The organism is Streptomyces sp. CB01580, from assembly GCF_001905795.1.
GTDB lineage: Bacteria > Actinomycetota > Actinomycetes > Streptomycetales > Streptomycetaceae > Streptomyces.
Genome location: NZ_LIXJ01000001.1, coordinates 573651 through 631321, shown reverse-complemented (window position 1 = coordinate 631321; position 57671 = coordinate 573651). Strand labels below are relative to the sequence as shown.

Here is a 57671-nt window from a genome sequence, read left to right as displayed (position 1 = left end):
AGAGCGGTGTACGGGATTCCCGATCGCCCCTGCCCTCAGCAGGATGGAAGGGCACGAACGGACCCGAGAGAACGCGTGGAGCACATGAGCCGCCGCACCCCGAGGCTGCCGTCCTGGCTGCCGGTCGACCCGTACGTCCTGGCGCTGATCGGCACGGTCGCGTTCGCGGCGATACTGCCCGCGTCCGGGGCCGCCGCGGACGTCGCGGGCGGCGCATCGACCGGAGCGATCGCGCTTCTCTTCTTCCTGTACGGCGCCCGCCTCTCCACCGCCGAGGCCGTCGACGGCCTCAAGCACTGGCGGCTCCACCTCACCGTCCTGGCCTGCACCTTCGTGGCGTTCCCCCTGCTCGGGCTGGCGGCGCGGGGACTGGTGCCGTACGTCCTGACGCCGCAGCTCCACAGCGGCTTCCTCTTCCTCTGCCTCGTCCCCTCGACCATCCAGTCCTCGATCGCCTTCACCTCCATCGCCCGCGGCAACGTGCCCGCGGCGATCTGCGCGGGCTCTTTCTCCTCGATCGCCGGAATCTTCCTCACCCCGCTGCTCGCCGCGGCGCTGCTCGGCAACAGCGGCGGCGGCTTCTCGGCGGACGCGCTGCTGAGGATCGGGGTCCAGCTGCTGCTGCCGTTCGTGGCCGGGCAACTGCTGCGCCGCTGGATCAACGGCTTCCTCACCCGCCACAAGGAGGTCCTCGGCTACGTCGACCGCGGCTCGATCCTGCTCGTCGTCTACACGGCGTTCAGCGAGGGCATGGTCACCGGCATCTGGCACCAGGTCACCCCGGCCCGGCTCGGGGCGCTGCTCGGCACCGAGGCGCTGCTGCTCGCGCTGATGCTGACGCTGACCTGGTACGGGGCGAAGCGGCTGGGGTTCGACCGGGAGGACCGGATCGCCGTCCAGTTCGCCGGATCGAAGAAGAGCCTCGCCTCCGGGCTGCCGATGGCGAGCGTGATCTTCGGCGCGCAGGCGTCCTACGCCGTGCTGCCGCTGATGCTCTTCCACCAGATGCAGCTGATGGTGTGCGCGGTGCTCGCCAAACGCCGCTCGCGCGATGTGCCGGAGGCGGCTCCGGAGTGCACGGAGGCTGCCCCGGGGCCGGCGGGACCGCTGATGGAGCGTGCGGAGACCCCTGTGGGGGCATGCGGCGACGTCCGCGGCGCCGGCGACCGGTGAGGAGGGGCCGGGGCGGCGGGACGGTGCGGTGGCCGAGGGGGCCTCGACCTGACACAGGGGCCGGTTGGACGGGGGCGCGGCCGGAGCGTCGGCCCGGCGGCGGGCCGCGACCGGCGGATCGCGACCGGTTCCGGCCGGTTCCTTTCGACGCGAGTGCGCGCGGGCGGTGCGGTGCGGCGTCGGCCGGCCCGTGGGACGTGGGGCGCCGTCCGGGTGGGGCGGTCAGTTCCGGCGGACCGCCGGTTCCAGGGCGATGCGGTGCTCGCCCGCGTACACGTTCATCGACGGGCCCCGCAGGAAGCCCACCAGGGTCAGTCCGGTCTCGGCCGCCAGGTCCACGGCGAGGGACGACGGGGCCGAGACCGCCGCGAGCATCGGGATCCCGGCCATCACGGCCTTCTGGGCCAGTTCGAACGAGGCCCGCCCCGACACCAGCAGGATCGTCCGGGACAGCGGCAGCCGCCCGTCGGTCAGGGCCCGGCCGACCAGCTTGTCCACCGCGTTGTGCCGGCCGACGTCCTCCCTGACGTCGAGGAGCTCGCCCGCCTCCGAGAACAGCGCCGCCGCGTGCAGGCCGCCGGTGCGGTCGAAGACCCGCTGGGCCGCGCGCAGCCGGTCCGGCAGTACCGCGAGCAGCGCGGGCTCGACCAGGAGCGGGGGAGCGTCGGCGACCGGGTGCCGGGTGGTGGTGCGGACCGCGTCGAGGCTCGCCTTGCCGCACAGCCCGCAGGACGACGTGGTGTACACGTGGCGTTCGAGCGCGATGTCGGGGACCGGGACGCCGGGGGCGAGCTTCACGTCCACCACGTTGTACGTGTTCACGCCGTCCGCGGTCGCCCCGGCGCAGTAGACGATCGACTGCACCTCGGAGCCGTCGCCGACGACGCCCTCGCTCACCAGGAAGCCCGCCGCCAGCGCGAAGTCGTCGCCCGGGGTGCGCATCGTGATCGCGAGAGGCTTGCCGTTCAGCCGGATCTCCAGGGGTTCCTCGGCGACGAGCGTGTCGGGGCGCGCGGATACCGCCCCGTCCCGGATGCGGATGGTGCGGCGGCGCTCGGTGACCCGTCCCATAGCCGTGAACCCGTTTCCCGTCGTGCGGTGAGGCGGCCCCGGCCGCCCCGCCGTCCTGTCCTCGTTCTGGCACATGCGTCGTTCCGGCACATGCGTCCTGACACATGGAGTCTGCCATCGCGGCCGACGGGGCGTGCGTGCGGAGGGCGGTGGCCGTCGCCCTCCGCCGACCTGCGGGACCGACGGCTGCGGGCCTCGCGTGCCATGACCCCGGCGTCCGGGCGCGTGCGGTGGACGGGGCAGTGATCGAACCTCCAACGAGCGCGTGCCATTCCTGTGGGAACACGCGTCCCCGTACCGGTCGGTAGCGACCAAGACTGGATGGCTCCTGCCATACGTAGCGAGGGGAACCCGTACATGACCGGCTCACGTGTCGTGGCGCTCGGCCACTATCAGCCCGCCAGGGTGCTCACCAACGAGGACCTGGCGGCCATGGTCGATACCACCGACGAGTGGATCACCAGCCGCGTCGGCATCAGGACCCGGCATGTGGGAGGGCCCGACGAACCGGTCGACGAACTGGCCGCGAACGCGGCCGCCAAGGCGCTTGCCTCGGCGGGGCTGCGGCCCGACGAGATCGACATGGTCCTGGTCGCCACGTCCACCGCGATCGACCGCTCACCGAGCATGTCGGCGCGGGTGGCCGCGCGGCTCGGCATGGACTCGCCCGCGGTGATGGACATCAACGTGGTGTGTTCCGGCTTCACCCACGCCCTCGCCACCGCCGATCACACCATCCGGGCCGGCGCGGCCGAGCGCGTCCTGGTGATCGGTGCCGACAAGATGGGGGACGTCGCGGACTGGACCGACCGCAGCACCTGCGTGCTCGTCGGCGACGGAGCCGGTGCCGCGGTCGTCGTCGCGGACCGGGACCGCCCGGGGACGGACGGTCGGGACCGGCCCGGGATCGGCCCCGTGCTGTGGGGTTCGGTGCCGCGGATGGGGAACGCGGTACGGATCGAGGGCACGCCCCCGCGCTTCGCGCAGGAAGGCCAGTCGGTGTACCGCTGGGCCACCACACAACTGCCGCCCATCGCCCGCAAGGTGTGCGACAAGGCCGGTGTCGCGCCGGAGGACCTGGCCGCGGTGGTGCTGCACCAGGCGAATCTCAGGATCATCGAGCCGGTCGCCAGGAAGATCGGCGCGGTCAACGCGGTCATCGCCCGGGACGTCGTGGAGTCCGGCAACACGTCGGCCGCCTCCGTCCCGATGGCCCTGTCCAAGCTGGTGGAGCGCGGAGAGGTGCACGCCGGCGATCCGGTGCTGCTGTTCGCCTTCGGCGGGAACCTCTCGTACGCGGGCCAGGTGATCCGCTGCCCCTGACGTCCGTGGCATCGCCCGCGGGGCGGCGGCGTCGCATCCCGGGGCCGCGCCTCGTCGCCGGGCGCCGGGACGCGACGCCGTGCCGGAGCCGGAACGGCGCCGCGCGGGGGCACGGCGTCGTTCGTACCCGTTGCTTTGTCCACGGTGTGGAGAAAGTCGGTGCGGATTCCCGCACGACTTCTTCCCACTCCCGGCGACCGCTGCTACGTTTCCCTCGAAAGCCCGGACGGACCGGCCGATGCGGCGGGGAGGGGCGCGTGAGACGCATGACGGCACGACCCGCGAACGCGCACCAGGCGCGGCTGCTCAGGCTGTTGCGCGACGGCGGTCCCCACTCGCGGGCGCAACTGGGGGACCAGGTCGAACTCTCCCGCTCCAAGCTCGCCGTCGAGGTCGAGCGGCTGCTGGGGACCGGACTCGTCGTGGCCGACGGCCTCGCCGCGTCCCGCGGCGGACGCCGCTCCCACAACATCCGGCTCGACCCGCGACTGCGCTTCCTCGGCGTCGACATCGGGGCCACGTCCGTCGATGTGGCCGTCACCAACGCCGAGTTGGAGGTTCTGGGCCACCTCAACCATCCCATGGACGTGCGCGAGGGCCCCGTCGCCGTCTTCGAACAGGTCCTGGCGATGGCGGCCGGGCTCCGGACCTCCGGGCTCGCCGAGGGCTTCGACGGCGCGGGCATCGGCGTACCCGGTCCGGTGCGCTTCCCCGAAGGCGTACCGGTCGCCCCGCCGATCATGCCCGGCTGGGACGGCTTCCCGGTCCGCGAGGCGCTCAGCCAGGAACTGGGCTGCCCCGTCATGGTCGACAACGACGTGAACCTGATGGCGCTGGGGGAGCGGCACGCCGGGGTCGCGCGCTCCGTCGGCGACTTCCTCTGCGTCAAGATCGGTACGGGAATCGGCTGCGGCATCGTCGCCGGCGGCGAGGTGCACCGGGGCACGACCGGAAGCGCCGGGGACATCGGACACATACGGGTCGAACCCGACGGACGGCTCTGCGCCTGCGGCAACCGGGGCTGTCTGGAAGCCCACTTCAGCGGTGCCGCGCTCGCCCGTGACGCCGAGGAGGCGGCACGTGCCGGGCGTTCGGCGGAACTCGCCGGCCGGCTGGAGGCGGCCGGAGCACTCACCGCCGCCGACGTGGCGGCCGCCGCGGCCGCCGGTGACCCCACCGCGCTCGGCCTGATCCGTGAGGGCGGCAACCGGGTCGGCCAGGTCGTCGCGGGACTCGTCAGCTTCTTCAACCCCGGCCTGGTGGTGATCGGCGGCGGGGTGACCGGCCTCGGGCACACACTGCTCGCCAGCGTCCGCACCCAGGTCTACCGCCAGTCGCTGCCACTGGCCACCGGCAATCTCCCCATCGTGCTCGGCGAGCTGGGACACGCCGCCGGAGTGATCGGCGCGGCCCGGCTCATCAGCGACCACTTGTTCTCACCGGCCTGACCCCGGGCCGGTGGCACGTCGGCACCACCCCCTCCGCAACCCGCCCTCCACCTTCGTGCACCGTGAGCCCGGATCCCGGCGAAGCCGGACCCGTGCAGCCGCAAGCCCCGCACCAGCGCACACGCACAGCCCGTGGACGTGGACGAACTCGCGCACACGCACCCCGGTACCGCCCCGCTCGCTCACCGGCCTTCCCCAGGCTCCCGGCTGCGCCGGAGCGGGGGAGACCCCATTCGCCGAGGGGATTCGTCATGGCACCAGAACCACCCCTGCTCACCATGTCCGGCATCACCAAGTCGTTCCCGGGAGTCCGCGCCCTCGACGGTGTGGACCTGGAGGTCCGGGCCGGTGAGGTCCACTGCCTCCTCGGCCAGAACGGCGCCGGGAAGTCCACCCTCATCAAGGTGCTCGCCGGGGCCCACCGGCCCGACGACGGCGGGATCACCTGGTGCGGCGAACCGGTCGAGCTCAAGTCGCCCGTCGCCGCGATGCGTCTGGGCATCGCCACCATCTACCAGGAACTCGACCTGGTCCAGGGCCTCTCGGTGGCCGAGAACGTCTTCCTCGGCCATGAGCCCACCACCGCGCGTTTCCTCGTCCGCGCCCGCCGGGGGCGCGCGGCCACGGCCGCGCTGCTGGGGCGCCTGGGGCACCCCGAGATCGATCCGGCGCACGAGGTCGGCCGGCTGTCGGCGGCCCAGCAGCAGATCGTCTCCATGGCACGGGCGCTCTCCCACGACGTGCGGCTCATCGTGATGGACGAGCCGACCGCGGCGCTCGACCCGGACGAGGTCGACAACCTGTTCCGCGTCGTCGCCGCCCTCACCGCCGAGGGAGTCGCCGTCGTCCACATCTCGCACCGGCTGGACGAGATCCGCCGGATCGGCGACCGGGTGACCGTGCTGAAGGACGGACGGGCCGTCGCCGCGGGGCTGCCCGTCCGGTCCACGCCGACGCGCGACATCGTCGCCATGATGACCGGCCGGGACGTCGAGCACGTCTTCCCGGCCCGCCCCGCGCGCGGCGCGCACACGGCAGCCGAACCCGTGCTGAAGGCCGAAGGGCTGGCCAGGAAGGACGAATTCGAGCCGCTGGACCTGGAGTTGAGGCCGGGCGAGATCGTCGGCCTGGCCGGACTCGTCGGCTCGGGACGCTCCGAAATCCTGGAGACCGTCTACGGGGCCCGCAGGCCGACCGCCGGACGGGTCACCGTCGCGGGCCGACGGCTCCGGCCCGGCAGCGTCCGCGCGGCGGTCGCCGCCGGTGTCGGGCTCGCCCCCGAGGAACGCAAGGCGCAGGCCCTGCTGATGCTCGAGTCCGTCACCCGCAACGTCTCCGTCTCCTCCACGTCCCGCTTCGCCCGGGGCGGTTGGCTGGACCGCGGGGCCGAACGCCGGGCGGCCCGCGCCGCGACCCGTGAACTCTCCCTGCGCCCCGACAACCCCGACGCCCCCGTCCGCACGCTCTCCGGAGGCAATCAGCAGAAGGCCGTCCTGGCCCGCTGGCTGCTGCGTGGATGCCGAGTCCTGCTGCTCGACGAACCGACCCGCGGCGTCGACGTCGGTGCCCGTGCTGAGCTGTACGCGGTGATCCGCCGGCTGGCGGACGAGGGCCTCGCCGTCCTGCTCGTCTCCAGCGAGGTGCCCGAAGTGCTGGGCCTCGCCGACCGGGTGCTGGTGCTCCGCGAGGGCCGCGTCGTGCACACGGCGCCCGCCGGGGAGCTGGACGAGCACCGCGTACTCGACCTGGTGATGGAAGGGAGCCCGACATCATGACGCAGCCCGTCTCCTCGGCACGGCAGGGCGGCCCGGACGAGGCGCACGCCCCGGACGCCGGATCCCCGAAGCGGGACACGGCGCCGCGCTCCTTGGGACCGCGCGTGGACGTGCGCACCCTCTCGCTCCTGGGCGTCCTCGCCGTACTGATCGCCGTCGGCGGGTTCACCGAGCCCGACGCCTTCCTCGACACCGGCAACCTCCAGCTGATCCTGACCCAGTCGTCCGTCATCGGTGTCGTGACCGTGGGGATGACCTTCGTCATCACCAGCGGCGGCATCGACCTCTCGGTCGGCGCCATGGTCGCGCTCGCCTCCGTCTGGGCGACCACGGTCGCCACCCAGGAGTACGGCTTCACGGGGATCCTGTTCACCGCCGTGGTCGTCGGGCTCGCCGCCGGGATGGTGAACGGGCTGCTCATCGCGTACGGGCGGATGGTGCCGTTCATCGCGACGCTCGCGATGCTCGCCTCGGCACGCGGACTCGCCCTCCAGATCACCGACGGAAAGACACAACTCGTCACCGTCGGGTCCGTGCTGGACCTGGGGCTGCCCGACTCCTACGTCCTCGGCGTCCCGCCGCTGGTCATGATGTTCGCCGCGGTCGCCGTCATCGGCTGGCTGCTGCTGAACCGCACCACCTTCGGGCGCCGCACGGTCGCCATCGGCGGCAACCCGGAGGCGGCCCGACTGGCCGGCATCGACGTACGACGGCAGCGGCTCCTCCTCCACCTGCTGTCCGGGCTGTGCTGCGGCATCGCCGCGTTCATGCTCGTCGTCCTGTCCGGCTCGGGACAGAACACCAACGGCAACCTGTACGAGCTGGACGCCATCGCCGCCGCCATCATCGGTGGCACCCTGCTCAGCGGCGGGCGCGGCACCATCGTCGGCTCGGTGCTCGGCGTCCTCGTCTTCACCACCATCACCAACATCTTCGCGCTCAACAACCTCCAGAGCGACGTCCAGCAGATCGCCAAGGGCGCGATCATCGTCGCCGCCGTCCTGGTCCAGCGCCGCACCTCCGCGCCCGGCTAGGGCGTATTTCGAAAGTCCCGTCGTGCCCGCGACGCCTGGCACGGCGCCTCGCCGCGTTGTCGGGATCGTCCACGTACGCCCCGTACGAGGACGACCCTCCGCCTTGCGACGCACCGCGCCGGACGCCGCGGGCACGCCCCTCGATGCCCGTCCCCCGCCCCGCTGCCCGTACGACACGCAACGCACCGGATGAAGGGTTGGACAGCCATGCCAGAAACCAGCCGCAGAGGACTGCTCTTCGGGACCGCGGCCGTCTCCGCGGGTGCCTTCCTCACCGCCTGCACCAGCAACGAACCCAAGGCCGCGGACGCCGCGCGCGGCGGCGGCGCCGCGGCCGGCACCGAGCCCGGCAAGCACGTCACGATCGGCTTCGCGGGTCCGCAGGCCGACCACGGCTGGCTCAACGCCATCAACGAGAACGCCGCCTCGCGGGCGGCGAAGTACTCCGACGTGACGCTGGAGGCCACCGAGGGCTCCAACGACACCGCCGCCCAGATCGGCCAGGTCAAGACCCTCATCAACAAGAAGGTCGATGTCCTGGTCGTCCTCCCCGCCGACGGCAAGGCGCTCACGCAGGTCGGCCTGGAGGCCATGCGGGCCGGTATCCCCGTCGTCAACCTCGACCGGATCTTCGCCTCCCCGCAGGCCTACCGCTGCTGGGTCGGCGGCGACAACTACGGCATGGGCCTCAACGCCGGTACGTACATCGGCGAACGGCTGAAGGACAAGGCGGACGCCAAGGTCGTCGAACTGGCCGGCATCGACAACCTGGAACTCACCAGGCAGCGCAGCCAGGGCTTCGCCGACGCGCTGAAGAACTATCCCGACATCGAGCTGGTGGCCCGTCAGGCGGCCGAGTTCACCGTCGAGTCGGGCCAGGCGAAGACGGCCCAGCTCCTCCAGGCGCAGAAGAGGATCGACGCCCTGTGGAACCACGACGACGACCAGGGCGTCGGGGCGCTGCGGGCCATCCAGCAGGCGGGCCGCGACGAGTTCCTGATGGTCGGCGGCGCCGGGTCCAGGTCCGCGATGGACGCCATCAAGGCCGACGACGGTGTGCTGAAGGCCACCGTCCTCTATCCGCCGACGATGGCCGCCTCCGCGATCGACCTGGCCCGCGCCCTCGCCCAGGGCAGGGGCGTCGGCGGCCTGGCCGAGCTGGAGATCCCGACCAGTCTCACCCTCTACTCGGCGGTGGTCACCAAGGAGAACGTCGACCAGTACCTGCCGACGGGCTTCAGCTGAGCCGCCCCGGGGAGGGCACCGGCCCTCCCGCCGCCCCGGAGGAGGGTGTCTGTCGCCCCTTCCGCCGCACCCATCGAACGACCGACGAGGAGGAAGCCCGGATGGCCCGCAGGGAAGAGACGGCGCAGCAGGCCGAGGCGCCGGCGGCGCACCGGCCGGTGCCGAGCGCGCCCACGCTCGGGATCGGCATGGTCGGGTACGCGTTCATGGGCGCCGCCCACTCACAGGGGTGGCGCACCGCCGGGCACGTCTTCGAGCTGCCGATGAGACCGGTGCTCGCCGCGATCTGCGGACGCGACCGGGCGGCGGTCGACGCGGCGGCGGCCCGCCACGGCTGGGCGGCGGCGGAAACCGACTGGCGGGCCCTCGTCGCCCGGGACGACGTACAGCTCGTCGACATCTGCACCCCCGGCGACAGCCATGCCGAGATCGCGATCGCCGCGCTGGAGGCCGGCAAGCACGTGCTGTGCGAGAAGCCGCTGGCCAACACGGTCGCCGAGGCCGAGGTCATGGCCGAGGCGGCCGAACGGGCGGCGGCCCGCGGCCAGGTGGCCATGGTGGGCTTCAACTACCGCAGGGTGCCCGCGATCAGCTACGCCCGAAGGCTGATCGGCGAGGGCCGGATCGGCGCCCTGCGCCACGTCCGCGCCGCCTACCTCCAGGACTGGCTCGTCGATCCCGGAGCACCGCTCACCTGGCGGCTGCGACGGGAGCGGGCGGGTTCGGGGGCACTCGGCGACCTGGGCGCGCACATCGTCGATCTGGCGCAGCACCTGGCGGGGGAGCCGTTGACCGGGGTGTCGGCGGTCAGCAGGACGTTCGTGACGCGACGGCCGCTGCCGGCCGGGTCGTCCGCCGCGCTCTCCGCGGCCGTCGGTACCGACGCGCACCGGGACGGGGACGACGGCCGGGACGGGCAGGGAGGCGGCGGGGACGGGGCGGTGACCGTCGACGACGCGACCGTGTTCACCGGCCGGTTCGCCTCCGGTGCGCTGGCCTCCTTCGAGGCGACCCGGATGGCCGCCGGACGGAAGAACGCGTTGCGCCTGGAGATCAACGGGGAGCGCGGTTCGCTCGCCTTCGACCTGGAACGCCTCAACGAACTGTCCTTCCACGACCACACCGAACCCGCTGCCACGGCGGGCTTCCGGCGCATCCTCGTGACCGAGCCCGAGCATCCCTACCTGGAGGCGTGGTGGCCGCCGGGCCACGCCCTCGGATACGAGCACACCTTCGTCCACCAGGCCCGCGACCTGGTGCGGACGATCGCCGAAGGGACCGCCCCCGCACCGTCGTTCGCCGACGGACTCCAGATCCAGCGGGTGCTCGCGGCGGTTCAGGAGAGCGTCGAGAAGAACTCCGTACACACCCCCGTGCTTGTCTAGGAGGTCCCGCGCATGCCCCGTCCCTTCACCCTGTTCACCGGTCAGTGGGCCGACCTGCCTCTGGAGGAGGTCTGCCGGCTCGCCCGCGACTTCGGCTACGACGGTCTCGAACTCGCCTGTTGGGGCGACCACTTCGAGGTCGACAAGGCCCTGAGCGACCCCGGCTACCTGGACGGGCGGCGCAAGCTGCTCGACCGCTACGGGCTCAAGTGCTGGGCGGTCTCCAACCATCTCGTCGGCCAGGCGGTCTGCGACCACCCGATCGACGAACGCCACCAGGGCATCCTGCCGGCCCGGGTCTGGGGCGACGGTGAACCCGAAGGGGTGCGCCGCCGGGCCGCTGAGGAGATGAAGGACACCGCCCGCGCCGCGGCCGCCTTCGGGGTGCGCACCGTCGTCGGCTTCACCGGCTCCTCCATCTGGCACCTGGTCGCGATGTTCCCGCCGGTCCCGCCGCACATGATCGAGCGCGGGTACGAGGACTTCGCGGAACGCTGGAACCCGGTCCTGGACGTGTTCGACGCCGAGGGCGTGCGGTTCGCCCACGAGGTGCACCCCGGCGAGATCGCGTACGACTACTGGACCACGCACCGCGCGCTGGAGGCCGTCGGCCACCGGGCGGCGTTCGGGCTGAACTTCGACCCGAGCCACTTCGTCTGGCAGGACCTGGACCCCGTGGGATTCCTGTACGACTTCCGGGACCGGATCCACCACGTGGACTGCAAGGAGGCGCGCAGACGGCTGGACGGCCGCAACGGGCGCCTCGGCTCGCACCTCCCGTGGGGCGATCCGAGGCGGGGCTGGGACTTCGTCTCCGCGGGGCACGGCGAGGTGCCGTGGGAGGACGTGTTCCGGATGCTCCGGTCCATCGGCTACGACGGGCCGGTCTCCGTGGAGTGGGAGGACGCGGGGATGGACCGGCTGGTGGGGGCGCCGGAAGCGCTCGCCACGCTCAGGCGGTACGACTTCGAGCCGCCGTCCGCCTCGTTCGACGCGGCGTTCGGGGGTGGCGACTGAGGACGCCCTCGCGTACGGCGGGGTGGCGGGCCCGACGACCGTCCTCGCCCACGGCGGGTGCGGTGGCCGCCCGGTGCCCTCGCACACGGCCGGGGGAGCGGTGGGTCGCGTTCATGCGGTGGTCGGCCCTGTGCCCGCCGGGTGCTCACCCCTGCCCTCGGCCTGCCCGTACCCGACCGCCGCCCCCGCCCTCGGCCTGCCCGCACCCCCGCTTTGTCCCGGCACGGGAAGAAGTTGGACGAGAACGCCGCACAAGGGCTTTCCGGCCCGGACGAAGAGGTCTACCGTCCAAGGCATGTCCATGACATAACTGTTCGTCAGGTGCCCCACGGGCCCGGGACGACGCGCGCGGCAGTCCCGCGCAGCACGGCACGGCAGCACTCGCCCGTACCACCGGCATTCTCCGGAGGACACTCGTGCACCGAACAAGAGCCAGAAACCGGAACGGAACGCGGCTCCGCGTCCGCAGGACCCTCGCGCTGCTCACCGGCGGCCTGCTCGCGGCGACCACTCTGACCCTGGGCGCCTCGCCCGGAGCGGCCGCGACGGGGCCGGCGACACCGGCCGCCGCGGACACACCGGGCGCTGCCACGCGCGCGGCGGAGGCCGCGGTCGAGGGGCTCCAGCAGGTCACCCTCGCCAAGGGCGCCGCCGAGACCGGCGAGCCCATGACCCTCGCCGTCCTCCCCGACCGCAGCGTGCTCCACACTTCGCGCAACGGGGAGCTGCGCCTCACCGACAGCGGCGGGAACACCCGCGTGGTGGGCGCCGTGCCCGTGTACTCGCACGACGAGGAGGGGCTCCAGGGGGTCGCCGTGGACCCGGACTTCGACAGGAACCGGGCCGTCTACCTCTACTACGCGCCGCCGCTGGACACCCCCGCGGGCGATGCCCCCGAGAACGGCACGGCCGCCGACTTCGCCCCGTTCGACGGTGTGAACCGTCTCTCCCGTTTCGTCCTCAGGAGCGACGGCACCCTCGACAACGCCAGCGAGAAGAAGATCCTCGACATCCCGACCTCACGCGGCATGTGCTGCCACGTCGGCGGCGACATCGACTTCGACGCCGACGGCAACCTGTACCTGTCGACTGGCGACGACACCAACCCGTTCGCCTCCGACGGATACACGCCCATCGACGAACGCCCCGACCGCAACCCGGCGTTCGACGCACGGCGCAGCTCCGGCAATACCAACGACCTGCGCGGCAAGATCCTCCGCATCAAGGTCGCCGACGACGGCTCGTACACCGTTCCGGAGGGGAACCTCTTTCCGCCAGGCACCGACAGGACCCGCCCCGAGATCTACGCGATGGGCTTCCGTAACCCGTTCCGCTTCTCCGTCGACAGGGCCACCGGCATCCTCTACGTCGGCGACTACGGTCCCGACGCGGGCGCCGCCGACCCGAAGCGCGGCCCTGCCGGGCAGGTCGAGTTCGCGAGGGTGACCGGACCGGGCAACTACGGCTGGCCGTTCTGCACCGGTGCCAACGACGCCTACGTCGACTACGACTTCGCGACGAAGACGTCCGGCGCGGCCTTCGACTGCGCCGCCCCGAAGAACACCTCGCCGCACAACACCGGTCTGGTCGACCTGCCGCCCGCCCAGCCCGCCTGGATCCCGTACGACGGCGGCTCCCTGCCCGACTTCGGCACCGGCTCCGAATCCCCGATGGGCGGACCCGTCTACCACTACGACGCCGCCCTCGACTCGCCCGTGAAGCTCCCGGAGGCGTACGACGGGCAGTTCTTCGCCGGGGAGTTCGGCCGCCGCTGGATCAAGGCCATAGCACACGACGCGGACGGCACCGTCCGGTCCATCAACCCCGTCCCGTGGACCGGGACGCAGGTGATGGACATGGCCTTCGGACCCGACGGGGCACTGTACGTCCTCGACTACGGCACCGGATGGTTCGGCGGGGACGAGAACTCCGCCCTCTACCGCATCGAGAACGCGGCCGGCGGACGCTCGCCCAACGCAGTGGCCTCCTCGGACAGGACCTCCGGCCAGGCGCCGCTGAAGGTGCGGTTCTCCTCGGCGGGCACCGTCGACCCTGACGGCGACGCCCTGACCTACGCCTGGGACTTCGGCGACGGTGGCACCTCGACGGCCGCCGACCCCACGTACACGTACCGGAAGAACGGCACCTACACGGCCACCGTCACCGCCAAGGACCCGACGGGACGCACCGCTTCGGCCAGTGTCCACATCACGGTCGGCAACACGGCGCCGAAGGTCGAACTGAAACTCCCCGGGGACGGCCAGCTGTTCGCCTTCGGTGACGACGTGCCGTTCCAGGTGACCGTCACCGACCCCGAGGACGGCACCATCGACTGCGCCAAGGTCGAGGTCCGCTTCGTCCTCGGCCACGACAGCCACGGCCACCCCATCACCACCGTCAACGGGTGCTCCGGCACCATCAAGACCGCCATGGACGGCGGCCACGACCCCAACGCCAACATCTTCGGGGTCATCGACGCCTCCTACACGGACGGCGGAGGCGGCGGTCAGGCCCCCCTGTCCGGCCACGACCAGTCCCAGCTCCAGCCGCGCCACCGCCAGGCCGAGCACTACTCCGCCTCGTCCGGCATCAAGGTCTACGACAAGGCCCCCGCCCACGGCGGCAAGACCGTCGGCGACATCCACGACGGGGACTGGATCTCCTTCAGGCCGTACCTCCTCGGCGACTCCAACCGGCTCACCGCCCGAGTCTCCTCCGGCGGCAGCGGGGGCTTCCTGGAGGTGAGGGCGGGGTCGGCGACCGGCACGATCCTCGGCTCCGGCCCGGTCCCGGTGACCGGCGGCTGGGAGACGTTCCAGGACGTCGACGTACCCCTGCGCAACGTGCCCAGGAAGGCCACCGAACTCTTCCTCGTCTTCAAGGGAGGCGCCGGAGCCCTCTACGACATCGACGACTTCGAGCTCGTGCACAGCACCCCGGACAGGAACGCCAAGCGGGTCCTGGTCTTCTCGAAGACGGCCGGCTACCGACATGACGCGATCCCCGACGGCGTCGCCGCGCTCAGACAGCTCGGCGAGGACAGCGGCATCACCGTCGACGCGACCGAGGAGGCACGGCAGTTCACCACCGCCAACCTCGCCCGGTACGACGCCGTCGTCTTCCTGTCGACCACCGGTGACGTGCTCGGCGCCGACCAGCAGAAGGCGTTCGAGAACTATGTGGCCACCGGCGGCGGCTACATGGGCGTCCACGCGGCGGCGGACACCGAGTACGACTGGCCGTTCTACGGGGGACTCGTCGGCGCGTACTTCTCCTCGCACCCCGCGATCCAGCCCGCCACCGTCCGCGTGGAGGACCACGAGCACCCGGCCACCGCCCACCTCGACGACGAGTGGAACCGCACCGACGAGTGGTACAACTACCGCACCAACCCACGCGGTCAGGCCAGGATCCTCGCCACGCTCGACGAGACCACCTACACCGGCGGCACCATGAAGGGCGACCACCCCATCACCTGGTGCCAGACCTACCGGGGCGGCCGGTCCTTCTACACCGGCCTCGGCCACACCGAGGAGTCGTACGCCGAGCCCGCCTTCCGTCGGCTCCTCCTCGGCGGACTGCGCTACGCCTCCGGCCAGGTGAAGGCCGACTGCAAGCCCGACACCGGCCACCGGCCGATCTTCAACGGCCGGACGCTCGACGGCTGGAAGCAGGCGGGACCTGGCGGATTCGACATCGTCGACGGCGAACTGCGCTCCGTGGGCGGCATGGGACTGCTCACCTATCGGGCCAAGGAACTCGGGGCGTACTCGCTCAAGCTCGACTGGAAGATGAGCGGCGACGACAACTCCGGGATCTTCGTCGGCTTCCCGGAATCCGACGACCCCTGGTCCGCGGTGAACAACGGCTACGAGATCCAGATCGACGCCACCGACGCGCCCGACCGCACCACGGGGTCCGTCTACACGTTCAAGGCGCCGAACGCCAAGGCCCGCGACCGCGTTCTGCGCCCGCCCGGCCAGTGGAACAGCTACGAGATCAAGGTCCTGGGCGAACGCCTACAGGTCTTCCTGAACGGAGTGAAGATCAACGACTTCACCAACACCGACCCGGCGCGGAGCCTGAAGAGCGGATACATCGGCCTCCAGAACCACGGTGCCGACGACCATGTGTCCTTCCGCGACATCCGGTTGAAGGAACTGCCCGCGGCGTAGCGCGGCTGCCGCTCGGTCGGCGGGCCCCGGAACCAGGGGGGTCGGCCCGCCGCCGATGTGCGGCGACCAATGCGGCGGGCGGACGGTGGGCGGGTGCGAGGGCGCTCCGCCCGCCGTCACCGCCGCGCCCGTCCCGCCCCGTTCCCTGCCCCCCCGTCCCTGCCCCCGTCCCTGTCCCAATTCCCTCTCCTCCCGTCCCCGTCCACGTCCCGCCGCACCTCGTCGTACAGCGCGCTCCGTCCGGCCCAGCCAGGACCCCGACAAGGGAGGCAGCCCGTGTCAGCACCCGCCGTACGTACCGGAGTCTGGTTCGTCGGAGCACGCGGTTCCGTCGCCACCACAGCCGTGGCGGGCCACGCCGCGGTCGCGGCGGGGCTCCACCCGGCGATCGGCATGGTCACCGAGACACCACCGTTCGCCGACAGCGGGCTTCCCGCCCTCGGCTCGCTCGTCTTCGGCGGACACGACACCGCCGACCGCCCGCTGCCGGAGCGGGCCGCGGCGCTGGCCGCCGGGGGAGTGCTGCCGCACGGGCTCCCGGCGGCGGTCCACGACGAACTCGCCCGGGCGGACAAGGAGATACGTCCCGGCGGACCCCTGCCGGGCGACACCCGCGACGACGAGGAACTCGTCACCGCCTTCGCAGCCGACCTCGAGGACTTCGGCCGCCGCAACGGCCTGGCCTCAACGGTCGTGATCAACGTCGCCTCCACGGAGCCCGTTTTGGACCCCGTCGACCCGCGGCTGCCCGCCAGTTCGCTCTACGCCGCCGCCGCGCTCCGGGCCGGCTGTCCATACGTCAACTTCACCCCCTCCGCCGGGCTGCGCCACCCCGCCCTCCGGGACGCCGTCGCGGACTGCGGACTCCCGCACACCGGCCGCGACGGCAAGACCGGCCAGACGTTGCTCCGTTCCGTGCTCGCTCCGATGTTCGTGCAACGAGCCCTGTCCGTACGGGCCTGGTCGGGCACCAACCTGCTCGGCGGCGGGGACGGCGCGGCGCTCGCCGACCCGGGCGCGGCGGAGGCGAAGAACGCGGGCAAGGAACGTGTCCTCGCCGATGTCCTGGGCGCCGCCCCGGAGGGCGAGGTCCACATCGACGACGTACCGGCGCTGGGGGACTGGAAGACGGCCTGGGACCACATCGCGTTTGACGGATTCCTCGGGACCCGCATGGTGCTCCAGACGACCTGGCAGGGCTGCGACTCCGCACTGGCCGCACCACTCGTCCTCGACCTCGCGAGACTGGTGGCGCGCGCCCACGAAAGAGGGCTGACCGGACCCCTGCCCGGGCTCGGCTTCTACTTCAAGGATCCGGACGACGGTCCCGCCGCGCTGTTCGAGCAGTACGGACGCCTGCTCGCCTTCGCCGACACCCTGCGGGGGCCGCGGTGACGGCCCGCGCCTGGGCGGAATTGCTGCGGGTTTCGGCGCTGTTCACCGTTCCCGGTGACGCGCTCGCCGGGGCGGCGGCCACCGGAAGGAGCCCCGGCCGGGGCACCGCGCTCGCCATGGGCGCCTCGCTCTGCCTGTACGAGGCGGGCATGGCGCTCAACGACTGGGCCGACCGCGAGGAGGACGCCGTCGACCGCCCGCACCGCCCCATACCCTCGGGGCGCATCGCCCCCGGTGCGGCCCTTGCGGCGGCGGGAGCGCTGACGGCCGCCGGGCTCGGACTCGCGGCCCGGGCCGGCCGTCCTGCCCTCGTGGTCGCCACGGGACTTGCGGCGACCGTCTGGGCGTACGACCTCCGGCTCAAGCACACCCCGGCCGGACCGGCGGCGATGGCGGCGGCACGCGCCCTCGACCTGCTGCTGGGAGCCGCCGCCACGGCCACCGCGACACCGGGTACGACAGAGCAGGGGCGGTGCTCGGCGGGTACCGGTACGGGCACACGCACCGGCTCACAACCGTGCTCCGGCCCGAACACGGACAGCGGCGCGGTCACGGGCGGGCCCGCTGCGCCGCGTTCCGGCGGCTTCGTACGGGCCGGCGGATCCGTACGGGCCGGTGTCCCCGTACACGTCGGTGGCCTTGCCGGGGCCGGTGGTTTTGTACGGGCCGCCCTCCCGGCCGCCGGACTGCTCGGGGTGCACACCTACGCCGTCACCGCCGTCTCCCGGCACGAGGCACGGGGCGGCTCCACCGCCGTCACCCTCGCCGCGCTCGCGACCACGGCGGCACTCGGCGCCACGATCCTGCGAGAGCGGTGCGACCCATGCGAACAGGCAGGGGCCGTGGGCCCTGTCCCGCGCGCCGGGCGGGCCACGAACCCGCTCCCGTTCACCGCGCGAGGCGTGGTCCAACGGCACCGACCGCACCGCCCGTCCCCGCCCCCGGCGCCCGCCACCCGCCTTCTCCTCACCGCGCTCACCGGGGCGTATCTCCGCACCGCCACCGGCCCCCTCCTGCACGCGGCCCTCAACCCGTCCCCACCGCTCACCCAGCGCGCCGTGGGTGCCGGTATCCGCGCGGCGATCCCGCTCCAGGCGGTTCTCGCCGTACGCGCCGGGGCGGCCGGTACGGGCATGGCCGTCATGGGACTTGTCCCGCTCGCCCGCGCCCTCGCCCGGAAGGTGAACCCCACATGACGATCCGTTTCGGCTACGGCACCAACGGGCTCACCGACCTTCGTCTCGACGACGCCCTCGCACTCCTCGCCGACCTCGGATACGACGGTGTCGGCCTGACCCTCGACCACATGCACCTCGACCCGCTTGCCCCGGATCTCGCCGTACGCACCCGGCGCGTGGCGGCCAGGCTCCAGGAACTCGGTCTCGGCGTCACCGTCGAGACCGGCGCCCGCTACGTCCTCGACCCCCGCCGCAAGCACGGCCCCTCCCTCCTCGAGCCGGATCCCGACGCCCGTGCCGCCCGCACCCGGCTGCTCGTCCGGGCCGTCGACGTCGCAGCCGACCTCGGTGCCCACGCGGTCCACTGCTTCAGCGGCACCATGCCGCTGGGCACCGCCCCCGACACCGCCTGGCGGCGCCTCGCCGCTTCCCTCGCTCCCGTCCTGGAAGCCGCAGACCGGCGCGGCATCCCCCTCGCGATCGAACCGGAACCCGGGCACCTCCTCGCCGCACTCGACGACTTCCACCATCTCCGTGCCCTCACCGGCGATCCGGAACCGCTCGGACTCACCCTCGACATCGGCCACTGCCAGTGCCTGGAAACCACCCCGCCCGCCGACTGCGTCCGCGAAGCCGCCCCCTGGCTGCGGCACGTCCAGATCGAGGACATGCGACGGGGCATCCACGAACACCTCCCGTTCGGCCAGGGCGAGATCGACTTCCCGCCCGTGCTCGACGCGCTCGACGTTCTCCCGGACGCCGGATACCGCGGTCTCACCGTCGTCGAGCTGCCCCGCCACTCCCATGCCGGTCCCGAACTCGCCCGCACGTCCATCGAGTTCCTCCGCGCACACGGCCCGTCGAGCCGCTGACACCGCCGAAGGGAGCAATGCCATGCCGACGAACCCCGCGATGAACCCGAGGGGCGCAACGAACCCGACGGATCCGACGAGCCCGACGGACGCGACCTCCCCTGCGGTCCCGCCGTCCGTGCAGGCGTCGGAGACGATGTCGGTCCCGGCGCCGCTGCTGACCCGCGAGGAACTGGGCGCCCGGCTCGGAGGGGCCGCGCGCGCCTGGCTCGACGAGGCCCTCGCCGAGGCCGAGCACGCCGCCGCCCACGAGGAAGCCGAGCAGCCCGTCGGACCGTACAGCGCACCCCCGTGGGAGCTGCGGTACGCCGCCGTCGGCCGGAACTGCGGACCGGAGCACGCCGACTCCGTACGCGCCCTGCTGCTCGTCGAGGCCCACGCCGCCCTGCCCGTCGTCACCCGGCTCTACGAACAGGGCACCGCGGCCGAGCGGCGCGCCGTCCTGCGCGCACTTCACCTGCTGGACCTCGGCCCCACCGCCCTCCCGCTCGTCGAGGACGCCCTGCGCACCAACGACACCCGGCTGATCGCCGCGGCCGTCGGCCCGTACGCCGCCACCCACCTCGACGCGCACAACTGGCGCCACGCGGTCCTCAAATGCCTCTTCAGCGGCGTCCCCGTGGACGCCGTGGCCCGGCTGGGCCGCCGATCCCGTGGCGACGCCGAACTCGCCCGCATGCTGGGCGACTTCGCCGCCGAACGCATCGCGGCCGGCCGTGACGTCCCCGCCGGAATCACCCGCGTTCTCGGCCTCACCACTCCCGGCCCCCAGCTCCCCGGCCCCACCGCCCCCACGCAGGAGTCCTGATGCGCATCTTCGACCCCCACATCCACATGACCTCCCGCACCACGGACGACTACCGGGCGATGTACGACGCGGGCGTCCGCGCCCTCGTGGAGCCCTCCTTCTGGCTCGGCCAGCCCCGCACCTCGCCCGCCAGCTTCCTCGACTACTTCGACGCCCTGCTCGGCTGGGAGCCCTTTCGCGCGGCCCAGTACGGCATCGCCCACCACTGCACGCTCGCCCTCAACCCCAAGGAGGCGAACGACCCCCGCTGCACCCCCGTCCTGGACGCCCTGCCCCGCTACCTCGTCAAGGACTCGGTCGTCGCCGTCGGCGAGATCGGCTACGACTCCATGACCCCCGCCGAGGACACCGCCCTCGCCGCCCAGCTCCAGCTCGCCGCCGACCACGACCTGCCCGCCCTCGTGCACACACCGCACCGCGACAAGCTCGCGGGGCTGCACCGCACCCTCGACGTCATCCGCGAGTCCCGCCTCCCTGCGGAACGGGTCCTGCTCGACCACCTCAACGAGACGACCGTCAAGGACGCCCTGAACAGCGGCTGCTGGGCCGGCTTCTCCATCTATCCCGACACCAAGATGGACGAGGACCGCATGATCGCGATCCTCCGGTCCCACGGCACCGGGAGGATCCTCGTCAACTCGGCCGCCGACTGGGGGAGGAGCGACCCCCTCAAGACACGCAAGGTGGGCGACGCGATGCTCGCCGCCGGGTTCGGCGAGGACGACGTCGACCAGGTGCTCTGGCGCAACCCCGTCGCCTTCTACGGGCAGAGCGGCCGCCTCCGGCTCGACACCGCCGCGCCGCCGGCCCTCCACGAGGGCAACTCCATCCTGCGCGGCGGGGAGTGAGGCGATGCGCTTCCGCCATCCCGACGGCTCCACCGTCCACCTCTCGTACTGCACCAACGTCCACCCCGCCGAAACCCTCGACGGCGTGCGCGCCCAGCTGCGCGACCACTGCGAACCGGTCCGGCGCCGACTCGGCCGAGACCGCCTCGGCATCGGCCTCTGGCTCGCCCGGGACGCCGCCCGCGCCCTGACCGACGACCCGTCCGAACTGCGTTCCCTGCGCGCCGAACTCGACCGCCGAGGACTGGAGGTCGTCACCCTCAACGGCTTCCCGTACGAGGGCTTCGGCGCCGACGAGGTCAAGTACCGGGTGTACCGGCCCGACTGGACCGATCCCGAACGGCTCGCCCACACCACCGCCCTCGCCCGCCTCCTCGCCGGGCTCCTCCCGGACGACGTCACCGAGGGAACCATCTCCACCCTCCCCATCGCCTGGCGCACCCCCTTCGCGTCCGACGCCGAGGCCGCCGGTCTCGCACACACCGCCCTCACCACCCTCGGGGAACGCCTCGACGCCCTCGCCGAGCTGACCGGCAAGTCCATCCGCATCGGCCTCGAACCCGAACCGGGCTGCACGATCGAGACCACCGCCGACGCCCATACACCCCTCGCGGCCATCGGGCATCCACGCATCGGCATCTGCGTCGACACCTGCCACCTGGCCACCTCCTTCGAGGACCCCGACACCGCCCTCGACGCACTCCACACCGCGGGCATCCGTGTAGCCAAGGCCCAGCTCTCCGCCGCACTGCACGCCGAACATCCCCACCTCCCCGAGGTGCGCTCGGCGCTCGCGGCCTTCGCCGAACCCCGCTTCCTGCACCAGACCCGCACCCGCACCGCCACCGGAGCCCTGCACGGCACCGACGACCTCGACGAAGCCCTCACCGGCCCGGCCCTGCCCGACCGCACACCATGGCGCGCCCACTTCCACGTCCCCCTCCACGCACCGCCCACGCCCCCTCTCACCTCCACCCTTCCCGTGCTCCGCTCCGCACTGACCCGACTGGTCGGCGGCCCGCGCCCCCTCACCGCCCACCTGGAGGTCGAGACCTACACCTGGCAGGCGCTCCCGGCCGCCCTGCGCCCCCGATCCCGTGCCCGGCTCGCCGACGGCATCGCCGCCGAACTCACCCTCGCCCGCGACATCCTGTCCGACCTCGGCCTCAAGGAACTCCCATGACCTCGGCCGAGACTCCCCGCACCGCACCGCCCACCCCTCTCCTCGTCATCGACGTCGTCGGTCTCACCCCGCGCCTCCTCGATCACATGCCCCGCCTCAAGGCCCTGGGGGGCTCGGGCACCAGCGCCCCGCTCGGCACCGTGCTCCCCGCGGTCACCTGCGCCGCCCAGTCCACCTTCCTCACCGGAACCAGTCCCGCCGAGCACGGCATCGTCGCCAACGGCTGGTACTTCCGCGAACTCGGCGACATCCTGCTCTGGCGTCAGCACAACGGGCTGGTCGCCGGGGACAAGCTCTGGGACGCCGCCCGCCGCGCCCACCCCGGCTACACCGTCGCCAACATCTGCTGGTGGTACGCGATGGGCGCCGACACCGACATCACCGTCACTCCCCGCCCCGTCTATTACGCGGACGGCCGCAAGGAACCCGACTGCTACACCCGGCCACCCTCCCTGCACGACGAACTCACGGACAGATTCGGCACGTTCCCCCTCTTCCACTTCTGGGGCCCCGGTGCGGACCTCGTCTCCTCCCGGTGGATCATCGACGTGACCCGGTACGTCCTCGACACCCACCGACCCGACCTGGCGCTCTGCTACCTCCCGCATCTCGACTACGACCTCCAGCGTCACGGCCCGGACGATCCCCGCGCCCATCTGGCCGCGGCCGAACTCGACCGGGCCATGGCGCCACTCCTGGACGACGCGCGACGCGAGGGCCGCACCGTCGTCGTCCTCTCCGAGTACGGCATCACCCGCGTCGACCGGCCCGTCGACATCAACCGGGCCCTGCGCCGCGCGGGACTCCTGGAGGTCCACGCCCAGGACGGCATGGAATACCTGGACCCGATGGCCTCGCGCGCCTTCGCCGTGGCCGACCACCAGATCGCACACGTCTATGTGCGCCGCCCCGAAGACCTCACGGCGACCCGCGAAGCCCTCCAGGACCTCCCGGGCGTCGAGCGGCTCCTCGACGACGAGGGCAAGAAGGCCAACGGCCTGGACCATCCCCGTTCCGGGGAACTGGTCGCCGTCGCGGACCCGGACGCCTGGTTCACGTACTACTACTGGCTCGACGACGCCCGCGCGCCCGACTTCGCGCAACTCGTCGAGATCCATCGCAAACCCGGCTACGACCCCGTCGAACTCTTCCTCGACCCCCAGGACCCGTACGTCCGCATCAGAGCCGCGACCGCCGTCGCCCGCAAGAAAGTCGGCATGCGCTACCGCATGGCGGTCGTACCCCTGGACCCTTCGCCTATTCGAGGCAGCCACGGCCGCCTTCCCATGAGCGACGAAGAAGGACCGCTCATCCTGTGCTCCACCCCCCACGCGTTCACCGGACCCGTCCGGGCCACCGAAGTGAAGTCCCTGCTCCTCGAACTTGCCGGACTGCACTGACAACGCCCCGTCCCGCGAAGGAGTTCCCGCATGAGCCGCCGTACCCCCGCCGATCCCGAACTCGCCCGCAGACTCGGCAGACGTTCCGTGCTCGGCGTCGCCGCCGGAGCCACCGCCGCCGCACTGCTCGGCGCCGCCGCTCCGGGCGCCGCCGCCCTCGACAAACCCCACGGCGATCCGCTGATGCCGCCCGGCCGCCTCGGGATCCAGCTCTACACGCTCCGCGACAAGGTCGCGACCCTCGGTTTCGCCAAGGTCTTCGCCGAACTGGCGGCGTACGGCTACGACGAGGTCGAGTACGCCGGCTACACCCAGGGTTCGGCCGGCGCCATCACCCTCGCGCAATTGAGGAGGCTCGCCCACGACCACGGGCTGCGCGGCATAGGCAGCCACGTCGGCTACCACGACGACAACAACCCGAACGCCTACACCTTCGCGCAGAACCTCACCAAGGTTCTCGACGACGCCCAGGCCCTCGGCCTCACCCACATAGGCACCGCCTCCGGCCCCTTCCGCTACGGAACGACGGTCGACGCCTGGAAGCGCGCCGCCGAGGACTTCAACACCTACGGGGCGGCGGCCAGAGCGCGCGGAATGAAGTTCTACCAGCACAACCACGCCGAGGAGTTCTCCTTCGCCGCCGACCGGCCGGACGTCCGCCTTTACGACGTCCTGCTCGCCGAGACCGACCCCGGCCTGGTCTTCCTGGAAATGGACATCTACTGGGCCCACGTCGGCCGGTTCCGGTTCGGCAAGCGGCCGGACGGCACTCCCGCTCCCTTCGATCCGCTGAGCTACGTACTGAAGCACCCCGACCGCTACCCGCTCTTCCACGTGAAGGACGGCGAGCGCGACGAGACGGCCCGCGACGGCTACCGCATGGTCGACGTCGGTGACGGCGACATCGACTACAAGCGGTTCCTGGACACCGTCACCAGGACCCTTCCCCAAGCTCTCGGCTCCGCTCGAGCAGGGGAGACCCCGTCCGGCCGCCGCGACCACCACTGGCAGGTGGAGCACGACCAGCCGCTCATCGACTCCTTCACCACGGCCCGCCGCTCGGCCGCCTACCTTCACTCCCTGCGCCGAAAGGGCTGCTGACCGCTGCGCGTGCCGGGGCCTCCCCTCGCCCGATGCCGAGGGAGGAGCCCCGGCGCCGACGGACCGGCGCATCCCCGCACATGTCACCGTGCGCATGCGCACGGATGCGGTGCGTCCGATCGGTGGCGCGATGGCGCACACAAGGGCCCCAGGAAGCCATCGCACGGCACTGACCACCGGAAACGCGGGTGAGAGGCACCCTGAACCCCTGGTATTGTTTTCCATGTCGCCGCGGGAAACCGGGGCCGACCACCTGGTCCGGGTGGCGGAATGGCAGACGCGCTAGCTTGAGGTGCTAGTGCCCTTTATCGGGCGTGGGGGTTCAAGTCCCCCCTCGGACACCATCAGGGTCAACAGACCAAATGAAGCTGCTCAAAGCGACAGAATATCGCTTTGAGCAGCTTTGTTGTTGTTCTCTGTATGCGCTGATGCAGACGGTGCGGATCCGGGTGAACCCTCGACAGTGCCGTCGGCCCCTCTCGCCCGACCCATCCCCCTCGTGCTCGGGTGCGCTCGCGCGTAGGCCGGTGCGCGCCACGATGTCGGCACCTCAAGACGGATCCGTATTCTGTGCCCCTGTGGCGGGCTCGGTCGATGCGAGGCCATCCAGTCCGTGGCCGCGCCCGACGGAGATCTGTTTGGATGAGGCAACGCACCATCAGTAACGCCCGGTGGCGGTCGCTTTGGCTTGAGCGTGACGTAGCGTTGCCCCTTTGGTGGTGTTCGGAAGAGCACCGCAAGGCATCGTTGTGCCCTCAGTCTTGGGGCACCGAGGGGTATTGGGATGAAGCTCTGCTTCCTCGTCGAAGAGCTGTACCGGCATGACAGCATGCCGCTTGACGTGGTCCGACAACTGACGTCGTGGGGACACCAGGTGGACGTGGTGCACCCCGGCGGCTCACTCCTGCGGATCTCGGAAGAGGTGCGGGCGGGGACCCATGACGCCTGGGTGCTCAAGACCGTGTCCGGCGGCCCCGGGCTCACCCTGCTGGAGGCCGCGGCGGCTGTGGGTCTGACCACGGTGAACGATGCGCGGTCGATCCGCGCAGTGCGCGACAAGGTCCTCACATCGGTCATCGCGCGACAGCACGGGCTACCGGTTCCGGTGACCTATTCGGCACCGAGGGCCGCGCTGTTCGCAACTGTTCCCGAGGAGCTCTTCCCCCTGGTGGTCAAGCCCGCCGACGGGAGCTCGGGGCGCGGGGTGCGGCTCGTGTCGGACCCCGGGCGGCTGGCGGAGACGGAGCAGGCGGGGGAGGGCCAACTCATCGCGCAGCCCTACGTGTCCAACTCCGGCTCCGACCTGAAGGTCTACTGTCTGGCGGGCGAATTCCACGCGACCCTGCGCCGCTCACCGCTCCACCCGGACGGGCCGCTCGACGAGGGAGCCGTTCCTCTGCCCGCCGAGGTGGCCGCAGTGGCGGCGAAGGTGGGAGCGGTCTTCGGCCTCGATCTGTACGGCGTCGACGTGGTGCTCGGCCCCGACGGCCCTGTGATCGTCGACATCAACGACTTCCCGAGCTTCCGCCAGGTACCCGACGCCGTGTCCCGGTTGGCCGGAGCCGTCCTCGACCTGGCCAGGACGGGCGGCGCCACCAGGACGGGCGTGCTCGCCCCTGCTCCACACATTCCCGCGCAGCCGCGGATCCCCCATGGACTGCCTCATCCGCACCCCGTCCCCGGCCCCGAAGCGGACATGCTGGCAGCCGTACCGGGAGCCGCGCAGATATGAGGGTGTGTCTGCTGACCGACAAGCCGGATCATCCGCTGCTCGCCGCAGCCTCTTCCGCACTGATCGAGGCGGGGCACCGGGTGACGTTCCTGAACCCGGACACCGGTACCGGATCCCCGTCGGAACTGGTGACCCCGGACGAACTCGCCGACGTCTACCTCCTCAAGGCCCATACCCCCCGGGCACTCGTGCTGGCTCGATTCCTCGAGGCACACGGCGCCCGGGTGGTGAACTCCGCCGCCGCGACGGAGCTGTGCCAGGACAGGACCCGGACCGCCGCCGTGGCCGAAGGCGCCGGCCTGCCGATGCCCAGGACGAGGACCCTGGACGCGCTGTCCGAAGCCCTCCACGGAGCGCAGCGACCGGAGAGCGGCTATCCGCTCATGGTCAAGAGCCGCCACAGCCGGCGCGCGGACCTCGTCGCCCGCGTGGACGGGCCGGCCGAACTCCGGGACCTTGCCGCCACGTGGCCCAACGAGCCTGTCGTCCTACAGGAGTTCGTCGCGAACAGCGGCTGGGACCACAAGCTTTGGGTGATCGCGGGCGAGGTGTTCGCGGGGGTGCGCCGCGCACCCGTGGGCGCCCCGCCGGACGGTGCGCAGTCCGCGCCACTGGTCCGCGACCTGCCGCAGTCCTGGACCCGACTCGCCCTCCACACGGGAGAGGTCTTCGGCCTGGATGTCTACGGTGTCGACGTGCTGGACCGCGAGGGAGCGCCCGTCGTCGTCGACATCAATGCCTTCCCGGGCATCCGCGGACCGAAGGGCGCCCCTGCGGCGCTGGCAGCCCTGGCGCTGCGACGCCCCCGGCCCGGCCCTCCCGCCTACGAGGTCTGACACGCCCCGGCCTCCACCAGGAACTTGCTGGGGGTGCCCGACCACGACACATGCAGCCCGTCCCGGGCCCGCGTGCACGCGACGAACAGCAGGCAGCGTTCCGCCAGCAGGTCCGACTCGTGCTGGAGCCGGTCGATGTCGGCCGGGGTCACCGCACGCGGGTACGGCAGTGCACCGTCGTTCACGCCGATGACCGCGACGCACCGGAACTCCAGCCCCTTGAAGGAGTGCATCGTGCCGACCTGTACGGCGTCCGCGTCGGAAGCCGCGTCGCCCCGCAGGCGTGTGACAGGGACGCCCGCGGCCTTGAGCCGCTGCACCGCCTTGTCGCAGCTCTTGTTGAACCGGGCGCTTACCCCGATCTCACCCGGGGCGATCCCACTGTCGAGCCAACCACGGACGCGCGCGACGAGCGCGTCCAGTTCGGCTTCTTCCGAGTCCGCCCCGTACGCCTCGGGTCCCTTGCCGTGCAGGGCCGAGCGATAGCCCAACAGGGTCTCGTTCGCGGAGTCGTCGGCCAACTGCTCGAAGGGCCGGCCGACGAGCAGCGCGGTGGACCAGGAGAGGATCTCGTGTGTGGAACGGTAGTTCTTGCGCATCTTCGTCGACCGGCCAGCCACCTTGATCCCGACGGCCTTCAGCGACACCTTCGAGTCGTAAATGCGCTGATGGGGGTCGCCCGCGATGAACAGGTCGTCGGGACGGGCCGGAGCAGCCGCACGCAACAGCCGCCACTGCGCCGGGTGCAGGTCCTGCGCCTCGTCGATGACCACATGCCGGTAACGCGGGCCATCGGTCTCCAGCAGATCCGCGGCCTCCGCACACGTGCCGAGGTAGGTGCGGAGCCCGTCGGCGGTGAGCCGATGGGTGAACTCCTCGATCGTGCGCCACACCAGCGCGCGGGCCGACGTGGGCAGCCCGCTGCCGCGGCCGCGCCGCTCACAGCCCTCGTACTCCTTCAGGCTCCGCAGATTCTGCGCGAGGACGACGTGCTTGTACTCCTGCCCGAGAAACTGCGTCGTGCCGGTGAACCCGGTGATCTTCGCGGCCTGTGCCCACCGCGTCTCCTCCTCGCCGCCCCGGAGCGGCCGCCGCGAGGTGGACACGACGCGGCCCGCGAACGCGTCGACGGTCATGATGTCCACCCGGTCCCGCAGCGCTTCGTCCTCCACCAGAGTGGCGAGCCCGGTCCGAAGCGCGCCCACCAGGGCGTTGGTGTATGTGGTCACCAGAATGCGGTCGCCGTCACGCAGATACCTCAGCAGATGGCGCACCCGGTGCAGCGCGACCACGGTCTTTCCGGTCCCGGGACCGCCGGTGACCTGTGCCGGCCCGGAGTACGAGGCCCGGTAGGCGACCTTGTGCTGGGAGGGATGCAGAAAGACCCGCCAGGCCGCGAACGGCTTGTCGAGGATGTCGCGCAGCTCCTCGGACGCGGTGACGAGCGCGATCCGGGTCCTGGTGCGGTGGATGGCGGTCGCGAAGTCGCCGGTGTCCACGGGCGTGGTGTCGGCGGGTGCGGCGGAGAGACTGACGGACACCACGTCCCGCCACACCTCCTCCACGGTGAAGCCCGCGGCGAGGTATTCGAGGACTTCACGCTGATCCTGCGGGAAGTACGGCGCGAAGACCTCCAGCTGTTCGAGGTCGGTGAGGGCGCGGGCCTGGCGCAGGGTGGTTTCGTCGATGCCGAGCGCCGTCAGGTCCCCGTCGGACACCTTCGCGAACAGCCGCCGTTCGGGAGCGGGTGCGATGCGCTCATAGGCGGGGGTCAGCTCGTCGAGCACCGCGATGTCGCGGACCTCGACGGCCCGGGTGACCGCGTTGATGCTGGCCTTTTGCTTGACGGCCCAGTCGATCGCCTTGTCGTGCGGCATCACGCGCAGCAGTACGTAGGTGTCGCCGCCGTCGGGTGCGAGGACGACACCCCGCGTCCCCTGGTCGATCCGGATGGTCCGGATATGAGGATCACGGGCGCGCTTCAAGCTCTCCAGCTTCAGCCCGGGATCCTTGAACAACTGGTCCAGGGTGAGGCGTTCGAACTTCTCCCAGGCGTCGAACACCCCCTGCTTCACACTGCCCTGGAGCTTGCCGAGCTGGGCGCAGAAACCGATGTCGAACGCGAGGTGGGGCATGAGACTGACTCTCCGGGAAGCGGACGGGGCGGGGGAGACGGGGGTCAGGTGGCCGGACCGTCGAGATCGAGGCCGATCAGAGCCAGCGCCTCGCCGACCTCTTCGGTCATCTCGTCGCCGGGCCCGAAGACCAGACACAGGTCGTCGTGCAGGGGCCGAAGCATCCGATGGGCCTCGACCGCCTGCCCCTGGGCGAGCAGCAGCATCCCGATGTCGCGGCGCAGCTCGACGGCTTCCTCGCTGAGATCGCCGTCGACGGTCCGCACGACATCGAGAAGGGCACGCAGCGCGGTGAGCGCGTCGGTGACCTGGCCGAGCTCGGCGCGGCAGCGCGCGGCCTGGGCGCGGCAGGCGCGTGCCGGCTCGCCGGTGGGGCCGTCGGTGCGCGCGTACGCGTCCGCCAGCGCATCGAACTCGGGCAGAGCGGCCCGGTAGTCGCCGCCGAGCAGTTGGATCGCGGCCCGGCGGGTCCGCAGCTCCAGGACCTTCCGGCTCTCCGCGCCGAGCGCGCGGGCGGCCGGTTCGATGATCTCTCCCAGCACCTCGGCGGCTTGCGCGAACCGCTCCTCGTCCAGGAGCGCGTCGGAGTGCGCGTACGCCTCGTCGATCTCCGCACGCAACTGCGCGGGTACGGGTACGGGTGCGGCCTGTCCGCCAGCCGGATCGGCGACCACCGGCACGGACCTGCCCGTACCCGCGCGGGCGCGGGGCGCGTACGGGTTGCGGAAGGCCCCGGTCGGGTCCGGCACCCCCGTCGGCCCGGCTTCGCCGGGCCCGGGTGTCCGGCCGGGCGGCGGCAGGAACGGCCGCAGCCGTTCATACACCCCCTGCACATCGGCGGGCCGTGCCTCGGGCGCCTTGAGCAGCAGATGCAGGACGAGATCCTCCAGCTCCTGCGGCACCTCGGGACGCAGTACCCGTAGCGGGACGGGGGCGGCATTCACGTGCTGGTGCATCACCATGTACTCGCTGTCCGCCGTGAACAACAGGCGTCCGCAGAGCAGTTCGTGCAGCACACAGCCGAGCGCGTACAGGTCGGTCTGCGGGGTGGTCCGCCCGCCGCGCACCTGCTCGGGCGCCATGTACTGGTAGGTGCCGATCGGGGTGCCGGTCGCGGTCAGCTTGGTGACATCGGTCCGCAGGATCGCCGCGATCCCGAAGTCGAGGACCTTCACCGTTCCGTCGCGGGCGACCAGGACGTTGCCGGGCTTGAGGTCGCGGTGGATCACCGGCACCTCGTGCGCGTACGAAAGCACGGTGGCGACCTGCGCCGCCACCGCCACCGCCCAACTGACCGGAAGCAGCCGCTCCGGGTGGATGTACGCGGACAGCGACACCCCGTCCACCAGCTCCATGACGAGGAACAGCCGCTCGTACGTGTCGTCGAGCACCGCGTCGTACACCTGGGGCACGCCGGGGTGCTGGATCCGTGCGGTGATGCGGGCCTCACGGCGGAAACGCTTGGCGAACTCCTCCGCCAGCTGCGGCGAGCCGCCGACGGCCTGCTGCCGGATCAGCTTCACGGCGACGGGCCGGTCGAGCACGGCGTCGTAGCCGCGCCACACGTCTCCCATGCCGCCGTTGTCGAGCGGCTCCAGAAGCTCGTACCGGCCCGCGATCGGCTGCTGCTGCGGCACATTGCCCCCGTGTGTGCGTGTGCTGGCCGGTGAGCGCTGCTGGACCGGCTCTCGGTGCGGTGGAGGGCAAGTGTCCCCGGTGGGGTGATCTTCAGTCCAGCGGCGGGGGCACGGAGTCGCTCGGGGCGCCTCTTTCCGGTCACGACGGTTGCGTTCCGTCCGCAAGAAGCTGGGGCGCAACTGCCCGGGGCGGACCCGGTGGCAGTCTGTGATGCTCGCGACGGCCTGCTGAGCGCGGCGACGATCAGCGTCAGGGTATCGTGCGCGTCGCGGCATCGATATGTGGAAGGTCCGAGCATTTCAACCTCCATCCGCCTCTAAACTGGGCCCAGTTGTTCAAAGTAGCCTCGGGGGCGAACAGAGTGACCACTGCGCTAGGCACGAGCACCATTACGCTTGCTCTCGTCGCCGGGTATGCCGGTTCGGGCAAGTCTGAGGCCGGCAAACTGCTGGCGGCGGCGACCGGGTGGGCCATGCTGGACAAGGACACCATCAGCCGTCCGATGACCGAGCGGCTGCTGCAGGCGCTGGGCGGTGACCCGGACGACCGCCACAGCCCCACCTACCTGGAACACGCCAGGCCGCTGGAGTACGCATGCCTGATGAAGGCCGTCTGGGAGAACCTTGAGTGCGGTACGTCGGTGGTCGCTGTCGCGCCCTTCCTGGCCGAAGCCTCCGATGCACAGTGGACATCGCGTGTGGCACGCCGTTGCGGCAGGACGGGGTCACGCTTCGAAACGTTGTGGGTGGACAGCGACCTGGAGTCGATGCGTGACCGGCTGATCTCCCGGAATGCCTCACGCGATACATGGAAGCTGATGCACTGGCCGACGTACACGAGCGGCATCGACGTGGGCCTGAGGCCGGTGACATCCCACCACGTGATCGACAACCGCATCGGCGCCTCACGTCCTTTGGCAGAGCAGGTCGAAACCATCGCGCAACGGCTTGTGGGGGACTCGTGAGCGCAGTCGTCCTGTACGGGCCGCCCACTGCCGGCAAGGACACGGTGACGGCAGCGCTCTGCTCCGCCGACCCACGGTTCAAGTTGGTCGCCAAGCTCAAGCGCGGCACCGGCCGGTCGGACGGATACCGGTTTGTCACCGCCGACGAACTCGAAGATCTGCGCCGCCGCGGCAGAATCGTCGTGGAGACCCCCCGCTACGGGAACGTCTACGCCGTCGACCGCCTTTCCCTCACCCAGCCGCAAGAGCAGGGCCTGGTTCCGGTCACGCACATCGGCAACGTCACCGACATGCGCACCTTGCTGGACCGGACTCGGGCGACCGCGTGGCTGCGCGTCCTCCTCTGGGTGCCGAGGAACGTGTGCAAGGAACGGTCCGGCGAGCGGGGAGACACCGACACGCCGAAGCGGCTCGCCGCCTGGGACGAGACAGCGCAGGACGTACTCGGCTCCGATGTACGTGATCTGTTCGATCTGGTGGTGCGCACGGACCGTACAGACCCGGCGACGGCGGCCGAGCAGATCGCTCATGCGCTCGTCGAGGCACCGGACGTTGTCAGCAGGGAAGACCTGCTCGCGGCTCTTGGACTCGATCCCGGCGGACACGGCTCCGACCAGAGCGCGAGTGCACGCCGGGGTTGAGTACGTTGGCGCACACGCACGGCGACATCAACGGCAACAAGCAGCAGGGGGACGCCGGTGGGAGTGGTCCGGACACTTGAGGACCTGGCAAGAATTGGCCGCCAGCGCACGGTCAGCGACCGCAGTGTGCATCTGCGCCAGGACGAGGTCACCGCCGATCTCCTGCTTGACACTGTCTCTGCGGACCGGGTCTCGCTCGACCGTGTCAGTATCGACGGGGCGCTGACCGTGCGGTCCTGCCACATCAACGAACTGGTCGTCGACCACGTGGAAGCGGACGCGCTCCTGGTGGTCAATTCCCGGATCGGCCGCCTGACGATCCGTAACGCATCGATGGGCTGCGAGGTCACGATCGTCGACACCTCGCTGGACTTCCTCGCCCTGCACTCATGCGCCGCCGCCCGGCTGGAGCGCCTTCGAGTGGAGGAGCTCGTACAGATCAACGCCCTGCGTGGGTCGGTCCAGATCAGTAACACGCGCGTGTCCTCGCTTGTGGTTCGCAGCCAGGCCACAGGCGGCCGCCTGGGACGGCCGCGCTTGCTGGTCCGGGGGCTGCGCGCCCGTGAGGACATCACGTTCGATGACCTCTGGCTGTCCACACTCGATCTCGACGAGGTCGAGACACCCGAACTCACCCTGCAGCGCGTGCGACTGGACGAACCGCTGCGAGCGAACGGGCTGCGGTGCAGCGAGACGGTGCGGGTGAACGGACTGGTAATTCCCTCCGGGGACAGCACGATCAGCAACAGCACGGTCCGAGGGCCCGTGGAGGTACGCAACCTTGGTCTGTGCGAGAGCGTGCGCAGCGAGCAGAACGATCCGACCGCCCGTCTCGCCTTTCACAACACTGATGTGATGTCTCTGAGATCGGAGTCCGAGGATTCCTCGGTGATCAGCCTGTACAGCTCCTCGGTGACGGGCACACTCGGTCTTCCGTCCGGCAGCTCCCGGTACAACCTCGACGAATCCTCCAGCGTCGGCGACATGGAGCTCGCCGGTCAGGTCTTCCGTAACGGCCGCCAGATCACCTTATTTCTGGAGCGTTCTTTCACCGAAGTGACTGCCGTGGCGCTGGAGTCCGTACGGTCCGCGCTGGTCAGAAGGAACCGGAACAGGGAGGTCGACGAGCTCTACTACCTGGCGCGGCAGCGCGAGGCGACCGCTCTGCCGCCTCTGCGGCGTGCCATCGGGCGGGGCATCCTCGGAGGCATCCTCGGCTGGGGAGTGCGTGCGCGGAACCCGGTGCGTGTACTGGCGGTGGGGGTCTTTCTGACGGGTTTCGTGCTTCATCTGGCGGGCGCGGTGCGCGAACCGGGCCGGGGGCTGTTGGATGTGACCGTTGCGGGAAGGTCCTTCGTCCTCGCCGTCGCGCTGTGGCTGAATGTCGGTACCGGCATGCCATCGGAGCTCAAGACGGCCGGATGGTCTGCACTGGCGGTTTCGTTCACGGCCGCGGGAATGCTGTTCACCACACTCATCGTAGGCATCGTCATCCGCAAGTTGGTGCGGTGAGCGTCCGTTGGCGACAGGCTGGCACAGTGTCGTCCATGGAAGAGCGTGAAGAGGTCGAAGAGCGGGTGACGGCCGCACCGGCTGTCACGTACGGACTGAGAGGCAAGTCGTTCCTGGTGACTGGCGGCAGCAGGGGGCTGGGGTACGCGGTCACCCGCTGCCTTGCAGCCGAGGGGGCAGCCATCGCGATGTGCGGCCGCGATGCCGACACCCTTGCCCGGGCCTCGTGCGAACTGCGGAGGGATTTCGACGCCCAAGTCTTCACGGAAGCTGTGGACATCCTGGCCCCGGACGAACTGGAAGACTTCACGCGGCAGGCCGGACGCGAACTCGGTGGCCTCGACGGCCTGGTCGCCAACATAGGCGGCAAGCGTGGCGGCGGACTCCTCGACTCGACCCGCGAGGACTGGCAGGCGACCTGGGAGCTGAACGGCGGTCACGCCGTGCGTACCGTACGAGCGGCGCTGGACAGCCTGCGTCCCGGGAGCTCGGTGGTGATTGTCGCCTCCATCTCCGGCTGGAAGCCCCGCTTCCCTGCCCAGTACGGGGCGGCCAAGGCGTCCGAGATCTACCTGGCCGGTGCCCTGTGTCAGGAACTCGCCCCCCACGGGGTCCGGGTCAACACGGTCAGCCCCGGCTCGATCCTCCTTCCGGGCAAGAGCTGGGACCGCCTGCGTCGGCGTGACCCGGCGACGTACAAGGCCTACGCGGAACGCAACCCCAACGGACGTCTGCTGAACGCCGATGAGGTCGCCCGGGTCATTGCCTTCCTCCTCTCGCCGGCCTCGGCAGCTGTGAATGGTGCCCACATCCCGGTCGACGGGGGCCAGCCGCAGGCGGGGCTCGGGAGGGTTTAGCCAAGTGAAACGGTCGGCTGCGCGCTGGGCCTACGGCATTCCTACTTCCAGCACCGCCCAGACCGTCTTGCCCGGTCCGTCGGCACAGGGGTACCAGCCCCAGCGGTCCGTGAGGGCGGCGACGAGGAGCAGACCGCGGCCGTCTTCCTGGTCGTCCGATGCCGGTTCGGCGAGGGTGGGGAGGCGTTCGCCTCGGGTGTCGGTGACCTCCACGCGAATTGCCGTGCCCTCGGCGGAGAGGCGCAGCCGGAAGTCGCGGCCGGGCACGAGGCCGTGATGTACGGCGTTGGCGCTCAGCTCGGCGACGACCAGCGTCACCGTGTCGTGCGTGTCGCTGCCGTACGGGACGCCCCACGCGTCGAGCCGCTCGCCGGCCAGGCGCCGGGCGAGACGGGCGCCGCGCGGCGTGGAGCTGAACCGCATCGTGAAGTGGTGGCAGGGGAAAGGGGGTTGGTTGGTGCGAAGGGGGCGCACGGGGAGTGGTGGATTGCTGGTCATGGCTCCACGTTGCCGCTTGGTGGCGTAGCGTGACCAGGGGTGACGCGCCGTCGCGGGCTGGCTGTACGTGGCGTGCGTCCGGCTTGTACGTACGTGGGACAGGCGGTGGCGATGACGCAGGGCGAGACGGGTGCGGGTACGGGGACGGATGGCAGCTCCGAGCCCGGGAAGCGGCCGGAGGATGAGCCGCGGTCCGGGGTGTTGATCGCGTTCGGGCAGCAGCTGAAGCTGTTGCGTCTGCGGGCGGGGCTGGACCGGACGGAGTTTGGGAACCGGGTGGGGTACGCGGCACAGTCCATCGCGTCGTTCGAGCAGGGACGGCGCATTCCCCAGCCCGAGCTCATCGACAAGGCGGACGCGGTGTTGGGCGCTGGGGGCTTGTTGATCGCGTTGAAGAAGGAGGTTGAGCGGGCGCAGTATCCGCTGTTCTTCCGGGACGCAGCACAGTTGGAGAGGAAGGCCGTGGAGCTGTGCGCGTACGACACGCACATGGTCAAGGGCCTGTTGCAGACGGAGGAGTACATGCGTGCGGTGCTCGCCATGCGTCGCCCGCTGCTGGACGAGGAAACCATTGAACTGCGAGTGGCTGCACGCCTGGCGCGGCAAGAGATCTTCAGCCGCTGGCCTGCTCCTCTCCTGAGCTTTGTGATGGAGGAGTCAGTTCTTCGAAGGCCGCTCGGAGGCAGGAACGTTCTACGAGGGCAGCTTGAACAACTCCTTTTACTTGGCCGGAACCGTAACGTAGAGATTCAAGTGATGCCCCTTGATCGAGTGGACAACGCGGGCGTGGACGGGCCGTACACCGTGATTACCTGCAAGGGTGGGGAACAGTTCGTGTACATGGAGGTTCAGGGACGCAGCAACCTGCTGACTGACCGGGACGAGACGCAGCTGGCCGCAGCACGCTATGGGATCATCCGGAGTCAGGCTCTCACTCCGCGAGAGACTCTGGGATTCATCGAGAAGTTGCTGGGAGACCTATGAACACCACCGACGCTCCTGTCATGCGGGAGCTGGCTTGGTTCAAGAGCAGCTACAGCGGGGCAGAGGGTGGTGACTGCGTAGAGGTTGCTGCCGTCGCCACGCATGTGCACATCCGTGACTCGAAGCAGGTCGGTGGTCCCACGCTGACCGTGCGACCCGAGGCGTGGGCAGGGCTGGTAGAGCTGGCTCGGGCCACCGGCTGAGGTCTCGACCACCAGGAGGGTCCCGCCGCGCGCCGCAGAGGCGTAACGGCGGGACCCTCCCGTGTGTGGCGGGACTACTCGTCCACGCCCTCCTCGCGGCGGATCATCCGCCACGCCGCCCGGCGCGCGCTGCGGTCGAGGCTGGACTTGAACCCCTTGTCGGGCCCGAAGTACTGCCGTCCCATGCCAGCGATCGTGTCGATGTGGTCGGCCATCTTGTCGGCGAAGACCTTGTCGAAGACCTTGCCGAAGTTGTCCTCGTCGTTGGCGACGGCTGCCAGCCGGACCTTCTTGTCGGCCGTGGCCTCGTTAAAAGGCTGGATGACGTCCTGCTCGGTGAAGTCGGTGCCGAACTTGGCGTTGAACTTCTCGATCAGCTCAGACAGCAGCGACTTCTCGGCCTCCGCGGCGCCACCCGCCCCCTCTCCGAACCCCTTGAGTTCTGCCGGGCCTTCGGAGGTGAGCGACTTGTCGTGCTCGCCGGTCTTCTCCACCCGTAGGTGGCTGAGGTCGATCTCGCCTATGTCGACGCCACCGTCGGCGCGACGCGGAAGCCGGTTGAGGAGGTAACGGCCGTAGAGGTGCAACCTTTCCAGCTCTGCGTCCCGGTAGGGCACGATCTGTGCGAGGAACCCGTACTTGCGCACGTAGTCGTTCAGATCGGCGCGGAAGTCCTCGGCGGTCTCGACATCGTCGTCCTCCTCGCTCTCAAGGAGGGGCGTGAACCTGGCGACGGCGGGGGACAGCAAGCGGTACAACTCGGCGTGCAGCTTCTCCCACTTGGCCTGCGAACCGGCCGCCTTCTCCTTCGCGGCGAAGTAGGCAGCGGCGAACTCGTCCATCTCCGCTTCGGAGATGATCGGCGCCGACATGACACGGCTCTGCGCGGTGTAGAGCAGGTTCGGGTCGGAGGGGAGCGTCGTCGCCTCCTCGAAGTATGGGCGGAAGGCGTCCTGTATGTCCTGGGCGTCGTTGGTGAAGTCCAGCACCGCGAGGTCGGCTTGCGACTTGCGATCCGCGGTGCGGTTGAGCCGGGAGAGTGTCTGCACGGCGGCGATGCCGGTCAGCGTCTTGTTGACGTACATGGTCGTCAGGAGCGGCTGGTCGAAGCCGGTCTGGTATTTCTCCGCGACCACCAGGATTTTGTACTCCTGCTGTCCGCGCCCACCGGCTGCAACGGCCTTGTCGTCGGCACGGGTGTACGCGAACGCCTTCGGCAGCGCGCTCTCGGCGATCCCGCCGTTCTCCTTGGGCTCGGTCGTCTCCTCGTCGTCGATGGTGAGCGAGCCGGAGAACGCGACCAGAACGCCGAGGTCCGGGTACTTGGTGTCGTACTTCCGGTCCTTGATGTAACTCTTGATCGCCCGTGCCATCTGTACGGCGGAGTGACGCGAGGCCGTCACCACCATGGACTTGGCACGCCCGCCGAGCCGGCCGCGGGAGTGCGCGAGGAAGTGCTCGACGATCACCGTGGCATGCTGCGAAACGGTGTGCTCGTGGGTCAGCGCGTACCGGGCGAGCAGGCTGTTGGCCTTGGAGGGGTCGACCTCACGCTCATCCGGGTTCTGGTTCACCAGCTTCCAGTACGTGTTGTACGTGACGTAGTTGCGCAGCGGGTCGAGGATGAAGCCTTCCTCGATGGCCTGGCGCATGGAGTACGTGTGGAAGGGACGATAGACGGCCTTGCCGTCCACGGTGTGTTCCGTGCCGAAGAGTTCGAGCGTCTTGGCCTTCGGGGTGGCGGTGAAGGCGAAGTAGGAGAGGTTCGCGGCCTGCGAGCGCTCTGTGGCCTTCTTCCGCAGCTTCTCGTCGACGGTGAGGGTGGTTGTTCCCTGATCCGCCGAGTCGGAGTCCAGCCCGAGAGCACGGAGGACGGCCCGCACGTCCGTGGCGGCGCCACCGGACTGCGAGGAGTGCGCCTCGTCCACGATGATCGCGAAGTTGGTGCCCTTGATCTCGGTCGGGTTGCGCACGATGTAGTCGATGAGCGCCGGGAACGAGTGCAGGGTGACCGTGACGATCTTGCCGGTGTCGCGTGACAGTGCGCGGGCCAGCTGCTCGCTCTTTGCTCCGTGCTTCTCGTCGATCTTCACGACCAGGCCCTCGGTCTGCGAGAAGCTACCGACGGTTTCACGGAGTTGGGCGTCCAGGTTGCGGCGGTCGGTGATGACGATGACCTTGTCGAAGACGGGCGCGCCCGGCTTGAGCCTGCCCTTCTCCACGGCTTCCGGGTCGAGTACGCGCGGATCGGTGTCCGCGTGCAGATCGCTGAGGCGGTGGGCGAGCCAACCGATGGTGTTGGACTTGCCGGAGCCGGCGGAGGCCATGACGAGATAGTTCTGGCCAACGCCGTAGGTCGCCGCGTGTGCGGTCAGCTTCTTCACGACGTCCCACTGGTGGAAGCGCGGGAAGATCGTCGACTTGGTGGTGCCACCGCCGGGCCTCTTGGTCTTCTGCTGGTGCACATAGCGCTGGAGCAGGTCGAGCCAGTTGTCGCGCGCCCAGACCTGTTCCCACAGGTAGGAGGTGGCGTAGGTGCCGTACGCGGTCGGGGCCGGGTTTCCAGCACCGCCAGGCAGGCCCGCACCGTTGGAGCCGGTGTTGAAGGGCAGGAACCGGGTGTTCTTGCCCCGGAGCTGCGTCGCCACGAAGACGAGATCCGGGTCCACCGCGAAGTTCGCGATGACGCGGCGGGTGAAGATCAGCTCGGTGGGGTCGCGGTCGTTGCGGTACTGCTCCTTGGCCTCCTCGGCGCCCTGCCGGGTGAGCGGGTTCTTCAACTCGGCGGTGGCGACCGGGATTCCGTTGAGGAACAGGGTCAGGTCGAGCCGGTTGTTCCAGTCGGCCTGCTTGGTCGCGTAGGCGAGTTCGCGTACGACGGTGAGGCGGTTGGCGCGGTAGCAGTCGAGGACGGAGTCATCGGCGACGAGGTTTGGCTTGAAGTAGGCCACGCGGAGGCGGACGCCACGGTCCTTGACGCCGTTGCGGAGGACGTTGAGCAGGCCGTCCTCGCTGATGGCCTTGTCCAGGCGCCGGGCGAAGCCGTGCTGGGCGTCGTTGACGTTGTTGCCGTAGATGGCGAGCAGTTCGTTCCACTCGTCAATCTGCGTTTCGCCGAGGAAGGTGAACAGCTCGTTGGTGTCCAGGCCGAGGTCGGCCTGGTAGTCCTCGGGCTGCGCCTCGCGCCAGCCGCGCTCGGTCATCGCGGCGACGATGGCGTCCCCGAAGGCGGACTCGTTGTGGATGGGGCTCACGGGTGGACTCCGTCCGTTACGTTGCGACCGCTGGCGGTGGAGACGTCGAACTGACCGGTTACGGCGGCGGTGATGAGGGCCTGGCGGCGTTCGGCGAGTAGCGCATGCTGTTTCTTGAGTAGCCTCTTAATGCCGCGGTCACGGGAACCAGCAGCATCGAGTTGCTCAACGATCGATCTCTGTACTGGGACATCCGGGAATGGGAAACGCTGGGGCCGCAACTGCTCGCGAGTGAGGTGAGTCATGGTGCTGGTGTTACCTTGGACGGCGAAAACTCGCATTCTTTCTGCAACTAGAAGGCAGTAGTAGAGCCAACGCGGCAAGTCATCCTCGCGTGCTCGGATTCGATGCAGAGCCTTCTGGTAGTACATCTCTGGGGTGCGGCCATCCCAAATAGCCGCCCGTCCAGGCCAACTCCCGCCTTCGCAAACCAGAACGTCCCCCTCTCTCAGACGGTACCTGGGCTGCTCGGAAGGTGGGAATTCCATGAACGCCAGCTCTTGAGTGTCGACGTCGTCCCATTGAACATTGGCTACTCGAAGATAGGGGCGAAGGTGATCCCCTGTGACTCGTTCCTGGTTCAGCATCTTTCCCAGCTCAACCTCGAACAGGTGTGACACGGAAGCAATTCGCCAGTCAGCAGGAACTGTGCCAAGCCATGCTAGACCGCTGGACTTGCGGCTGCCCGTTGCCCCCTTGCCGCGAACCGCATCGAATGCGCGTGTAAATGCGGCTTCGTCGAGAAGTTCTGTCTGCCGGTCGCGGCGCTTCTGGATCGCATCGATACGGGCGGTCTCGGCGTCGAGGAAGTCGGCGATGCGGCGCTGCTCCTCCACCCCTGGATACGCCCATGAAGCAGAGAAGAATGTGCCAGCGTCCAGGTTCTGGATTCCTGTGGTCTGCTTGATGGCGCTCTGTGTCAGGCCTTGGTCGTATGCTGCGGCGAAGACATAGGTCAAGAAGCGAGGGTCCACATCCCGCTCTGGAGAGATGCGGGCGCAGAAGTTGGAGCAGACCGCCTTGCCTGGCCCCTCGAACAGAACAGCCATGCCGACCGGTTGCTTTTCGCCTCCGCCAGATTTTTCAAGTACGAGGTCTCCGGGCTGTAGCCGGTGTTGTCGAAGTGATGACGCATCGACGCTCCTCAAAGGTGCCTGACTCATCTTCGCGCGCCGTTTGGTGCGATCGAAGTCAGCGGCGCGGATGCAGCGAACACCTTCATCAGTTTCCTTGGGCTCGACGCCCCACGTTCCGTTAGTAGCGGAAGCAATGAGGTTCTTGAGGCGACCCCGCGTCCACTGGGCAGGTGCCGCATGAATCCAGTGATCTACGTTGGTCATTCCGTAACCTCCCCGAGCAGCGCCTGAATCTCCGCCTCCAGAGCCTTCAGTTCTGCGTCGATCTCCGCCAACGGCCGGGGCGGCTCGTACACGTAGAAGTGCCGCGTGAACGCGATCTCGTAGCCCACCTTCGTCTTCGTGTGATCGATCCACGCATCCGGCACGTGCGGGTGCACCTCCCGCTTCAGGTATTCCTCCACGTCCTCACCCAGCGGCACGTTCTCGTTGTCCCGCAGCTCACTGTCCGGTTCCGACGCACCCTTGACGGTCTGGACTTCACCCTCTGGATCCCGAACCCCCATCGCATCCCGCAACGCCTTCGTGAACGGCGCACCGCTCGGGCCCTGCACGCCGGCCTCCGCCATCGCGTTCCGTACCGCCACCTGAGCCTCAGACTTGGTCGCCCACTTCGAGCCCAGCAGCGGGCTCAACGCATCCCCGAGCACCTGCGTCTCGGCCTCCGCCAGCTTCCGGAACAGCGTCTCTTCCTCCTCCGTCAGCTTCCGCCGGGCCTTCGCCTTGGCCGCCAGCTCCGGCTCGCGCGGCAGGAATCGTTCCTCCGCCCACTTCTGCACCGGCTTCGACGCGAGCAGCGCCGCCAGCGTCTCGTCCGTCAGCTCAAACCGCAGCTTCAACGGCCGCTCCACCGTGATCCGCTGGTAGCCGAACGCCGAGTTGTCGAAGACCTTCACCTTGCCGTGCAGCGGGTGTTCCGCGTCTTCCGCCGCTACCATCGCGTCCCCGTACAAGCGGGTGATGTCGGCGATGTGGTTGGGCTTGTTGCCGGTTCCGTCGCCGAGCTCCTTGCGCTTGTCGCCGAGCGACTTGCGCATCTTTACCCACTGGTCGCGCGCGTCCAGCAGCACGACCTTGCCCTTGTGCTGGGCGTCCTTGCGGTTGGTCAGGATCCAGAAATAGGTCGAGATACCGGTGTTGTAGAAGAGCTGGTCCGGCAACGCGACGATTGCCTCCAGCCAGTCGTTCTCCAGGATCCAGCGGCGGATCTCCGACTCACCCGACCCCGCCGCGCCCGTGAACAGCGGCGAACCGTTGAAGACGATGGCGATGCGTGAGCCGCCCCCGCCGTTCACGTCCACCGGCTTCATCTTCGAGATCATGTGCTGGAGGAAGAGGAGCGAGCCGTCGTTGATGCGGGGCAGGCCCGCGCCGAAGCGGCCGGAGTCGCCGAGGTTCTTGTGCTCGTACTCGACGTCCTCCTTGACCTTCTTCCACTCCACGCCGAACGGCGGGTTCGCAAGCAGGTAGTCGAACTTCTCCCGGGCGTGGCCGTCGTCGGAGAAGGAGTTGCCGGAGGCGATGTTCTCCGGGTCCTGCCCCTTGATCATCAGGTCGGACCGGCAGATCGCCCACGACTCCGGATTGAGCTCCTGGCCGTACACCTCCACCGTGGCGTCCGGGTTCAGGGCCTTGATGTGTTCCTCGGCCGCGCTGAGCATGCCGCCCGTACCGCAGGCCGGGTCCATGACCGTGCGCACGACACCCGGCAGGCTGAGTGCATCGCCGTCCGGCGCGATCAGCAGGTTGACCATCAGCTTGATGACTTCGCGCGGGGTGAAGTGCTCACCCGCAGTCTCGTTCGACTGCTCGGAGAAGCGACGGATCAGCTCCTCGAAGATGTAGCCCATGTTGTGATTGGGCACGACCTCGGGACGCAGATCCAGGTCGGTGAACTTGCCCATCACCTTGTAGAGCAGGTTCGCACCGTCGAGCTTTCTGACCTGCTGATTGAACTCGTACTTCTCCAGGACCTCGCGGGCGTTGTCCGAGAAGGAACCGACGTACCGCTGAAGGTTCGCCGCCGCGCCCTGCGGGTCGCCGACGATCTTCTTCAGGGTCAGGTCGCTCTTGTTGTAGAACGAGTGGCCCGATGCCCGCCGCAGGAAGTGATCCGTGTCGATCTCCTGGCCCTTGAAACGGGCGGCCGTCTCGGCGACCTTCTCGCGCGTCGGCTCCAGGACGCACTCCAGACGGCGCAGCACCGTGAACGGAAGGATGACCTTTCCGTAGTCCGACTGCTTGTAATCGCCGCGCAGAAGGTCGGCGACGGACCAGGCGTGGTTCGCCAGCTCCGTGTGCTTGCTGCTGTTCAAGGGATTCCCCGGTTTCCTTTCGGACCCGCCCACCCCAACCGGAGCGGGTTCGGACAAGTGTGATGTATGCGTGAAGGCCGTGGTGCCGTTCAGGCCGAATCAGACGGGGCGGAAGGTCCGATGCCGGTCGACGACGGGACCAGTCCGCCCCCCGTAAGCCCGCTCGCCAGCAGCCGTGCCGTCTGCTCGGCCAGCTCCGTCGCTCGCCGCGCTTCCGCCCGCAGTTCGTGGACGCGGCGGAACGCCTCCCCGTACCGGCGCTGCTCCTCCAGCGGCAGCAGCGGTACGCGCAGCCGGCCCGGACTGACGTGCAGGATCGTGCTGCCGGTCGACGCAGCGGCGAGGTTCTCCTCTGCGCCCAGGAAGCCCGCGAGGAACCACGGGTCGAGTCGTGCCGGGTCGGGGCGGAAGAGGTGGACCTGTCGGCCGAGGAGCGCTCCCTCGTCCGACTCGGCCGCCACCCGGACCGTCGGCCCGCTGCCGCCCGCGAGCGACCGGACGAGCACATCGCCCGCAGCGATCACCGGGGTGGAGTCCGTTCGCAGTCCGGACGGATCACCGGTCGGGCCTGTGCCGCGTGCGATGTCCTCGCCGGTCAGGACGGCGGTGGCGGTCGGTACGGAAGGCGTGCCCTGTGGTTCCTTGGGTTCCTTCGCGTCGGGGGCCGTGCGCAGCAGCGTGAGCGCGCCGCCCCGTGCCAGGTCGGACGCCGTCGCCGTACGCCACTCGCGTACCGCCGGGCCGGCCGCCTGCCAGTCGACGTGACCCCCTGCCCTGCCCAGCGAGTCCGCGGCGGCGACGAGGCGTCGGCGGCTGTCGTCCGTTTCCCGGGCGAGTTCCGCCGGTTCGATGTCGGTGCGGGGGACACGTACATGCCGGGCGGGGGAGAGGTCGATGAGGTCGCCGATGAGGTCGACCACCGGGACGGCGCGCGCGATGCCGGGTACGTCGGTGAACTCGTCCGGGGCGTCCGCGAAGGCTGCCCACGCGGTGAGCACCCGGTCCGTCAGGGCCGTCCAGGCCAGGGAAGCCCGGCCGCCGCCCCGGGTGCCCCCGCGAGAACCGGCCTCCGTCGTGCCCCTGGTCCGCACCGTGCCGGGCTCCTCGGACGCATCGACGAAGAGTACGGATCTGCGCTCCGGGCCGTTCGGCTCCGGCCGTTGCAGGACCCAGATCTGCAGCCCCACGTGCAGCGGGGCCGCTGCTCCGGCCGGCAGGGCGACGACCGCGCGCAGGGCTCCGCTGCGTACCAGTTCCATCCGTACGCGGCGGCCCGACGCACGGGAAGCGGTGGCGGGCGGAAGGATCAGGACGGCATGGCCGCCCGGTACGAGATGGGCGAGTGCGTGCTGGACCCAGGCCAGCTCGGACTCGGCACGCGCCGGTACGCCGTACGCCCAGCGCGGGTCGTAGGCCAGCTCGTCGTGGCCCCAGTCCCGGTCGCCGTAGGGCGGGTTGCACAGGACGGCGTCGACGGCGAGTCCGCCGAAGGCGTCGGTGCGGAGGCTGTCGCCGGTACGGACGGTCACCGTCGCGCCCGGGGCGGTCAGCATCAGGGCCACCGCGCTGCGCCGGGCCTGGACCGGCACGCTGTCCTGGCCGTACAACTCCGTCGCGCCCCGCCTGGCGGCCGCCGTGAGCAGCGTTCCGCTGCCGCAGGCCGGGTCGAGAACCCGGGACAGCGGCCTCGGTACCAGCCGGGCCACGAGATCCGCGAGCGGGGCGGGGGTTGGGTAGGTGCCGCTGGTGGCGCTGTCCTCCAGCTCCCGGTCCGCCAGCACGCCCAGTGCCGCTTCGCTGCCCTCGTCACGTACGCACCGGAGCAGAGCCCGCAGCGCCGGGGCGTCACCGGCCGAGAAGCGGGAGGTCTCCGCGCCGGGGACGGTTTTGGCGAGCACCGAGGCCGCACTGTTCGCACGGGCGGCGAGATCGGTGTCCGGCAACTCGGCCAGGGCCGTCAGCTCGTCCGGCGTGCGACGAGCGGCGGTGAGGACGAGGGGGAGGAGGTTCGCTGCCGCGCCACTGCCCTGCGGGTGCAGACGCAGCGAGGTGCGCAACTCCTCGAGTGGGGTGACCTCCGCAGTGTGCCCCCGGGCGTCCAGCCAGGCGCGCACGGCCGGCAGGTCGTACAGAGGGCTGCTCTCGGTGCCTCCCGAAGGGGCGGGGAAGTCGTCGTGACGGCGGCGCCAATTGCTGACAGTGGCGCGCGTGACCCCCGCGATGCGTGAGATCTCGGCGGCTGTCACCTGTGCGGATGGCTGCGGCATGGCGCGAGTCCTGAGCCTCTCGGTAGGGAGCTGTTAACAAACTACACCAGTCGTCAAATCTTGCAAGGTGTTTGACAGTGCTTTCACGATGGTGCTTATCTGGCGTTGCTTCCGGGTGGCGACCGCCATCCGAACGGCAAGCGATCCCTGCGGTCTGCCTGCCTGACGTCTCACCGATCCTTTGGGGGAACTGCCATGCGCCTCACCATGCCGACCGCCGTCGTCGAAGGGACCCAGCTCACCGTCATGCCGTTCCGTGCGGACGCCGTGATCGGGACCATGTCCGTACCGACGCTCGTCCAGCTCGTGCCCTCGCCCCGCCGCGAGGAGGACACGAAGGCGCTCAAGGCCGCGTCCGGCGCCGTGCGCCGCCACGCCGAACTGCGATCGCTCGTGCAGCGGTCGCTGAAGTCCACGCAGAAGGGGAAGAACGTCGGCTCGTACGCCGAGTACATCGCGGACGGGGTGAAGGGTGAGCTGGGCGCCGGCTGGTCCACTCCGCCGGTCACCTTCTGGCATGCCGGACCGCTCGCCGCGCTCAGTGACGAACTGCTGCCCGGCACCGGGCTGCGGACCCTGACCATCACACCCGGCACGTCCGTGGTCGCCATCGACGGCGAGACGCAGACGACCGCATGGCACGAGCTGTACGACGACCCCGAGCGGTACGGACTCACGTACGCCGAACTCGCCCAGGTGCGCGTGCCGTTCGAGCTGTACGTGGACCTGACCGTGGCCGATGCGCGGCAGATCTTCTACGACCGCAACGTGCAGGGCGTCGCCGTCGCGAAGAACCTGGCCATGTCCATGGACCAGCGGGACTTCGCCACCCGCCTCGCACACCGTGTCGCCGAAGCCGTCAAGGTCGACGTCGACGGCAAGCGCGTACCGTTCACCAAGCTCGTCAACGCCAGCAAGCGGCAGGTGGGGAAGACCGACGCCGAAGTCATCACCCTGTCCGCGCTCCGGGCACTCGTGATCACGGCGATCTACGGACGCGGCGGGCTGTCCCGCTCGGCGGAGACCGTCCATGAGGACGAACTGCCCGCAGGGTCGAGCCCCGAGCAGGTCGAGCAGAACGTCGTGCCGCTGCTGGCCCGCCTGATCGCCGACCGCAGCGAGCATTTCGTCTCGCGGAGCGCCCTCACCGCACCGGCCGTGCTCGCCGGGCTCGGCATCGCCGTGCACCACACCGCGCCGTGGGCCGACCCGGTGAACGCCCTGGGCGCCGACGAACTGCACCGGCTGCTCTCCGACATCCGGTGGGAGCGTGAGGCCCGCTACTGGGACGGCGTGGCAGCGAAGTCGGGTGCCTCAGGACGCCTCAACTTCAGCGGTGGCGTGAAGGACTCCGGAGGTCGGGTCGCCGATGCGATCCTCTACCCGGGTACCGAAGCCGGGCGCCGGATCCGCGGCCGGTAGACGCCGGTACCGCGCCCGCCCGTTCCTTCCGGGGCCGTCGAATCGCAGCGGCGGCCCCACACACCGGATCAACCCGGTCGGGTGTCGCTCGGCAAGGGCGGGTACTTCAAGACAAACCGCTGCGTGGACTGGAAGAAAACCGGCTGAGCGGGGTGCCGCCTCGGCGGGCGGAGCGGAATCGGGTGTTCGTGCAGACGCACCCGTTGTCCGTTCAGGTTGCCGCCTGTTCCGCGCGAGCGTTGTCGATGAAGCGGCGCAGGGCGTCCGTGCTGTGGAACACGCGGTAGTCGCCGGCCTCCAGCGCGGCCTGCTCCTGGGGCGAGGTGTCAGGGGCGAGGACCACGGGGATGCCGACCTCTCCATGGAGGCCCTGGGGCCAGTAGGCGGCGGCGACGGTGATGGCGGCTCCCGTGCGGGGGTCGCTCACCTCGCTGTCCAGCTCCGGTGCCGCCAGGTCCGCTTCCGCGAGTTCCGACAGCAGAGCGGCCAGGCCCGGGATGTCCTCGTCATCGTCCGAGCCGGCCACCGACACGGCCGTTCGTGTGGTGGAGAGAGCGGACGGCACCTGGAGCTCCACCGGCGAGGGGCCGTCGTGGAGGCCCTGGAGGAAATGGTTGGCGGCATCGGCCAGCAGCGCGCGGCGGGCGGCCTGGAAGTCCGGATAGTTCTCGATCCGCCAGAGTGCCCGATCCATGGGGATCCATTGCGTCGCCAGGGCGCCCGGCATGCGGGTCTCGATCTCTTCCAGGTATTCTGCCGGATTCTTCGCCCCGATCCGCAGATTCGTGTCCTGGGTCAGGAAGCAGAAGTTGGCCACGGCGTTCACTTCGGCGCGGCTGTATCCGTGCTCGTACAAGCGGGCCTTGGGGAAGATGTGGTGCACCTGGAGAGAGCTGAGGCGGCCCAGCATGCCGTCCCGCAGAGGCACACCGCTGACGAAGTCCTGGGCCCCGTACACCCGCGTCAGCAGGTAGAGAAGGGGGAAGAAGCGGGAACCCATGCTGGAGCCGACGAAGTCGTCGGGACGGACCGTGAGCAGACCGCCCCGGCTGCGGCGCAGTACGTCGATCAGCCGATCGACGCCACCGTCGTCGAGTGCCTGCAGGTCCTGGTTGAGAGCGGTTTCGGTGGCTCCGGTGTGACGGCCCCACAGGAAGCTGTGGATGTACCAGTGGAAGAGACGGTCGCGGGTCATGGCATCCGGGAACCGGCCGCCGTGATGATGGAGCAGGCGGCTCATGACGGGAAACGCGGCCCGGCCGTTCAGGACCCGTCCGTGATCGAGCCCGAGGCGTCCGCCGAGCGTGTTCAGAAGGTACGAGACGGAGTCGACGGTTTCCTTCAGTCCGGTGCGGAACAGCGCCACATCGACATCCGCGAGCTTCGAGAACTGTGCCTCGCCCGTGAGGACGGCGTTGACATTGCGCAGCAGCCAGTCGAGCTTGAATTCGAAACCGGCGTCTGACCAGTTGTCCAACGCCTCGTTCATGGTGGGCCGCGCGGCCGGCCAGGTGGCGCAGATGGCGGCCAGTGCCAAATCGCCCTTGGAGAGCTTGGTGCCACCCGAGTTCACACGGTTGAAGATGTCCACGACGACGTCGATGGTCTTGTCCGTGCCGGTGACCTCGTCCACATGGACGGTGCGGTCCTTGATCTGTGTGATCCGGTTGAGCCGCTCGATGAATGTCCCCTGCAATGCCGCGTCTTGGTCCGCGAGCTGAGTAACGGCGAGCAACTGGCTGCCCAGGCCGCCCTGGAACAGTGCTGAGACATCGACCCAGACGGGGTTGCCCTTCATCTTCCCTGGCGCGTAGAACTCGAAGGACTCCGTCTGCAGATTGAAGTGCAGCCCGGTCAGTGCCGAGGCGTTGCCTTCGAAGAAGCGGGGCGGTCGGCCGCGGGTCACGCCGTACAGAGTCGTCACCCGCTGCTGACCGTCCAGAAGCAGCTGAATGGTGCCGTCCTTGCCGGTTGTTCCGCCGCGTGTGTGGGCCGTCTCGGCCTTGGTGCTCCAGGTGAGGAAGCCGCCGATCGGGTAGCCGCGGTACAACGACTGGAAGAAGCCACGTACTTGTTCGCGGGTCCACACATAGCCGCGCTGGAACTCCGGCAGAGCGATGTCGCCCGCGTCGACCTTGTCCAGGATCTGGGAGATCTGCATATCCGTAGCCCGCCTTCCGAACCCGGCGGATTCCCCCCACCGAGAACTGCACCTGATCTTCGGTAAAACTAGCAGTCGGTGTGCTTGCGCGGGCCTGCTCCGGGTGTCCTGGGGGACGCCCTCTGCCGATGTGAAGTCATCGCCAGTACGGTCCCTCGACGCGGTCGTCAGCTGCGGGTGGCGTACACGATGAGGTTGTCGACGGGGTGGCCCTCGGCGTCGAAGGCGCCGTCGCAGGTGATGAGGCGCAGGGCGCGCTCGTCGGTGGCGCCGTAGACCTTCTTGGTCGGGAACGCCTTCTTGCCGACGGTCTCGGTGCCGGTGACCCGGAAGTGGAGTTCCGCGCCGCGGTCGTTGCGGACCGCGATGTCCGCGCCCTTGGCAATCTCTTTCAGGTCGTGGAAGACGGCCTTTCCGAAGCGGGTGTCGTTGTGCCCGATGAGGACGGCGGCGCCGCGCTCGCCCGGGGCGGGGTTGCCGGTGTACCAGCCGACGGTCATGCCCTTCTCGGCGGGTGGTACCTCCACGGTGCCGTCCGCGTTCAGTCCGAGCCGCATCACGTCACTGTTCACGCCGATCGAAGGGATGCTCACGTGGGTGGGGCGCGGAACGGTGCCCGTCTTTCCGGGGGTGTTCGTGTTCTCGGAGGCTGTGTTGCCGGCGGAGTCGGCCGCTCCCGGGACCGTGGCGGGGTACGAAGCGTCGCCGCCGTCGTGGGCGGTTGATGGGGCGTGCGCACCGCCCGAGGAGCAGCCGGCGAGAGCGAGACAGACGAGCGCCGGAAGCACGGCGCGCCGGAGCGGCACAAGGACACGGAACATGGGGGCTCCAGGGCGGTTTACGGGGAGGCAGGAAGGCGGGAACGGGGGAGTGGCGCCGCCCCGTCCCGGACGGGGCGGCGCCACCGGATGTGTGGACCGGGGCGGCGCCAGAGCGCTTGGCGGTCATCGTGCGCGGTCGTACGCCCCGCGCGGTGGCTGCCGTACGCGACGCCCAGCTCGACGGTTCGTGCCGGATCGACGGGGTCCCTATTGCCCCGGCGGTCCGGGACCGCCGTGTGCCGGTCCGCTCAGTGGATCAGCGGCCCGGCTGTGCGGCGCCGCGGCGGCGCAGCACGAACGTGCCCGCTCCCGCCACCAGAAGGGCGGCCGCGGCCGACCCGGCGAGGACGGTGGTGTTGTCCCCGGAGGCGGCGACCGGCCGCTCACCCGCGGCGACCCCGCCACGAGGCACGGCACCGCGGGGCGCCGGCGAGGACTCCCCGAGGTTGATCCTAGGGACGGGCTTGGATCCGTCCTTGATGAGGACGGGGCTCTCGGACGTGCCCTTCCCGGTGGTCGAGGCGGACGGCGAGGCCACCGGTGCCGAAGAGTCGGCGAAGGCGGCGGCGGACGGGACGAGTACCGCACCGGCCGCGACGGCGGCGAGGACGGCGGTACGCAGGGTCGAGCGATGGCGCATGCAGTGGACTCCATTCCGTATCGGCCCCGGCGTTGCCGGGTGCGGGTCCGCACCGGGCACCGGGGCATGACGACAGGCTGGCGTGGAGTTGTGAGGAAGCTGTCAGACCGGTGTGGCCATCGCATCAGGTCCGCCGCGCGTCGTCCGGCCCGTCGATCCCTGTCACCGCGCCGGGCCCCCGGCACCGTGCGTCCCTCCCTCCGGCTCGGGCTCCGTTCCCGCGCCGGCATCCGTGTCCGTGTTCGTGCGCCTCTCCGTGCCCGCGTCCGCCTCCGCGACCGTGACCGTGGGATCGGTCGGCAGTCGCAGTGTGAACACCGAGCCCTGCCCCTCGACGCTGCTCGCGTCCACCGCTCCGCCGTGCGCCTCCACGAGCTTCCGTACGATCGCCAGGCCCAGCCCGCTGCCACCGGTGCGCCGGTTGCGGGACTTCTCGGCGCGCCAGAAACGGTCGAAGACATGTGGCAGATCACCGGCCGCGATGCCGCTGCCCGTGTCGACGACGTCCACCACCACCTGGTCCCCGGCCTCCGACACGTACGCGTGCAAGGCCACCCGCCCGCCCGCCGGGGTGTGACGCACCGCGTTGGAGACCAGGTTGCCGATGGCCTGCCGCAGTCGCACCGGGTCGGCCGTCAGCCCGGGGACCGGGGCATCCGCGGCCGTGTCACGGACCGTCAGCACGACCCCGGCGGTCTCGGCCCGGCCCTGATGGGCCGCGGCCACCTGTTCCAGCACGTCTTCGATGCGCACCGGCTCGGGGTGCAGCCGCAGCACGCCCGCGTCGGCGGCTGCCAGGTCCTGGAGGTCGTCGATGATGTGCTGCAACTGCACGGCCTCCGTGTGCAGCGAGGCGATGAACGCCGGATCGGGCTCCGCCAGCCCGTCCTGCGCCGCCTCCAGCCAGCCCCGGATGTTGCTCAGCGGGGTCCGCAGTTCATGGGCGACGTCGCTGACCATGTCCTTGCGCTGCTCCTCCAGGCGGGCTCGGTGGGCGGACATGTCGTTGAAGGCCGCGGCGAGCCGCCCGATCTCGCTGTCGTCGGTGACCCGCACGGGCGCGGACTCCTGTCCGTCCCGCATCCGCTGCGCGGCGCCGGTGAGGGCCCGCAGCGGGCTCACGAGCCGGGCGCCCGCGAGCATCGTGGCGCCGACCGTGAGCGCCAGGACGAGGGCGGCGACGCCCGCGATCTTCGCGGTGTTCGACGGGGAGAGCGCGAAACCGGGCACGGTCGTGTCGTTCGCGTCGCCGATGAACAGCATCGCGGGCGAGGCGACATGGGAACTGAGCTGCTCGCGACGGGCCGTGCCGACACAGGAGGCCGTGGCGCGGTCGTCGTCCCCAGTACGCACGCCCGGCACGGGGACGGGCGCCTCCGTGGTCAGGACGATCAGCGGCGGTTCGGACGGCTGCGCCCACGTCAGGTCCAGGTTGAGCCGCACGCCCTCGCGGCCCTGCCGTACCAGACAGGCGTTGGCGAGCCGGTTGAGCGCCGTCAGCGCCTTCCGCTCGGTCGCGGTCGGCCGGTCCAGTTCCTCGGCCGCGCACCGCGTGCCGTGGGCCTCGTCCGAGTCGTTGCCGACCACCTTCACGCGCGGGCGTCCGCTGGGCCCCCGTACCACGTCCGCCGCGACCCCGAGCCGGCTCATACAGACCGTGCTGCGCTCGGCGGCCCGCTGCAGAACGGTGCGTTCGGACGCCGGCAGCCGGAACGGGCCGACCGCGCGCGGGTCGACCCGGTCGGCCGCGCTGCCCGCCTCGCCCACCGGCTGGGACAGGGCCGTGTCCACGGAGAGCGGGTCGACGACCGCCGATGCCTGGGGCGGCAGCGCGGGCCGGGACGGCGCCGTGGCGGAGTCCGCGAGGAGCCCGCGCTGTTCCGTAGTGAGCGCGATCCGCCGGCCGGACCGCCGTGCCAGGTCGCGCACGGTGGCTTCGACGCCGTCCCACGTGGGGTGGGTGGCCGCGTATCCGAGAAGGGTGTTGTAGATCCTGGCGTCGGCGGTGAGGTTGCGCCCCTGCTCCTGCTTGATGGCGCCCGACGTGGTCTGCACGGCGAGCCACGCGGTCGCGGCCACCGAACAGGCCGCCACCAGCGCCGACACGGCCAGCAGCCGGCCGAACAGGCTCTTGCGGAGCGGCAGCCGGGTCGGCGGGCCGGGACGCCGGGCCGTTTCCGGGCGGCGGACGGCCGTGCCGAGCCCCGGGTCACGACGACGGCGCACGTGAGGCACCCCTCGCCGGGTCGGTCAGCTTGTAGCCCACCCCGAAGACGGTGAGCAGCCGGGCGGGCCTGCGCGGTACGGGCTCGATCTTCTTCCTCAGGTTCATGATGTGCACGTCGACGGTCCGGAAGCTGATGTACCGGTCGAAACCGTGCAGTTCCTCCAGGAGCCGCTGCCGGGAGAAGACCCGTTCCGGCTCGGCCGCCATGGCGGCGAGGATCCTGAACTCGCCACGGGTGCACTCCACGGACCGCCCCTCCACCGACACCTCGTGCCGGACCGGATCGACCGTCAGCGCCCCCACCCGCAGCACCTGATCCGCGGCGGTGTCGACGGCCGCCGCCCCGCGTCGGCTGCGCCGCAGCAGCGTTCGCACCCGCGCTATCAGCTCGCGCGGGCTGTAGGGCTTCGTCATGTAGTCGTCCGCGCCGAGGTCCAGTCCCAGCAGGAGGTCGTCCTCGGTGCTGCGGGCCGTCAGCATCAGCACCGGCACTTCCCGGTGTTCGGCGCGCAGGACGCGCACCACGTCCAGGCCGTCCGCCCGCGGCATCATCACGTCGAGCACCAGCAGATCGGGCTCCCGGTGCCGGACCTCGGCGAGGGCGGCGAGCCCGTCCGCGACGACCCGGACCGAGTGCCCCTCGTGTTCGAGATAGCGGCGTATGAGCTCCGCCTGCTTCTCGTCGTCCTCGGCGACCATGACGTTTGCGCACACGCGGACGATCGTAGACGAGTCCCGACGGCCTTCCGCGGGGCTCTCGTCCGGTGCGGTCCCGGTCCGCGGCCCGGTGGACCCGGTCGCGGCGGCCGGGACTCCGGCTCACGAAACCGGCGCGGTCCCGCGACCGTGACCGGGAGCCGACGGACGCATCACGGGTACGGACCGGCCGAGCCGGCGCGACGGCGGCGCGGGACCCGCCCCGACGCCGCGCCGGTCCTCGGGACTCCGTACGCCTCCCCGGGGCGTCACCGTGCGGACGCGACCACCGGGTAGTGATCGGACAGGTTGGTGTACGTGTAGCTCTTGCCCCAGCTGGTCACCGTCCAGGGCGCGCTCCGCTCCTTGATCACGTCGTTGGTCCACCCGGACGGCTTGGCGTGCCCGGCGCGGTGCAGCACGTGATCGAGGTCCTCGCGCGGGTCGTCCGGGTAGCGGTCGGCGGCGATGGAGTTGTCCCGGGTGTCGAACGAGTACGGGTGGCCGGTACGGGCGTCGGCGGCGGTCAGTCCCGCGTCGGAGAGCATGGACGCGTACTCGGAGGAGTGCGAGTCGACGTTGAAGTCCCCGGCCACGACGACCTGTTCGGACGCGGGGATGTTCTTCGCGTCGAGGAAGGCGTCGAGCTGCTTGAACTGCAGACTGCGCTTCGCGGCCGCCTCGCCCGCCCCGCAGCCGGGATCGGTCGACTGCGTGTGCGTGCCGACGACGTGCACCGGGGTGCCGTTGACGTTCAACTCGACGTAGGCGAAGCCCTTGTTGGACCACCAGTCGCTGCCGCAGGCGTCCTTGTAGATGTACTGCTCCTTGCGGACGACGGGCCACTTGCTCAGCACCGTGACGCCGCCGTCCTCCGGAGTGACGGCCGAGTACGCCCCGCCGGTCGCGTCCCAGCCGCTCTTGCTCCGCCCCACCACGGGGGTCTGGTACGGGTACTGGGCGGACGCGTTGCGCAGCAGGGCGTCGGAGGCCGAGTTGTCGAACGCCTCCTGGAGCACCACGACGTCATTGCCCTGGAAGAAGGGCGCCTTGGGTATTTCCGCCGCCCGGTGGTCCTGTCCCCAGTTGGGGTAGAGGGTCTTGCTGAAGACGAACGCGTTGTACGTGAGGACGCGCAGCGACGGGGTGTCCGCCGCCGATGCCTGCGGTGCGTTCGCGGCGAGCGCGACCGAGGCGAGTGCGGTGGCCAGGGCCACGCCGGAGGCGCGGCGGACGGTGGAGTGCGGCACGGGGTCTCCCGGAGCGGAATGAGGGTGGGAAGTTGCCGTCGCCCATCAAAGCAGGGCGAGTTACTCGTGGGTAGACGGTGGATGCCGGGAGTCTTGCCGGAGCACCACGAATGAACGGGGGCGTGGGGGAGTGCCGGGCGGGCGGAGTGCGAACCGCTGCGACGGACCGTCCGACGGGCGCTCAGAGCCCATCCATACGGGGTCGGCCTCCGGGCGCCGCGGGGCGGTCCTGCTCGGCGCGCGCACGGCTGATGCGTGTCGATGGGGGCGAACACCGCGCGCTCCGGGGGGATACCGGGCCGTGTGACGCTAACGTTGGTCCGCACGGTGACGGCGGCGGTGCCGGGGAGGGCGTACCGCGCGGAACACCGGGAACGAGGAGTGCGCGACATGCTGGATCCCACATCGGTGGCGGCGATCTCGGCGGTACTCGGTGCGATCGGCGCGGGAATGGCCAACGAGGCCGGGAAATGGGCCTGGGAGTCGACCGGCGGCGTCGTGCGCAGGATCGTCGGCAGGGAGGTCGCCGCGCCCGTCGCCGCGGACGAACGTGACGACGTGGCCCGCCTGATCCACGAACGGATCCGCACCGACCCGCAACTCGCCGGCCACTGGTCCCTGTTCGCCGCGCGACTGCCCGACGGTCCGCGCCCGGTCAGGATCGCCGGATCGCACCTTCCCGCCTCCATAAGGTTCTTCACGGACCGCAAGGAGGCGATGAGGCGGCTTCACCGCGAGGCGTCCCGCCGTGCCGACGGCAGGCCCCGGCTGGCCCTGGTGCACGGCCCCGACGGAATGGGCACCAGTACCCTCGCCGCGCACTTCGGCTCACGGCACGGCCGCCTCTTCCCGGACGGCCGGATCTACGCGGACCTCGGCGGCGGTGGCGTCGGGAGCGCGCGTGACACCGGCGCCGTCCTGCGCGCCCTGCTGCGTCAACTCGGGCTGCCCGACGAGGGCATGCCGCCCGCCACCGATCTGCTCGGTGAGTTCTTCCGCCACTGCGTGACCGACCGCAAACTGCTGGTGGTGCTCGACCACGCGCATTCCGCGGCACAGGTGCGGCCGTTCCTCACCTCGGCCCCGGGAGTGTTCACCATCGTGGTGGCCAGGTCGCCGTTCCCCGGCCTCGACGCCCTGCGGGTCCCCGTGGGACCGCTGACGGACAGGGACGCGGTGCGGCTGCTCACCGACATCACCGACAAGTCCACCGTCGCCGCCGCCCGCGCCACGCTGCCGTCGCTGCTCGAACGCTGTGGCGGATCGCCCTACGCTCTGCGGGCGGCGGCGGCGCGGCTCTCCACTGCCCCGCCGCCCACGCCCGCCGCGGTGGCGGACGGCGATCCGGTGAGAGGTGCGGCGGACGACGCCTACCGGCTCCTGGCGCCGGAGGCCGCCAAGCTGTACCGGCTGATGGCGTTGCGCGGCTGGCCCGCCTTCGACGCCGATGCGGCCGCGCGGACCACCGGTCTGGACCCGGCGGCCGTCCCCGGCCTGCTCGAGGACCTCGCCGACAGGATGCTCCTGGAGCGCGCCCTCGGCGGAAACGGAGACTGGCGCTACCACTACCGCCCGGGCGTCCGCGCACACGCCGAGACCGCGGCGATCCGGGACGACGGCATCGCCGCCTGCTCCGCCGCTCTCGGCCGCGCGCTGCTGGCCTACGCGGAACGGGCATCGGCTGCGGCCCACCAGGCCCTCCCGGAGAGCTGGCGTGTCCCGGCCCCCGCCGACGAAGGGAGCGGGCGGCGGTACGAGGACAGGGGCGCCGCACTCGACGCGCTCCTCGCGGAAACGGGCAATCTGATCGAGGCCGTTCGCTGTGCCGAGGAGTCGGACGCCCCGGAGACCGGCGTACGGCTGTGCCGCGCGCTGTGGCCGGTGCAGCTCAAGGCGGGACACCACGAGACGCTGCTGCCGGCCCTGCGCACCGGTGCGCGACTGGCCGACGCCCACCTTCCGGAGAGCACCGACGCCGGGGCGCTGCACGCGCAGCTCGCGCACTCGCTCACCGAGTTGGGGCGCTGGGAGGAGGCGGAGACGGAGGCGAGAGCAGCGGCGCGGGCCGAGGAGGCCGCCGGTCACAAGCGGGGGCAGGCCTCGGCCGTCGAGTTCCTGGGCCTGTTGAGGCTGCGTCAGTGGCGGTACCAGGAGGCGCACGAGTGCTTCGACCGGGCCGCCGGCATCCTGGACACGATGGATGCGCGGGACGAGGGCGCGGCCGACCGGCCACGCGCCTCGGCCCTGCTGGAACGCCACCGCGGTCGGGCCCTGCGAGGGCTCGGACGCGGCGAGGAGGCCCGGCGGCGGCTGGAGACCGCGCTGAGCCACTTCCGGACGGCCCGCGACACGTACAACACGGCCCGGACCCTCACCGACCTGGCCGAGACCTGGCTGGACGGCGATGACGGCGACGCGGCGCTGCCCCTGGTCGACGAGGCGATCGCGACCCTCGAAGGCCAGCGCGCCGATTACCACGTGGCGTACCTCCGGCGCATGCGGGAGCGCTGCGTGGCGGGGTGACGCGCCGGCTCTCACCGGTCCTGTCGTGCGGGTGGCGTCAGAGGTGCGATCCGTACCCGGTGCAGCCGGTCCCCCGTCCGTACGCGGAGCCCGGCGTCCATCACCCGGGCGAGCCGTTCCGCGGGCACAGGCGCGTCGGGGACGTACGACGCCAGCCAGGCGTACAGGGCGGAGGCGTACGCGGCGGGATCCGCACCGGGTGCGTCCGCCGCGTCGGTCCCCGGGTCGGCCGACAACAGGAGCGGCTCCTCGCCCCGCACGCGCACCACACAGGCGGACGGTCCGGTCGCATAGGCCGCGACGGAGCAGTTCCGATGGCGGCGGAGCACCTCGGCGGTCCAGACCGCCGGGGAGCCGAAGCGCGGGTCGTCGGGCGTCCCGTCCCGGAACACGACATCGGCCAGGTCCAGGTGGTCCACGTCCCGGGTGTCCTCGTGCAGCGCGATGTGGAGTTCTCCGCCCGGGCCGGGGTCTGCCGCCGGGCGCGGATCGGCCCGGCGGCAGACCGTGACCTCCCCGGGCCCGAGC

42 protein-coding genes and 1 tRNA gene (1 of these 43 only partly in view) are annotated in these 57671 nt (G+C 70.5%); 28 read left to right on the top strand and 15 right to left on the bottom strand.

Going from position 1 to position 57671, the window contains the following annotated elements; genetic code table 11:
• Nucleotides 1-84 precede the first annotated feature (84 nt).
• Complete coding sequence (locus AMK22_RS02425; RefSeq protein ID WP_073781557.1) at nt 85-1173, top strand: bile acid:sodium symporter family protein; 1089 nt, start codon at nt 85-87, stop codon at nt 1171-1173.
• A gap of 222 nt (nt 1174-1395) precedes the next feature.
• Here AMK22_RS02425 and fdhD read toward each other — a convergent pair whose 3' ends face one another.
• Entirely contained in the window at nt 1396-2244 is an 849-nt protein-coding gene (fdhD, locus tag AMK22_RS02420; protein ID WP_073781487.1) for a formate dehydrogenase accessory sulfurtransferase FdhD, read from the bottom strand.
• A gap of 357 nt (nt 2245-2601) precedes the next feature.
• Between fdhD and AMK22_RS02415 the strand changes: the two genes are divergently transcribed.
• From AMK22_RS02415 to AMK22_RS02325, 19 genes are all read left to right on the top strand, one after another.
• Entirely contained in the window at nt 2602-3567 is a 966-nt protein-coding gene (locus AMK22_RS02415) for a beta-ketoacyl-ACP synthase III (RefSeq protein WP_073781486.1), read from the top strand.
• 266 nt (nt 3568-3833) lie between these two features.
• Nucleotides 3834-5015, top strand: coding sequence for an ROK family protein (locus AMK22_RS02410; RefSeq protein ID WP_073781485.1), 1182 nt, complete (start codon nt 3834-3836; stop codon nt 5013-5015).
• 251 nt (nt 5016-5266) lie between these two features.
• Nucleotides 5267-6790 carry a sugar ABC transporter ATP-binding protein gene (locus tag AMK22_RS02405; RefSeq protein WP_073781484.1) on the top strand — a complete coding sequence of 508 codons (1524 nt, stop codon included), beginning with the start codon at nt 5267-5269 and terminating at the stop codon, nt 6788-6790.
• Nucleotides 6787-7824: an ABC transporter permease gene (locus AMK22_RS02400; RefSeq protein ID WP_073781483.1), complete on the top strand. Its 1038-nt coding sequence runs from the start codon at nt 6787-6789 to the stop codon at nt 7822-7824. The genes AMK22_RS02405 and AMK22_RS02400 overlap by 4 nt, the downstream gene beginning before the upstream one ends.
• 207 nt (nt 7825-8031) lie before the next feature.
• Entirely contained in the window at nt 8032-9069 is a 1038-nt protein-coding gene (locus AMK22_RS02395) for a substrate-binding domain-containing protein (protein ID WP_073781482.1), read from the top strand.
• 101 nt (nt 9070-9170) lie between these two features.
• A complete protein-coding gene (locus AMK22_RS02390) occupies nt 9171-10454 on the top strand; it encodes a Gfo/Idh/MocA family protein (RefSeq protein WP_073781481.1) in 1284 nt (427 codons plus the stop codon).
• A gap of 12 nt (nt 10455-10466) precedes the next feature.
• Complete coding sequence (locus tag AMK22_RS02385; protein WP_073781480.1) at nt 10467-11471, top strand: sugar phosphate isomerase/epimerase family protein; 1005 nt, start codon at nt 10467-10469, stop codon at nt 11469-11471.
• A 416-nt stretch (nt 11472-11887) separates the two neighbouring features.
• Nucleotides 11888-15646 carry a ThuA domain-containing protein gene (locus AMK22_RS02380; RefSeq protein WP_073781479.1) on the top strand — a complete coding sequence of 1253 codons (3759 nt, stop codon included), beginning with the start codon at nt 11888-11890 and terminating at the stop codon, nt 15644-15646.
• 276 nt (nt 15647-15922) lie between these two features.
• Nucleotides 15923-17041 (top strand): inositol-3-phosphate synthase, encoded by a 1119-nt coding sequence (locus tag AMK22_RS02375; protein WP_073781478.1) that lies wholly within the window; start codon nt 15923-15925, stop codon nt 17039-17041.
• Entirely contained in the window at nt 17038-18237 is a 1200-nt protein-coding gene (locus AMK22_RS02370) for a UbiA family prenyltransferase (RefSeq protein ID WP_073781477.1), read from the top strand. Before AMK22_RS02375 ends, AMK22_RS02370 begins: the two co-directional genes overlap by 4 nt.
• Nucleotides 18234-19091: a sugar phosphate isomerase/epimerase family protein gene (locus tag AMK22_RS02365; protein ID WP_073781476.1), complete on the top strand. Its 858-nt coding sequence runs from the start codon at nt 18234-18236 to the stop codon at nt 19089-19091. The genes AMK22_RS02370 and AMK22_RS02365 overlap by 4 nt, the downstream gene beginning before the upstream one ends.
• Before the next feature lie 136 nt (nt 19092-19227).
• Complete coding sequence (locus AMK22_RS02360) at nt 19228-19899, top strand: EboA domain-containing protein (RefSeq protein ID WP_073781556.1); 672 nt, start codon at nt 19228-19230, stop codon at nt 19897-19899.
• Nucleotides 19899-20747, top strand: coding sequence for a TatD family hydrolase (locus tag AMK22_RS02355; protein ID WP_073781475.1), 849 nt, complete (start codon nt 19899-19901; stop codon nt 20745-20747). The genes AMK22_RS02360 and AMK22_RS02355 overlap by 1 nt, the downstream gene beginning before the upstream one ends.
• A gap of 4 nt (nt 20748-20751) precedes the next feature.
• Nucleotides 20752-21930, top strand: coding sequence for a metabolite traffic protein EboE (gene eboE / locus AMK22_RS02350; RefSeq protein WP_073781474.1), 1179 nt, complete (start codon nt 20752-20754; stop codon nt 21928-21930).
• On the top strand, nt 21927-23330 hold the full coding sequence (locus AMK22_RS02345) for a nucleotide pyrophosphatase/phosphodiesterase family protein (protein WP_073781473.1): 1404 nt from the start codon (nt 21927-21929) through the stop codon (nt 23328-23330). Before eboE ends, AMK22_RS02345 begins: the two co-directional genes overlap by 4 nt.
• 30 nt (nt 23331-23360) lie before the next feature.
• Entirely contained in the window at nt 23361-24431 is a 1071-nt protein-coding gene (locus tag AMK22_RS02340) for a sugar phosphate isomerase/epimerase family protein (RefSeq protein WP_073781472.1), read from the top strand.
• A 256-nt stretch (nt 24432-24687) separates the two neighbouring features.
• Nucleotides 24688-24775 (top strand) — tRNA-Leu (locus AMK22_RS02335).
• 440 nt (nt 24776-25215) lie between these two features.
• Nucleotides 25216-26163 (top strand): ATP-grasp domain-containing protein, encoded by a 948-nt coding sequence (locus tag AMK22_RS02330; RefSeq protein ID WP_073781471.1) that lies wholly within the window; start codon nt 25216-25218, stop codon nt 26161-26163.
• Complete coding sequence (locus AMK22_RS02325; protein ID WP_073781470.1) at nt 26160-26999, top strand: ATP-grasp domain-containing protein; 840 nt, start codon at nt 26160-26162, stop codon at nt 26997-26999. The genes AMK22_RS02330 and AMK22_RS02325 overlap by 4 nt, the downstream gene beginning before the upstream one ends.
• Here the strand turns inward: AMK22_RS02325 and AMK22_RS02320 are convergent.
• Nucleotides 26987-29134 (bottom strand): UvrD-helicase domain-containing protein, encoded by a 2148-nt coding sequence (locus AMK22_RS02320; protein ID WP_073781469.1) that lies wholly within the window; start codon nt 29132-29134, stop codon nt 26987-26989. The genes AMK22_RS02325 and AMK22_RS02320 overlap by 13 nt on opposite strands.
• 44 nt (nt 29135-29178) lie before the next feature.
• Nucleotides 29179-30771: a serine/threonine-protein kinase gene (locus tag AMK22_RS02315; RefSeq protein ID WP_073781468.1), complete on the bottom strand. Its 1593-nt coding sequence runs from the start codon at nt 30769-30771 to the stop codon at nt 29179-29181.
• A 362-nt stretch (nt 30772-31133) separates the two neighbouring features.
• Here AMK22_RS02315 and AMK22_RS02310 point away from each other — a divergent pair, with 362 nt between their 5' ends.
• The 4 genes from AMK22_RS02310 to AMK22_RS02295 all read left to right on the top strand — a co-directional run bounded on the left by AMK22_RS02310 (nt 31134) and on the right by AMK22_RS02295 (nt 34746).
• Nucleotides 31134-31736, top strand: a complete 603-nt coding sequence (locus tag AMK22_RS02310; protein ID WP_073781467.1) for an AAA family ATPase — start codon at nt 31134-31136, stop codon at nt 31734-31736.
• Nucleotides 31733-32377 (top strand): guanylate kinase, encoded by a 645-nt coding sequence (locus tag AMK22_RS02305; RefSeq protein ID WP_073781466.1) that lies wholly within the window; start codon nt 31733-31735, stop codon nt 32375-32377. The genes AMK22_RS02310 and AMK22_RS02305 overlap by 4 nt, the downstream gene beginning before the upstream one ends.
• A gap of 126 nt (nt 32378-32503) precedes the next feature.
• Complete coding sequence (locus tag AMK22_RS02300) at nt 32504-33889, top strand: hypothetical protein (protein WP_242433799.1); 1386 nt, start codon at nt 32504-32506, stop codon at nt 33887-33889.
• Nucleotides 33890-33924: 35 nt separating this feature from the next.
• Nucleotides 33925-34746 (top strand): SDR family NAD(P)-dependent oxidoreductase, encoded by an 822-nt coding sequence (locus tag AMK22_RS02295; RefSeq protein WP_073781464.1) that lies wholly within the window; start codon nt 33925-33927, stop codon nt 34744-34746.
• Nucleotides 34747-34776: 30 nt separating this feature from the next.
• Here AMK22_RS02295 and AMK22_RS02290 read toward each other — a convergent pair whose 3' ends face one another.
• Complete coding sequence (locus AMK22_RS02290; RefSeq protein WP_073781463.1) at nt 34777-35244, bottom strand: ATP-binding protein; 468 nt, start codon at nt 35242-35244, stop codon at nt 34777-34779.
• A gap of 111 nt (nt 35245-35355) precedes the next feature.
• On the opposite strand from AMK22_RS02290, the gene AMK22_RS02285 reads away from it, so the two are divergent.
• Both AMK22_RS02285 and AMK22_RS02280 read left to right on the top strand, forming a co-directional pair.
• Complete coding sequence (locus AMK22_RS02285; protein ID WP_073781555.1) at nt 35356-36228, top strand: helix-turn-helix domain-containing protein; 873 nt, start codon at nt 35356-35358, stop codon at nt 36226-36228.
• Entirely contained in the window at nt 36225-36431 is a 207-nt protein-coding gene (locus AMK22_RS02280; RefSeq protein WP_073781462.1) for a DUF397 domain-containing protein, read from the top strand. Before AMK22_RS02285 ends, AMK22_RS02280 begins: the two co-directional genes overlap by 4 nt.
• Before the next feature lie 74 nt (nt 36432-36505).
• Here AMK22_RS02280 and AMK22_RS02275 read toward each other — a convergent pair whose 3' ends face one another.
• The 4 genes from AMK22_RS02275 to AMK22_RS02260 all read right to left on the bottom strand — a co-directional run bounded on the left by AMK22_RS02275 (nt 36506) and on the right by AMK22_RS02260 (nt 45403).
• Nucleotides 36506-39685: a type I restriction endonuclease subunit R gene (locus AMK22_RS02275; RefSeq protein WP_073781461.1), complete on the bottom strand. Its 3180-nt coding sequence runs from the start codon at nt 39683-39685 to the stop codon at nt 36506-36508.
• A complete protein-coding gene (locus AMK22_RS02270) occupies nt 39682-41025 on the bottom strand; it encodes a restriction endonuclease subunit S (RefSeq protein ID WP_079185867.1) in 1344 nt (447 codons plus the stop codon). Before AMK22_RS02270 ends, AMK22_RS02275 begins: the two co-directional genes overlap by 4 nt.
• Nucleotides 41022-43136: a type I restriction-modification system subunit M gene (locus AMK22_RS02265; RefSeq protein WP_073781459.1), complete on the bottom strand. Its 2115-nt coding sequence runs from the start codon at nt 43134-43136 to the stop codon at nt 41022-41024. Before AMK22_RS02265 ends, AMK22_RS02270 begins: the two co-directional genes overlap by 4 nt.
• Nucleotides 43137-43225: 89 nt before the next feature.
• Entirely contained in the window at nt 43226-45403 is a 2178-nt protein-coding gene (locus AMK22_RS02260; RefSeq protein WP_199883096.1) for an N-6 DNA methylase, read from the bottom strand.
• Between the two features lie 195 nt (nt 45404-45598).
• Here AMK22_RS02260 and AMK22_RS02255 point away from each other — a divergent pair, with 195 nt between their 5' ends.
• Nucleotides 45599-46825 (top strand): DNA sulfur modification protein DndB, encoded by a 1227-nt coding sequence (locus tag AMK22_RS02255; RefSeq protein ID WP_073781458.1) that lies wholly within the window; start codon nt 45599-45601, stop codon nt 46823-46825.
• Nucleotides 46826-47036: 211 nt separating this feature from the next.
• On the opposite strand, the gene AMK22_RS02250 is transcribed toward AMK22_RS02255, so the two are convergent.
• The 6 genes from AMK22_RS02250 to sph form a co-directional block, all read right to left on the bottom strand.
• Nucleotides 47037-48986, bottom strand: coding sequence for a GmrSD restriction endonuclease domain-containing protein (locus tag AMK22_RS02250; protein ID WP_073781457.1), 1950 nt, complete (start codon nt 48984-48986; stop codon nt 47037-47039).
• A gap of 167 nt (nt 48987-49153) precedes the next feature.
• Nucleotides 49154-49807 (bottom strand): class F sortase, encoded by a 654-nt coding sequence (locus AMK22_RS02245; protein WP_073781456.1) that lies wholly within the window; start codon nt 49805-49807, stop codon nt 49154-49156.
• 256 nt (nt 49808-50063) lie between these two features.
• On the bottom strand, nt 50064-50447 hold the full coding sequence (locus tag AMK22_RS02240) for a hypothetical protein (protein ID WP_073781455.1): 384 nt from the start codon (nt 50445-50447) through the stop codon (nt 50064-50066).
• Nucleotides 50448-50609: 162 nt separating this feature from the next.
• Entirely contained in the window at nt 50610-52592 is a 1983-nt protein-coding gene (locus tag AMK22_RS02235) for a sensor histidine kinase (protein WP_443333263.1), read from the bottom strand.
• Nucleotides 52593-52656: 64 nt separating this feature from the next.
• Nucleotides 52657-53373 carry a response regulator transcription factor gene (locus AMK22_RS02230; RefSeq protein ID WP_073781454.1) on the bottom strand — a complete coding sequence of 239 codons (717 nt, stop codon included), beginning with the start codon at nt 53371-53373 and terminating at the stop codon, nt 52657-52659.
• Nucleotides 53374-53639: 266 nt separating this feature from the next.
• Nucleotides 53640-54620: a sphingomyelin phosphodiesterase gene (gene sph, locus AMK22_RS02225; RefSeq protein ID WP_073781453.1), complete on the bottom strand. Its 981-nt coding sequence runs from the start codon at nt 54618-54620 to the stop codon at nt 53640-53642.
• Between the two features lie 390 nt (nt 54621-55010).
• Here sph and AMK22_RS02220 point away from each other — a divergent pair, with 390 nt between their 5' ends.
• Complete coding sequence (locus tag AMK22_RS02220) at nt 55011-57143, top strand: regulator (protein WP_073781452.1); 2133 nt, start codon at nt 55011-55013, stop codon at nt 57141-57143.
• An 11-nt stretch (nt 57144-57154) separates the two neighbouring features.
• On the opposite strand, the gene AMK22_RS02215 is transcribed toward AMK22_RS02220, so the two are convergent.
• Nucleotides 57155-57671: the end of a hypothetical protein gene (locus AMK22_RS02215; RefSeq protein ID WP_242433798.1), read on the bottom strand. 1319 nt of this gene lie beyond the right edge of the window; 517 of the gene's 1836 nt are visible here — the last part of the coding sequence; its start codon lies beyond the right edge, outside the window; its stop codon occupies nt 57155-57157.

What these genes read in the sequence shown, in the direction of transcription:
- AMK22_RS02345 (WP_073781473.1), top strand. Translation starts at nt 21,927, where the DNA reads ATGACCTCGGCCGAGACTCCCCGCACCGCACCGCCCACCCCTCTCCTC.
- AMK22_RS02355 (WP_073781475.1), top strand. Translation starts at nt 19,899, where the DNA reads ATGCGCATCTTCGACCCCCACATCCACATGACCTCCCGCACCACGGAC.
- AMK22_RS02400 (WP_073781483.1), top strand. Translation starts at nt 6,787, where the DNA reads ATGACGCAGCCCGTCTCCTCGGCACGGCAGGGCGGCCCGGACGAGGCG.
- AMK22_RS02255 (WP_073781458.1), top strand. Translation starts at nt 45,599, where the DNA reads ATGCGCCTCACCATGCCGACCGCCGTCGTCGAAGGGACCCAGCTCACC.
- AMK22_RS02330 (WP_073781471.1), top strand. Translation starts at nt 25,216, where the DNA reads ATGAAGCTCTGCTTCCTCGTCGAAGAGCTGTACCGGCATGACAGCATG.
- AMK22_RS02245 (WP_073781456.1), bottom strand. Translation starts at nt 49,807, where the DNA reads ATGTTCCGTGTCCTTGTGCCGCTCCGGCGCGCCGTGCTTCCGGCGCTC.
- AMK22_RS02385 (WP_073781480.1), top strand. Translation starts at nt 10,467, where the DNA reads ATGCCCCGTCCCTTCACCCTGTTCACCGGTCAGTGGGCCGACCTGCCT.
- AMK22_RS02240 (WP_073781455.1), bottom strand. Translation starts at nt 50,447, where the DNA reads ATGCGCCATCGCTCGACCCTGCGTACCGCCGTCCTCGCCGCCGTCGCG.
- AMK22_RS02325 (WP_073781470.1), top strand. Translation starts at nt 26,160, where the DNA reads ATGAGGGTGTGTCTGCTGACCGACAAGCCGGATCATCCGCTGCTCGCC.
- AMK22_RS02290 (WP_073781463.1), bottom strand. Translation starts at nt 35,244, where the DNA reads ATGACCAGCAATCCACCACTCCCCGTGCGCCCCCTTCGCACCAACCAA.
- AMK22_RS02360 (WP_073781556.1), top strand. Translation starts at nt 19,228, where the DNA reads ATGTCGGTCCCGGCGCCGCTGCTGACCCGCGAGGAACTGGGCGCCCGG.
- AMK22_RS02405 (WP_073781484.1), top strand. Translation starts at nt 5,267, where the DNA reads ATGGCACCAGAACCACCCCTGCTCACCATGTCCGGCATCACCAAGTCG.
- AMK22_RS02260 (WP_199883096.1), bottom strand. Translation starts at nt 45,403, where the DNA reads ATGCCGCAGCCATCCGCACAGGTGACAGCCGCCGAGATCTCACGCATC.
- AMK22_RS02410 (WP_073781485.1), top strand. Translation starts at nt 3,834, where the DNA reads ATGACGGCACGACCCGCGAACGCGCACCAGGCGCGGCTGCTCAGGCTG.
- AMK22_RS02295 (WP_073781464.1), top strand. Translation starts at nt 33,925, where the DNA reads ATGGAAGAGCGTGAAGAGGTCGAAGAGCGGGTGACGGCCGCACCGGCT.
- AMK22_RS02415 (WP_073781486.1), top strand. Translation starts at nt 2,602, where the DNA reads ATGACCGGCTCACGTGTCGTGGCGCTCGGCCACTATCAGCCCGCCAGG.
- AMK22_RS02230 (WP_073781454.1), bottom strand. Translation starts at nt 53,373, where the DNA reads ATGGTCGCCGAGGACGACGAGAAGCAGGCGGAGCTCATACGCCGCTAT.
- AMK22_RS02220 (WP_073781452.1), top strand. Translation starts at nt 55,011, where the DNA reads ATGCTGGATCCCACATCGGTGGCGGCGATCTCGGCGGTACTCGGTGCG.
- AMK22_RS02365 (WP_073781476.1), top strand. Translation starts at nt 18,234, where the DNA reads ATGACGATCCGTTTCGGCTACGGCACCAACGGGCTCACCGACCTTCGT.
- AMK22_RS02320 (WP_073781469.1), bottom strand. Translation starts at nt 29,134, where the DNA reads ATGCCCCACCTCGCGTTCGACATCGGTTTCTGCGCCCAGCTCGGCAAG.
- AMK22_RS02285 (WP_073781555.1), top strand. Translation starts at nt 35,356, where the DNA reads ATGACGCAGGGCGAGACGGGTGCGGGTACGGGGACGGATGGCAGCTCC.
- eboE (WP_073781474.1), top strand. Translation starts at nt 20,752, where the DNA reads ATGCGCTTCCGCCATCCCGACGGCTCCACCGTCCACCTCTCGTACTGC.
- AMK22_RS02425 (WP_073781557.1), top strand. Translation starts at nt 85, where the DNA reads ATGAGCCGCCGCACCCCGAGGCTGCCGTCCTGGCTGCCGGTCGACCCG.
- AMK22_RS02270 (WP_079185867.1), bottom strand. Translation starts at nt 41,025, where the DNA reads ATGACCAACGTAGATCACTGGATTCATGCGGCACCTGCCCAGTGGACG.
- AMK22_RS02390 (WP_073781481.1), top strand. Translation starts at nt 9,171, where the DNA reads ATGGCCCGCAGGGAAGAGACGGCGCAGCAGGCCGAGGCGCCGGCGGCG.
- AMK22_RS02250 (WP_073781457.1), bottom strand. Translation starts at nt 48,986, where the DNA reads ATGCAGATCTCCCAGATCCTGGACAAGGTCGACGCGGGCGACATCGCT.
- AMK22_RS02395 (WP_073781482.1), top strand. Translation starts at nt 8,032, where the DNA reads ATGCCAGAAACCAGCCGCAGAGGACTGCTCTTCGGGACCGCGGCCGTC.
- AMK22_RS02280 (WP_073781462.1), top strand. Translation starts at nt 36,225, where the DNA reads ATGAACACCACCGACGCTCCTGTCATGCGGGAGCTGGCTTGGTTCAAG.
- fdhD (WP_073781487.1), bottom strand. Translation starts at nt 2,244, where the DNA reads ATGGGACGGGTCACCGAGCGCCGCCGCACCATCCGCATCCGGGACGGG.
- AMK22_RS02340 (WP_073781472.1), top strand. Translation starts at nt 23,361, where the DNA reads ATGAGCCGCCGTACCCCCGCCGATCCCGAACTCGCCCGCAGACTCGGC.